The sequence below is a fragment of the Microbacterium nanhaiense genome (assembly GCF_014646015.1).
Classification (GTDB): domain Bacteria; phylum Actinomycetota; class Actinomycetes; order Actinomycetales; family Microbacteriaceae; genus Microbacterium; species Microbacterium nanhaiense.
Window position 1 is genome coordinate 1 of record NZ_BMMQ01000008.1, and the last position, 57671, is coordinate 57671.

Here is a 57671-nt window from a genome sequence, read left to right on the forward strand (position 1 = left end):
CGCTCGCCAGCCTTACTACCGCTGGCTACGTGATCCTGTGACAAGCCGGGAGCTCGAGGAGGCGTATCGGGCGAACGCGCTGTTCGACGCGCACCGCGACGACCCGGAGTTCGGGTATCGGCTCCTCACCGACGAGGCCCGCGAGGAGGGCCAGGCGATATCGGATCGGACCGCGTGGCGGATCGCATCATCGAATGGCTGGTGGAGTGTGTTCGGGAAGAAGCGGAGCAAGAACGGCAAGAAGCCTGGCCCCGCCGTTCACGACGATCTCTGTGTCGTCATCGACGAGCACGGGCGTGAGCATCACCGGTTCGTGGCGTCCCGGCCGAACCAGCTCTGGCTGACCGACATCACGGAACACAAAACGAGCGAAGGCCGTCTTTACCTTTGCGCGGTCAAGGACGCTTTCAGCGGCCGGATCGTGGGCTACTCGATCGACCCGAGAATGAAGGCATCTCTCGCGGTCCGAGCCGTCCGTAACGCTGTCAGGATGCGCGGGAACGTGAATGGTTGCGTCGTCCATTCGGACAGAGGATCGCAATTTCGAAGCAGGAAACTACGCCGAGAACTCAGTCTCCATAATCTCGTCGGATCGATGGGGCGGGTTGCGTCTTGCGGGGACAACGCCGCGATGGAATCGTTCTTCAGCCTGCTGCAGAAGAACGTCCTGAACCGGCACTCCTGGGCCACCCGCGAGGAGCTGCGCATCGCGATCGTGACCTGGATCGAACGGACCTATCACCGTCGGCGCAGGCAGGTCCGCCTGGGCCGTTTGACGCCGATCGAGTTCGAGACCATCATGAACGAAGACCTGACCCTCGCGGCCTAACTAGAACTGTCACCAGTTCCTGCACCAGACCCCATCCCAGAAACCCTCGCGTAGCTTCTACATCGCGGGGGTTTTGCTTGGCCCTGGTGCGAGCGGTGGCATTTTCCCGGCTCCTTCGCTACTCCGACGCGTCGCTCGCGGGCACGACGATGCCGGTCACCTGGTACGAACTCGTCATCAGGTCCTCGAGGAGCTCGTGGTCGAGAGGCGGAGGCACGATCGTCTCGAAGGTGAATCGCAGCGGGATGGACGGGTTCATCCACACGGTCGAGTGCTTCTCCGCACCGCCCTCCCGATCCACCCAGGACAGAGTGAAGCTCTCGGATCGACGCATTCGCGTGACCATGACCGCCTTGAGGTGCGCCAGCAGGTGATCCGAGATGCGGATCTCGGTGAGCGACGAGCCGTACTGAAGCGTCCCCATGGCTTGACCATAGGGCAGACCGGTCCCCGCGGCTAGTACTCCCCCAATACTGCAACGATTTATGTCGTCATGACCGCCGATACGACCCCTTCTCCGCGCGGCGGTGCGGCCGATCTAGTAGTCGAAGTGGCCGCGGTAGGGAAAGTCCACATCGCCCGTGTCGCGCGGATCGAGTTGGACGGTCTCGACCGTGAGCGCGATCTGCGTGCTGGGCGTAATGAGCACGCTCACCGCGCGGTTGCCGACGACGGTGAATTCGACGAACCGCCCACCCGCGTCCACCGCCGCCTCGATGCGCCGCTTCAGATCATCCAGATCCTGGTTCTGCGCGAGCACAAAGGTCCCCGTATTCACCGCCAACTGGGTCTGCACCATCGTTCGGAGTTCATTCATGCCCGCCACCCTACGAGGCGGCGTGAACGTGCGCACGAGCCCTTGCGCAGTCCCCGCCGCTGTGGCATGCGGACGGGCCGAACCGTGCGGCGTCGCCGTCGCGCGGACTGCCCGTGCAGCTCGATCCTTCCTCGATTATCGAGCCAAGTACACGCCGGGCAACGGTCTCCGAGTGGCCTCAAACACGAGATGCGCGACGCCGTTACGCGCGCCCGACGAGCGTGGCGAACGCGCTGAGCCGGGCGACCGAATCGGCGTGGAAAGGCAAGTCGTCGAGAAGAGCCGGGCTGAAGAGCACGTATGCCGCGACCTTCGCGCGACTGATGGCCACGTTCAGGCGGTTCTGGAGCAGGAGGAACTCCGGCCCGCGCGGGGCGCTCCTGCCGGACGATGCGGCAAGCGTGAGGATCGCGATGGCCGCCTCCTGCCCCTGAAATTTGTCCACAGTTCCCACCCGCACCTCGCCGAAACCGGCGCGCGCGAGGGTCTGCTCGACCAGCTGTTGCTGGGCGTTGTACGGCGCGACGACGATGATGTCCGCCTGGGTGAGCGGCCGCGGCTCTCGCGGCGTGGCCACCTGCTCGTCGTCGATGTCGATCTCCGTGAACGACCGCCCGAGCACGTCGGCGACGATGCGCACGACCTCCGCGGCCTCCTCCGGTGACTCCGTCGCGTTTCCGCGATGCGCCACGGCGATCGGGTGCACGCCCGCGTCGATGCCCTCGACCGTGCGGAGCTCGGCGCCCGCCCGCGAACGCAGTTGTCCGCCGTAGGAGAGCCGCGACACGGGGGCGGCGACCGCGGGGTGGAGCCGCCAGGTTCGCGCGAGGAAGTACCCGTAGCCCTCGGGCAGCACGGCGGATCCCCGCATCAGCCAGCCGAGAGCCGAGGTGTCGACGGGTGCGGGGTGGGTGCCCTGGCTCACCTGCGGGAGCTGTTGCGGGTCGCCGAGGAGCAGCAGCCGCCGCGCCGACATCGACACCGCGATCGTCGACGCGAGCGCGAACTGGCCGGCTTCGTCGACGACGAGCAGGTCGAGGGCGCGGCGGTCGACGCGCGTGACGTTTGCGAAGTCCCACGCCGTACCGCCGATGACGTAGCCCTTGGATTTGGCCTGTTGGAAGGCCGAGAGCCCGTTGCGCGGAAGCACGGTGAAGCTCTCGCCGGCGGCGCGGGCGCCGCCCTTGAGCACCTTGCCGACGCCAGAGGCGGGCACACCCGCGGCGACGACGCGGTCGAGCATGTTCTCGACGACCGCGTGAGACTGCGCGACGACGCCCACCTTCCAGCCATGGTCGTTCACGAGCCGGGCGATGACGTGCGAGCCGACGTAGGTCTTCCCCGTTCCCGGAGGGCCCTGCACGGCGAGATAGCTCGGCACGCTGAGCAGCGAGAAGACGATCGCGTCGATGTCGCTGCCGATGGCGGACGACACGACCCGGCCCGCGTGATGATCGGCGCGCAGACCGCGCAGGATGTCGGTCGCCGGGTCGATCGGGAACGCGCCATCGGACGCCTGAACGTTCCGCTCGCCGCGGAGAAGACTGTCGGCCCACTCGTTGATCGCGCCCTGCTGGGCCCCGGCGGGAGGCGGCGAGCCGGGCGTCATCGCGACGGGAAGCTCGCGCCAGGTCTGGCCTGCGGCCGCGTACTCCTCGACGACCGCCCCATCATCAAGAACCTCGACGACGCGCACCTCCCTCGGCACGTGGATCCAGCGATTCGATGCCTCGGCGGGGAAGGGCGCCGGCGCCGGGTACAACACGAAGGGGTTCGCGCCCTCGCGAAGCCGCGTGCCGGGCGCAACGTCGCCGCGCAACTCGACGACGCGGCGCATCGCGCGTTTACCGTCGGGCGTGTGCCAGTCTTCGACGACATCGGATCGGCGGACGTCGACCACGACGACGTCTCGCGTCTCGCCCCAGAGCGACATCGGCTCGCGCAGGCGCTCGAAATGGGCCTGCCAGAAGGCGCGCGCCTCCCGCGGGTAGTAGTCGATCGCCGCGGCTGCCAGGCGGAGAGCCTGTTCGTCGGCGAGGCTGCGAACGTCGCCCGTCGCAACGTTCTCGTCGCCGGTCGCCGCATCGCACGCCTCGCGCATCTCGTCGGCCTTCGCGAGCAGCGCGAGGGCGCGGGGCGAGGGCTCGTAGGCGTCGGCGGGGCGATCGTCCGGTGCGGCGGGCAGCGCGCGCGTCTCACGGGCGCGCTCGATGAGCCAATCGCGCAAGCGCCGCGTCGACACGCAGTCGTAGCGGTTGTAGTCGGCGAGGGCGTCGAGCACGCGCTTCGCGTCGTCGGCACGACCCGCTTGCTCGAGCGCCCGCGCCTCGACGTAACGGATGATCGAGTCGTCGCCCTTCTGCACGTCCTGTGTACGGACCTCGTCACCCATGTAGAGCGGCTCGAGCTTCTTGATCGAGTACGACGGGCTCCCGATCCGGACGGCGTTCTTCACGACCGGATACAGGTCGACGAACAGCTCGTCGCGCAGCATGCGGTCGACCTCCGCCTCGCGCACCCCGTGGCGCGCTGCTATCTCGGCGAGATGCGTCGGCTCGTACGGGGCGTAATGGAAGATGTGCATGTCGGGGTGGGCCCGGCGCCGAGCCGCGATGAAGTCGCAGAAGCGCTCGAGCGCGCGCCGCTCGGCCGCGAAGTCGTGCGCCCACAGCGCCGTGTACTGCTCGCGCGTATCGACCCACCCGAAGAGGTAATCGAGCCCCCACGCCTCCCGGCCGCTCGGCAGCGTCTCGCTGTACAGCGGGTCGCCTTCGAAATCGAAGAAGATGTCGCCGTGATCCGGGCGCGGCATCACCCCGAGCGCCGCCGCGTTGACGACCTCGTAGAGCGGGGCACCGGATCCCGCTTTCTCGGTCTCCACCTGCAGACGCGCCTGCGTGCGCAACCGATCGAAGGCCTCGTCGCTCATGCGCGCGGGTTTCGTGGCCGCGCCCGCCAGCGCGTCGATCGTCGCGTAGCCGGCCTCGCGCAGCCGCTCCCGCGCCGCGGGCCGCATGCCGGCGACGAGGAGCACGTCGCGGTGCGCGGCGACCTGCTCCGCGCACGCCGCGCAGCGCCCGCATGCCTGCACCTCCAGCGCGCCGCGATCGTCGCCCCACTCGATCGCGGGCGTCGCGGATCCGGTCTCCACCCGCCGGTCTGCCACCAGCCGCTCGAGTCGCGCGCGGCGGACCCGGAACAGGGGCAACAGATCCGCGACGTCGTGCGTCGATACCGATCCGTCGCCCAGAAGCAGGTCGACCTCGTTCGCCCGCGGCACGCCCATCGCGTCGAGCTGGTCGACGTACGCGGCAAGCTGCATGAGCGCCGTCACGCGCGCCGTACGGGCGAGCTTGGTGTCCTGTACGCGCCACGCCCCGTCGTCGTCACGCACCAGGAAGTCGGCGAATCCGACGAAGTCACCCGCCGCGAAGGCGCCCTGGAATACCACCCGCGCATCGGGTGCGGCCAGGGCCTCCCGGGTGAGCCGCACGGCCTCGGCGAGCTCGTCCGCGCGCGCGGACGAGACGCGTTCGATCTCGACGACGGCGGATCCGTGCCGCGCGCGGTAGGCCGCGAGCGTGCGGGCCTCGTGGGCGTCGCCGAGGCGCGCCGCGCGCTCGAGCATCGCGTCGGCGGGGTCGTCGACGGCCGCGCATCGGCCCAGCTTGGCGTCGATCTGCCGAAGCCAGGCGAACTCACACTCGGCGGCGGCCTTGAGGTCGCTCGCGCTCCAGATGAGCCGCTGATCGTCGGGGGTGATGCGCATGATTCCACGGTAGTTGCCGCCACTGACAATCGAAGATGGGAGACTTGTCAGCGTGACCGACTTCGATTTCCTGAGCGCGTATCGTCACGGCTTCGCACGCGTCGCCGCATGCCACATCCCCGTCGCGATCGCGGATCCCGCGCGCAACGCGCAGGCCGTCGTCGATGCCGCGAAGAAGCTCGACGACGACGCCGTCGCCGTCGCCGTGTTCCCCGAGTTGTGCCTCACCGGCTACGCGATCGACGACCTCGTGATGCAGGACGTCGTCCTCGACGCGACGCGCGCCGCCATCGAACACATTCGAAACGAGTCGGAGTGGGTCATGCCGGTGCTCGTCGTCGGCGCGCCGCTCGCGTTCGAGGGGCGCATCTACAACTGCGCGGTCGTGATCCACCGCGGCAGGGTCATCGGCGTCGCGCCGAAGTCCTACCTGCCGAACTATCGCGAGTTCTACGAGCGCCGCTGGTACGCGGCCGGCGAGGGCGTGACGGGCACGATCCGCATCGGTCACGAGGACGTGCCCTTCGGAAACGACCTCCTCTTCGAGGCGAGCGACGTGCCGGGCCTTGTCGTGCACGCCGAGGTGTGCGAGGACATGTGGGTGCCGATCCCGCCGTCGTCGCGGGCCGCGCTCGCGGGCGCGACCGTGCTGCTGAACCTCTCCGGAAGCCCCATCACGATCGCCCGTGCCGACGTGAGGCGCGGGCTTGTCCAGTCGGCCTCGATGCGCGGGCTCGCCGCCTACGCCTATGCCGCCGCGGGCGTCGGCGAATCGTCGAACGACCTGTCGTGGGACGGGCAGACGATGATCTACGAGGCGGGCGCGCTCCTCGCCGACACCGAGCGCTTCCCCACCGGACCCACCTTCTCGGTCGCCGACGTCGACCTCGACACGCTCCGCCAGGAGCGGATCCGCCAGGGCACCTTCGACGACAACGCGCGCGCCTATGCGCGCGAGTTCCGGCGGATCCCCTTCACGCTGCGGCCGCCCAAGCACGACGTCGGCCTGCGTCGCCAGGTCGACAGGTTCCCCTTCGTTCCCGACGACCCCGCGCGCCTCGCGCAGGACTGCTACGAGGCGTTCCACATCCAGGTCGCGGGGCTCGAGCAGCGCCTCCGCGCGATCGGCGACCCGAAACCCGTCATCGGCGTCTCGGGCGGCCTCGACTCCACGCACGCCCTCCTCGTGATCGCGCGCGCTATGGATCGGATGGGTCGCCCGCGCAGCGAGATCCTCGCATACACGATGCCCGGATTCGCCACGAGCGAGCGCACGAAGAACAATGCGATCGCGCTGGCCAAGTCGATCGGCGCGACGATCGAAACGATCGACATTCGCCCCGCGGCGACCGAAATGCTCAAGCAGATGGGTCACCCGTTCGGATCCGGCGAGCCGGTCTACGACGTCACCTTCGAGAACGTCCAGGCCGGCATGCGGACCGACTACCTGTTCCGCCTTGCGAACCACCACGGCGGCATCGTCGTCGGGACCGGCGACCTGTCGGAGGCGGCGCTCGGCTGGTCGACCTACGGCGTGGGCGACCAGATGAGTCACTACGTCGTCAACAGCGGCGTGCCGAAGACGCTGATCCAGCACATCATCCGCTGGGTGATCGCGGACGGCACCGGCGTCTCGGAGGAGGAGGCGGAGGTGCTGCAATCGGTGCTCGACACCGAGATCTCACCGGAGCTCGTCCCGGCGGGGCAGGACGGCAAGGTGCAGTCGACCGAGAGCACCATCGGCCCCTACAACCTGCACGACTTCACGCTCGCGTACGTGCTGCGGCACGGATCGCGTCCGTCGAAGATCGCATTCCTCGCCTGGCATGCGTGGCACGATGCCTCGCAGGGCGCCTGGCCCGCGGGCTTCCCCGAGGGCGAGCGGCCCTCGTATCAACTCGATGAGATCGCGAAGTGGCTGCGGCTGTTCATCTCGCGCTACTTCGGTTTTGCCCAGTTCAAGCGCTCCGCTGTGCCGAACGGGCCGAAGGTCTCCCCCGTGGGGGCGCTGTCGCCGCGCGGCGACTGGCGCGCACCCTCCGACGGGAACGCGCGTGCGTGGCTCGCCGAACTGGATGCGGCGCTGCCGGAGACACCCGCCGCGCGCTGAGATTCTGACGATGCAGTGAGATTCTGACGACTTCGGCGGATCCGCCGGCGGATCTCGCGGAATCGTCAGAATCTCACGACGGGCTCAGTTCTTCCTCGAGAACACGCTCCGCAGGATTGCGAACACGATGGCCGCCACCGCGAGCACGATCAGCAGCTTGAAGGCCCAGAAGATCACCGAGAAGAGGATGTTGACGAGGAAGATCGCGATGATGATCGCGACGATCACGCCGAGAACGGTCCAGATTGTGCCCATGTTCATGGGCCCAGCCTACTGTTCGACGATGCTCCACCCGCCGGGAGCCCGGCGAACTCTGAGCTGAGCGGGGATCTGCTCCTTCATCGCGTCGACGTGACTGATCAGTCCGACGGTGCGACCACCCTGACGTAGGTCGTCGAGCGTGCGCATTGCCGTCTCGAGCGTCTCGGCGTCGAGAGACCCGAATCCCTCGTCGATGAAGAGCGTGTCGAGGCGGATGCCGCCCGCGCGGTTGGTGACGACCTCGGCGAGCCCCAGCGCGAGGGCGAGAGAGGCGAGGAAGGTCTCGCCGCCGGACAGCGTGTGCGGAGCGCGGGACCGCCCGCTGTAGGCATCGAAGACCTCGATTCCGAGGCCCGACGCACCCCTGCGCCGCGCGAGGGCGTCGGAATGCTGCAGCGCGTATCGGTTGTCGCTCATCTCGGCGAGCCTCACGTTCGCCGCGCCGACGATCTCTTCGAGTTCGGCGGCGAGCACGAAGGTTTCGAGGTTCATCTGCCGCGTATTGGGTGCTCGGCCGGCGACCGTGTCGGCGAGTCGCGTCACCACCGCGACGGCATCGGCGCGCTCGCGGATGCTCGCGTGGGCCGCGTGCGCCCGCTCGATGGATCCGCCGAGCGCCTTCGCGAGCCGGTCGGCGTCGCCGCGCGCCTCGATCGCCTCGACGTGCGCGGCGCGGGCGGCCGCGAGCGCGGCCTCGACGCCATCGAGGGCCACGGGCTCTTCGGGGATCGGCTCGCCGGAGAGTTCGTCGAGCGTCGCCTGGGCCATGGCGCGCCGGGTGTCGGCGCCCGTCACCGCGCGTTCGAGCTCCGCGAGAACGGCGGCCTCCCGCTGGGCGGCCATGGCGTGTTCGACATCGTCGAATTGCGCGTGCGCGAGGGCGTCGTTGAGCGCACCGCGCGCGGCGCGCACGGCCTCGAGGCTGCGCTCGGCGTCGCGGTGGGCGTCGGCGCAGCGCGTCGCATGCGACGCGAGCCGCTGGGCGGCACCGATGCGCTCGGCAACCGATGCATGGCCCCCGCGTGCGGCGTCGACGTCGAGACGCGCCTGCGCGAGCGCCTTCTCCGCCGAGGCAATCTCGGCCTCGATTCGACCTCGGCTACCGGTCAGCTCGCGGTGCGTGGCCGCGGCCTGCTCGCGCTCCGCTTCGAGCTTGCGGATCTGTGTCTGTAGCGACTCCTGCTGGGCGAGCGCCGCCTCGGCATCGGCCTTGCTGCGGCGTGCCGTCAGGAGATCGCCGTCGATCTCGGTCTCGCTTCGCCCGCCCGCCCGGGCCTCCGCGCCCCGAAGCGCGGCCTCCGCCTCGCGACGCGCGTCGGTGGCGCGGTCGTGCGCGACGACGGCCTCCTCCCGCGCGGCCTCGGCGGCGTCGATCGCCTCGGCCGTGACGGGGTCGTCGCCGAGTTTCGCAGGATTCGGGTGATGTGTGGATCCGCAGACCGCGCACGGTTCACCGGGCACCAGCCGTTGGGCGAGTTCGCCCGAGTATCCCGCGAGCCGCCGCCGGTGGAGGTCGTCGAGTGCGCGTTCGGCGGCATCTCGAGCCGCCTTCGCGGAGTCGAGCGCGGCCTCGGCCCGTGCGTACGTGGCGGCCCGCACCCCCACCTCCTGCACGGCGGCGAACTGTGCCTCGAGCGCGCGGATGTGCTCGTCGACCTGCTCGGCCCGTGCCGCCCTCGTGGCTGCGTCGTCGCGCTGCTTGCGCGCCGCGTCGAGGAGGCCGGGCAGAGCGCCTTCCCTCACCGCGAGCGCCGCCAGCTGCTCATCGAGTTCCGCGAGGCGTTCGCGCTTCTCGGCGATGCGTTGCTCGTCGCGGTCGAGCTCGCTCTCCCGGGTGCGGAGGGGCTCCCACGCACCGATGCGTCGCTTGAGGTCATCGGCGAAGGCCTGGAGGGTATCGGGATCCGCGTCGGCGGCCGGGGGCGCGGGGCTCGCATCGGGATCCGCGCCGGGCTCGGGAGCGGCCTCCGCATCTCTCGCGCGCGCCCAGGCCTCGCGCGCCCGATCGGCCTCGGCCCGCGTCCGGTCGTTGTCGTTCTCGGCGCGAGTCGCGGCCGCGATCGCCGTGCGTACCGTCTCCGCTCGCCGAGCGGCGGCGAGCTCCGCACGCCGTCGTTCGGTCTCGTCCCGCCCCGCGTCGAGCTCGGCCAGAGCCGAGAGCGCCGCATCGCGACGCCGCTGCTTCTCGGCGAGCGCCACCGCCTCGTCGCGCGCTCGCTCGGCCACCGCGCGCTCGGCGTCGGTCGCCGCCGCCCGGATCTCGGCCTCCTCTCGGCGCCCGAGCGCGACCCGGTGCGCCGCCTCTGCCTGCTCGAGTCGGGCCGCGATGTCGTTCGGATCGATCTCGGCGGCGATGAGTATCGAGAGCGCGTCGCCCACGCCCCGCGGAGCGGGATCCTCCGCCGTCGACGCATCATGCGGATCCGAGCGATCGGCCGTTCCGTCGCCGGCGCCCGTCGCCGACGCGTCGTCCGGCTCCGACGGAGCCTCGAGGAGGCGCACCTCCTCCACGCCGCGCAACGCCTCGTCGAGGATCGCGTTCAGTCCGATCCGCTGGTCTCGGATCGTCGCCTCGGCGGCCTTACGGCGCTCGTCGAGCGCCTGCTCGTACTGTTCGAATCGGCGGGTGCCGAAGAGCGAACGCAGCAGCTTCTGGCGGTCGTCGTTCTTGGCGAGGAGGAACTTCGCGAAGCGCCCCTGGGCGAGCAGGATGACCTGCTGAAATTGCTCGCCGTTCATGCCGACGATGTCTGCGACTCGCGAGTCGACCTCTTTTTCCTTCGTCGCCACACCGACCCAGCCGTCGCCATCACCCCGGAAGAGTTCGACGCTCGATCGCTCGAGGGTGGTGCCCGTGCCGCGCTGCTTCGGACGCTCGTAGGCCGGGGTGCGCACGATGCGCCAGGTGTCGTCTCCGACGGAGAAATCGAGGCTCACCCTGCTCGGTTCGCCCGGCTCCGCGTAGTCGCTGCGGAAACGCTTCTCACCGTCTGCCGCGCGCGGAGTCGTGCCGTAGAGCGCGAAGCAGATGGCGTCGAGGATGCTCGATTTCCCCGCCCCGGTGCGCCCGGAGATGAGGAAGATGCCGTCAGCCGCGTAGCGATCGAGGTCGACCGTCTGCGTGTCGCGGAAGGGCCCGAAGCCCTCGATCACGAGCCTTTCGATCTTCATGCCTGCTCCCCCGCCCGGATCTCGGACACGACCTCGGCGATGAGCTCGCGCTCGCGCTCGGATGCTCCCTCGCCCTCCCGCACGTGGCCGAGAAAGTCGTCGACGATCTGCGGGTCCGGTGTGCCCCGACCGACCCGGTCGCGATAGCTGCGCGCCGGGGATTCGGCGCGCTCGGGCCGGTACTCGATGGTCGCGCAATACGGGAATCGGGCGCGCAGCTTCTGCATCGGATCCTTCGGGGGGACCCTGTCCGTCAGGATCGCGCAGATCCATTCGTCATCGTGGCCTGGCGTGGCGAGGATCTCCTCGAGCGTGCCGGTGAGCGTCGTGTGCCCGCGCGGGATCGGCAGGTCGAGCCACTCGGCCCCCTCGAAGCCGCTCTCCGAGAGTTCGACGAGCCAGGATCCGCGGGGCTTGTTCGCCTCGCCGAAGCTGTAGTGCAGGGGGGCGCCGGAGTATCGAATGTGGGGACGCAGCTCGCTGCGGCCGTGGATGTGGCCGAGCGCGACGTAGTCGGGGCCGTCGAGATCGGACAGCGGTACCACGTCGAGGGAACCCTGGCGAAGGTCTTGTCTCACCTCGCGTTCGAGCTGGGGCGTCGCCTCGACACCCGCCGCGAAGCAGTGCGCGATTGACACCGACACGCCCCCGCGCTCGGCGCGGTCGGCGTTGATCAGACGCATTGCGTGCGCCATGACTTGCTGCTGGGTGCGCAGCGGCTCGTCCGGCCAGATGTGCCGCACGAGCGCCGGTTCGAGATATGGGATGCCGTAGAAGTGCACGCCATCGATCGTGATCGGTGTGCCGATCCGGCGCGGATCCGTCAGAATGTGCACGCCGTCGGCGAGCAGCGGCGCCTGGAAACCGAGCCGGGCCGCCGAATCGTGGTTGCCGCTCGTGACGACCACGCGCGCGCCCGCGTCGCGGATGCCTCGCAGCACGTCGGTGAGGATGCCGTAGCAATCGGCCGCCGGCATCGACGAGTCGAACACATCGCCCGCGACGACCACCGCGTCGACGCGATGCTCGCGCACCTGACTCACGAGTTCCTCGAGCACGCCGCGGAGCGCGTCGAGCATCGAGTTGCCGTGGAATGTGCGGCCGATGTGCCAATCGGACGTGTGCAGGATCCGCATGTGTCCACGCTATCTGCGACCCCCGACAAACGAGGTGCGCCGCTATGCTGACCGCATGGTCGACCACGACACCGAACTCGAGAAGCTGCGCGCCGCGGCCGAGGCCGCGCAGGCGGCGCTCGCGGCCGCGGAGAAGGCCGCCGCCGAGAAGGCCGCGGCGAAGCAAGCCGCCGAGAAGGCAGGAGCGGAGAAGGGCGCCGCCCCGGTGGACGGCCCGCTCCCGCCCACCGACGTCGATGCGATCGCGGCCGCGTATGCGTTCGAGGGCGAGGTCCTCGAGATCGGTGCGCTCGTGAACGGATCCGTCGTGCAGGACGCGCAGGTGCGGATCCCCCTTGCTATGCTCAACCGCCATGGGCTGATTGCCGGCGCGACCGGTACGGGCAAGACCCGCACGCTGCAGGGTCTCGCGGAACAGCTGGCCGAGAAGGGCGTGCCCGTCTTCGCCGCGGACATCAAGGGCGACCTGTCGGGGGTCGCCGTACCGGGCGAGGCGAGCGAGAAACTGCGCGCGCGGACCGCTCAGATCGGCCAGGACTGGCAGCCGAAGGCGTCGGCGACGGAGTTCTTCGTCCTGGGCGAGGGCGAGGGAATTCCGCTGCGGGCCACCGTCAGCGGCTTTGGCCCGCTCCTCCTGTCGAAGGTGCTCGGGCTCAACCAGACGCAGGAGTCGAGCCTGCGACTCGTGTTCCACTACGCCGACGAGAACGGTCTCGCACTCGTCGACCTCGAGGATCTGCGCGCCGTGCTCACGTTCCTCACGAGCGACGCCGGCAAGCCGGAGCTGAAGGGTATCGGCGGCATCTCGACCGCGACCGCGGGCGTGATCCTGCGCGAGCTGAGCGCCTTCGCGGCGGACGGCGCCGACGCGTTCTTCGGCGAGCCCGAGTTCGACGTGACCGACCTGATCCGGCTCGCGGACGACGGCCGCGGGATCCTCAACCTGCTCGAGCTGCCCGGTGTACAGAACAAGCCGGCGCTGTTCTCGACCTTCCTCATGTATCTGCTCGCCGAGCTGTTCGAGGTACTGCCCGAGGTCGGCGACCTCGACAAACCCAAGCTCGTGTTCTTCTTCGACGAGGCGCACCTCCTCTTCGCCGACGCGTCGGACGATTTCCTCGACTCCATCACCCAGACTGTGCGACTGATCCGGTCGAAGGGCATCGGCGTCTTCTTCATCACGCAGACCCCGAAAGACATCGCGGGCGACGTGCTCGCCCAGCTCGGATCCCGCGTGCAACACGCGCTGCGTGCCTTCACCCCGAACGATGCGAAGGCGCTGAAGGCGACCGTGAGCACGTACCCGACGTCGGGCTATGACCTCGAGCGGGTGCTGCAGGATCTCGGCACCGGCGAGGCGATCGTGACCGTGATGAGCGAACGCGGGGCGCCGACGCCCGTCGCGTGGACGCGCGTGCGGGCCCCGCAGGGTCTCATGTCGCCCGCGCCCGCGACGACCATCACCGCAGCCGTCAACGGATCCGCGCTGCGAGACAAGTACGCTGCTCGCGTGGATCCGGAATCGGCTCGCGAGATCCTCGCGGCGAAGATGGACGCCGCCCACGCCGCCGAGGCGCGCGCCGCCGACGAGAAGGCGGCCGCCGCGGCCCGGAAGGACGAGGCGGCGGCGCTCAAGGCGAAGCAGAAGGCCGACCGCGAGTACGAGAAGATGCTCCGCGAGATCACCCGCCCGCCGCGCACCCGCACGACGACGCGGCGCGCGCCCGCGTCGCCGCTCGACGATCTTCTCGGATCCTCGGCACAGAAGCTCGTCTCGGGCGTCGTGCGCGGCTTATTCGGGATCGGGCGACGCTAGCGTCCCTCTACGCGGATAGGCTGACCATGGCGGTCGCCGAAGACATGGTGGGCGGCCGACCGCTCCGGAAGGCGATACGCGCATGACCGACAGCACCTATCCGAACCGCCCGCTCGCGGGTCGTAGCATTCGTCCGCTCGCGCTGGGCACGGCCGGATGGTCGTTCACGGAGGGCGTGACCGATGAGCGGATCCTCGACACGGCCGCGGCAGCTCTCGAATATGGACCGATCCTGTTCGACACCGCGCTCGCGTACACGACGCCCGACCTCTCCGCGAACAGCGACCGTCTCGTCGGCGAGGTCGTGCGCCGGCGCGGATCCGATGTGGTGGTAAGCGCGAAGGGCGGCCATTACCGCGACGCGACGGGCTTCCCGAAGGACGGTCGACCGGAGGAGATCCGCAAGAACCTCGACGTGACGCTGCGCGAGATGGGTGTGGAGGCCGTAGACGTGTATTCACTGCACCACGTCGATCCGAACGTGCCGATCGAGGACAGCGTGGGCGCGATCGACGAGCTGCGCTGGGAGGGCAAGGTGCACCACGTGGGAGTGTCGAACGTGTCGGTCGAGCAACTGCGGGCAGCGGCATCGGTGACGCGCATCGCGACGGTGCAGAACCGGCTCTCACCGTACGTCCACACGAGCCTAGACGTACTCGCGGAGGTCGAGAAGCAGGGTGCGCTGTTGCTCGCCTACTCCCCCACGCAGCCCGCGAAGGACACGCCCGCTGAGCTGACTGCCGTTGTCGAGGCGATCGCCGCAGAACGCGGCATCAGCCGCCAACAGGTCGCGCTCGCGTGGCTGCTCGGGCTCTCCGACGCGGTCGTGCCGATCGTTGGATCCACGCGGCGCGCGACGCTACAGGATTCGTTCGCGGCGCTCGAAGTGGTGCTGACGGGCGAGGAGCGTCGGCGGATCGACGGCTCGGCGTGAGCGTTATTGGTCCTCTAAGCCGACTGGCACGTTCGATGCCGGTCAACCAACATATCTGAAGGTGGTCTCGTGCACGGGTCCCGGTGCTTCCTGAAACCACCGGTATCGATCCGGGACCGAGAAATGTAGTCAGATTGCGGAACCCGAGAGCGGGGACGGGGACGTGCTCAGGGCTGCCGTGGATCGCCTCGGGCGAGCAAGGGCTCCACGGTCGCCTCGGCGACGTCGGTCTGAACAAGTTCAAGCAGACCTGCCACGCCTCTACGGAGGAACCGTGCCGCGTATAACACCGACAGAGAATCTCCGCCGGTTCATGCGCCCTTCACCACCGCGGCAACCGCGCAACAAATCCCGGATCGTGCCGTCGCATGTAGCCCGCGTCATCACGCTCCCGTAGCGCGCTCTCGAGATACACCCGATGCTGTCGTTCCAGTGCGTCGTGATCGAGTTCGACGCCGAGCCCGGGCGAGGTGGGCACCGCGACGGCACCGTCCACGATCTCGATCGCACCCGGCGCGATGACGTCGTCGTCGCGGTTCCACGGGTAGTGGGTATCGCAGGCGAAGGTGAGCGAAGGCGTCGCGGCGGCGACGTGCGTCATGGCCGCGAGCGAGACGCCCAGGTGCGAGTTCGAGTGCATCGAGAGCCCGATGCCGAACGTCGAACAGATTGCGCCGAGCTCGCGCGTGTGACGCAGCCCACCCCAGTAGTGGTGGTCGCCCAGGATGATCTGCACGGCATCTTTCCGCACCGCTTCGGCAATGTCTTCGAAGGCGACGACGCACATGTTGGTCGCGAGCGGCAAACCCGTGCGCGCGCGAACCTCAGCCATTCCGTCGATCGTGAGTACCGGATCCTCGAAGTATTCGAGCACATCGCACAGCTCGTGTGCGACACGCCTGGCGGTATCGACGGTCCACGCTCCGTTCGGGTCGATGCGCAGCGGATATCCGGGAAACGCCTCGGCGAGCGCGCGGACCGCGGCGACCTCTTGCTCCGGTGGGAACACCCCGGCTTTCAGCTTGATCGATTCGAAACCGTACCGATCGATGAGCGCCCGCGCCTGGCGCACGATTCCGGCGGGATCGAGCGCCTCGCCCCACGCATCCGGCTCGACCCCGAGATGCCCGGCGAGCTTATAGAAGAGATACGCACTGTACGGCACCGCGTCCCGCGCCCTCCCACCGAGCAACTCGACAACGGGGATCCCCAGAACCTTCCCCTGTGCGTCGTGACACGCGACATCGATCGCGGAGAAGACGATGCTCGTGTCTTGCCCGCCGCCGAGCCGTTCGACGACAGCACGTTCGATCCCGGCCAGGTCGAAAATGTTCTTTCCCACGACCGCGTCGCGCACCGCTTCGAGTCGAGCGGCCACCGCGGTGCCGCCACGGCCCTCCCCGATCCCGACGACGCCGCCGTCGACGACGAGCTGCACGATCGTGCGCAGTGCGAGCGGCTCGTGCAGGCCGGCCGCGTTGAGCAGCGGAGCGTCCCGAAACGCGATGGGGGTGACGGCAAGGTCCCGAATGATCATCATGTCCTCCTACGACAAGGTGCCGCAGAACGATGCGCATCGTTCTGCGGCACCTTGATTGTGCTTATTCGTTCGGTAGCCGCAGCGACGGCACCGCGAGCATTCCCGACGACAGCGCGTGCGTTGCTGCGTCGAGATCCTGCATGCGGAAACGCTGACCGTACTTCTTCCGACTCAGCGCGACACTCGCCGTCACCGATTCGTCGTCGACCAGCGAGTTCGCCGCCGTGTTGTAGATCGTCACCTCGATCTCGTTCGACCCCTGCCGCAGCAGATTCCCGATCTGCACCTCATATGGTGCGCGCCACGCGATGCCGGCCTCGATACCGTTGACGCTGACCACCGCGATCACCCCGATGGGCGAGGTGATTCCCACGCGATACGCGCGGCCGCGGTTGCCCACTCGCTCACCGGATCCGGCATCGATCGGCTCCACGTCACCGAAGTCGATGACCGCGCCCTCGACGGGCCCGGTCACCTCGACGGTCGTCGTATAGCTCGCGGACCCGGAATACGCGGCGAGCGCGTCGTCGTCTTCCCAGCGGTGCGGGACGGTGACGGGCTTCGCCTCATCGCCGAACGACACCGACCATCCCGTATCGAGGTCGACGCGACGGTCGAGACTCGGCGTGGCGGGCACGGCGTGCGCGACGCCGTCGAAGGCGACGAGCACGGCCGCCTCATAGGGCTGCAACACGAACTCGATGGTGCCGCAGCCGTCGAAGGCCGCGACCACCCGACCGGTGACGGCATCCCAGCGTTCGACCGACTGGCGGGCCGTCCGCAGCGTGCCCGAGAAGCTGACGGTCTCGTCGCCCGTGTTCGCGACGAAGAACACGTCGTTTCCCGCCACGCGACGGTGGAGTAGCCCGATGGATCCCCCGGGGGAGTTCTCGTACGAGATCGGTGACGGCGCTACGGCGGAGAGCGCCTCGGCGAAACCCTCACCGCTGGTCGGGGCATTCAGCACCGTGCCGCCCGCAGCCTCCACACGATCGAGCCACGCCTGCACGGCGGCAGGTGCTTTCTGAACACCGGGCACAACAACCAAGCCGTAGCGGGCGGGGTCGACGACGTCCATCGCCTCCGCATCGATCACGTCGAAGTCGTACCCACCCTCGCGAATCGCCCCGGGGATTGCCGTGCCGACATATGCACGAGTGCCGGCCCAGAGGTTCATCGAGTCGGATTCACGCGAGTCGATCAGCGCGCGCACCTCGGGGTACGGGGCATAGATCGCGATATCGCTTGCGCGCTTTCCCTGCCGAAACAGCCACGACAGCCGGTGGATGTACCGCGATACCTCGGGCATCGCGGGCCACCACGGGTTGCGCTCGTCGAGAGCGCCCGCCGCGTAGAAGATCCAACCGAAACCGTCATCGGACGGCTCATGATAGGGCCAGCCGTGTCCGATGAAGTGGTTGATGCCGAGAAGCAGATGCTCGTGCACCTCACCGACGAGGTCGATCGGCACCGCGCGGAACGAGGGCGAATGCACCCAGGTCCACACCTCGGCCGAGACAAGCTCCTCCCCGTAAAGGGAAGCTGCCGACGACGCCCAGCGGGTCTGTGTGATTTCCTTCCAGCCCCATCCTTCGCCCTCGATGCGATCGGCGGAACGGTAGCTGCTCACGGTCGCCGGCGGCTCGCCATAGCTCTGGATCCGGAACGGCACACCGCGCCCGGCCGCCCAGTCGCGCAGCCTGGCGACAAAGTTCTCTTCGTAAAGCTCGCTGAGCGTGCCGTAATAGTCGTTACGGAACTGCGCGGATCCGTCGGAAGTGATGAACAGCGTCCAGAGCTGCTCGCGCGGGTCGTACCCGCGACGTTCTATGAAGTCATCGATGAGCGTCGGCGTCCAGTCGGCCCGGTACACCTCGAGGCTGTCGCAGAAAGCGGAGCCGATGAGTTCGGCGGGGATCGCGTCGAGCATCGGATCGCAGACGTAAGCGATGTGTGCATCGGTCGCGAGTTGTGAATAGTGGTCGAGCACGGGCCCCTCGGCACCGGCCGCGGCGCGCTTGACGAACTGGCCCGTCAACCGCGACCACGCGACGAGCACCACGCGAGGCCCGTTACCCTGCGGGATGATGAAGGCCTCGCCGTCGGCATCGAGACGCTCGAACGACACGGGCGTCTCCTGCGAGGATCCGGCGCCGACGTATGCCGCGATGAACTCGTCACCCGGCCAGGACCCGCGGATCGGTACCCGTGTCTCGCCTTCCGTGACCTCGTGCTGTTCCCAGAAGATGCGCCGCGCGGCCGTCGTCTCGTCGATGTGCGGTCCGCCGAACGACCACCCGCTTCCCAGAGTGATGTCGAATCGCATGCCGCGGTCCCGAGCTTCCTCTGCCGCGTACCGCATGTTGGCGAGGAACGTCTCGGACATGAACCGATCGGTCTCCTCCGACAGGGGATAGACGACCGATACCTCGACCCCGCCATAGCCCGCGTCGCGCATCGTGTCGAGCTGTGCCGAGAGCTGATCGCGCTTCACGGACGGGCCGAACCACCACCAACGAGTCATCGGTGCAGCGGACGGATCGGGGGTCTGGAAGCCTGCCCGGAGGCTATCGATGTCTGTGATGCCGCTCATGTGCGATCTCCTGTGTCGTTGTTGTCACAAAGTCGGATGAGGGGTGCGGGGCGAACAACCGCCCCGCACCCCGTGGCGTCAGCCGTCGTATGCGGCCTGCAACTGGGCGAGCGCGTCGTCGACCGAGAGACCTGAGGCGAACATGTCTTGAATCACCTGGAAGTGGGTCTGCTGAACCTCGGCGTTGGGCCAGGTCTGGTCGGGATAGGTCGATACCTTGCCCGCGTCGATGTACTCGGCGATGGTTGCTAGTGGTTTGTTATCCGAGGGCAGCTGGGACGTGTCGGTCGGCACACCGTAGGCGACAGCGCTGAACTCGGTCTGGTGCGTCGCCATGAAGTCGAGGAACTTCTTGGCGTTCTCCATGTTCTTGCTGTCTTTGCTGATCCCGTATGCGCCACCCATCGCGACGGGAAGGTAAACATCGTCTTCCGCGTCGGCGCCGGGAAGCCCGTAGAAACCGATCTCGGTGTCTCCGGCCGCTTCTTGAATCTGCGACATCGTCGCGTTCGTCGCGACGATCGCGCCCGCTTCGCCGGCCGAAACCATGCGGATTGCTTCTTCCGAGGGCGTACCGGTCGGGCTGTCTTGGAAGCAGTCGTTATCGGCCATCTCCATGTACATATCGAATGCGTCGCGCCAGCCGGAGTCGGCGAAGTTCGCGGTGCCGTCATCCATTTGCTGGTTGAAGTCCGGATCCTGCGCGTACACCGTCGAAGCGACGAGTGCGTACGAGGTCAGCTGAGTGTGAGCAGGCGTCTGGAGCCCCACCGCGAAGGGAACGTATCCAGCATCGGACAGGGCATGACAGGCGTTCAACAGTTCGGGGTAGGTTGTGGGCACCTCCACGCCCGCGTCCTCGTACACCGCGGTGTTGTACATGGCGCCGATGGCGCCGTACACCATCGGGAGCATGTAGGTCTTGCCGTCGTATTGGGCCAGGTCCTTCTGCTCCTCGGGAACGATGTCGACCCACGATTCGTTCGAGAGATCCTCCAGCACGCCTTCCTTCGCGACGTTCCACACCGACATCGAGTTCGCGCCGCCGGACCAGACGTACAGGATGTCAGGCGCTGTGCCGGAGGCGAGCTGCGTGCGGGCCGTCTGCTGGTACTGGTCCGTGCTCGCCGTCGTGGTTTCGACCTTGATGTCGGGGTTCTCGGCCATGAACTGCTCGGCGACAGCCTTGATCGCCAGGTCGTACGAACTCGGTCCGGCGATCGTGAGGGTGTCTCCTCCACCCCCACCGCCGCCGGTTCCTTCGCTGCACGCGGTAAGCACGAGCGCAGCCGTAGCAACCGCGGCTCCCACCGTCAGCGAGCGCCTCATTGCGTTCTTCATGATGTGATTCCTTTCTCGGGACAAGTTCCTGTGCACGGCGGTCTCAGCCCTTGAGACCGCCGGCGAAGCCTTGAATCATGCGTTGCTGCATCGCGAGGAACGCGATGAGGATCGGCGCAAGACCGATGAGCAGTCCTGCGAAGACGATGTGCCACTGAGAAGCGAACTCGCCGACGAACGAGAAGATCGCGACCGGAATGGTCTCTTGGCCTGTACCGCTCAGGAAGAGGTTCGGGACGAGGAAGGCATTCCACACGTCGATGGCACTGAGGATCAGGACCGTGCCCGTGATGGGCTTCATGAGCGGGAAGACGACGAGCCAGAAGGCTCGCAGTGGGGTTGCGCCGTCGATCATTGCTGCCTCCTCGTACTCGGATCCGAGCGACCGCAGGAATCCCGTGTACAGGAAGATCGATAGCGACAGATTGGATCCGATGCCGTAAACGATCACGGCCCAGTGCGTTCCGAGAAGATGCATGTCACGCATGAGCTGATAGAGCGGAATCAGCGCAAGCTGGAACGGGACGATCAGCCCGAGTAGGAAGAGCGCGAGAAGGCGGCCGCTCCACCGGTTCGTCCAGCGTGCGATGAAGTAGCCGGCCATCGACGATACGAGGACGACGACGGCGACGCTGACCACCGTGATGATGACGCTGTTGAGGATCGCCGACCCCAGATCGGCCTCGTTCCAGGCCTGCACGAAGTTCGACAACGACAGCGTGCTCGGCAGCGCAAGAGGCGAGTTCGCGGCTTCCTGCGGGGTCTTGAAGGCCGTGACCACGAGCGTGTAGAGCGGGAAGGCGTAGACCGCTGCGATGACGATGATGGCGATCTCGAGCCCGAAAGTACGAATGGAATAGCGTGCCGTGTTCACGATGCGGCCTCCTCATTGCGGCGAAGGAACTTGTACTGCAGGGCGGAGACAAGCGAGACGATGAGTGCGAGCACGAGAGCGACCGCCGTGCCGTAGCCAAACTCCCCGTAGTTGAAGGCCCTGAGGTACTGGTACACCGTGAGGGTCTGCGTCGCGTCTCCCGGTCCGCCGCCCGTCATCGCATACACCTGATCGAAGACCTTCAGACCGATGACCGACGACAGAATGATGTTGATCGTGACCGAGGGCGCGAGCAGTGGGAAGGTGACCTTGAAAAACGACTGGAATTTGCTTGCGCCGTCCACCTCCGCGGCCTCAAGGATCTCCTTCGGCACTCCCTGCAGACCGGCAAGGTAGATCACCATCGAATAGCCGGTGTACTGCCAGGTGATCACGATGATGATCGCCCACAACGCGAGCTTCGGATCCCCAAGCCAGCTCTGCTTCAGTGCGTCGAGGCCGACGAGTTCCAGCACGCTGTTGAGGGTGCCGTTGTTCGAGTAGATGTACTGCCACAGAAACGCGAGGATGACGGGTGTCAGCACCGCGGGCGTGAAGAAGATCGTGCGCAGCACGAATCGCGACTTGATGCGCGAGTTCAGCGCGACCGCCAGCCCGAGACCCGCCACGTTCTGCAGGATCGGGAACGTGATCGCGATCAGCAGTTGGTTCAGCAAAGCTCGAAGGGCCGACGGATCCGTCGCCACACGGACGAAGTTATCGAACCACGTGAAGTTCCAGCCCGCGCTCAGACCATTCCAGTCGGTAAAGGCGAGAACCGCGCCCGATGCGAGTGGGTACAGCATGGCGAGGATGTACAGCGCGAGAGCCGGCAACACGAACCACACGGGTACGCGAAAACGTGACGATCGCACGAATCGGGTCTTCTTCCTTCCCGACGAGTTACGGGGCTGGACCAGCGTCGCGGTTTCCGCGACCCGTGCTGACGACAGCTGATTGGCACTCATGGTTCTCCATCGAACGAGGTGTGTGATGCCCGAAGCACGCGCGGCGTGACGGCCTCTTAGAACGTTTCACTTCGGGGACACTGCCAACGTATGGTCCGCTGGAGAACAGCGTCAAGAACCCAAATCGCTATCGACGCAATAGGAAAATGCTTTCAGTAGTGCCTCATTCGCGACCGTCCGAGAGATGTCCTGGGAGTGCCTGCATGAGAAACGCCTGGGCCGCAGGAGCGAGGGCGGCACGCCGGTGCACCAGGAACACCTCGAGCTCCTCGTTGGTCATGAGCTCGTAAACATGCAGCCCTGCCTCCTTGCACAGGTCACGCCATGCCTCGCTGAGGATGGCCACGCCCGCTCCTGCGAGGACGAGCGGCAAGATCGCCTCCCGATGCTCGGTCTCGACTGAGATTGAGGTCGACTCGTTCGCCGCGATGACGTTATCCGCGACGCGACGCATCCCCGTGCCCTTCTGCCCCGCGATCAGGCGTTGGCCTTCCAGCTGCTCGATCGACACGGCTGGCCCCTCGGCGAGCACCTCCGTAGGCGGGGAGGCGACGATAAAACGTTGCCGCCCCAGCGGGTGCGCGACGAGGTCCTCCAGCTCGAGGCTCACGAGCGAACCGACGATCGCGAGTTCGGCGCCGCCTGCGCGTACCACGGACAACGCCTCGGTAACCGTCGACGCGGCCTTCAGGGATATCTGGATCAGCGGATAGCGAGAGACGAACTTCGTGATGATGGGGGCCAAAGGGGCGACCGCCTGCGACGGCATGGTCGCGAGCACGAGCACACCCTGCCGCAGGCCGTTGACGGCGTCGACGTGAGCTCTCGACAGGTCCAGCCAGTGCAGCACCTGTCGTGCCGGCGTGATGAGCGCTTCACCTGCCGGGGTGAGGACCAGCCGACGGCCGGAACGGTGGAACAACTCCGCCTCAAGGTCGCGCTCGAGCGTCTTGATCGACTGCGAGACGGACGGCTGCGCCACGAACAAGCGGGTGGCGGCCGCGCGCACGCTCCCCTCATCGACAACCGCCAGGAAGTACTCGAGCTGTCGTGCATCCACGGTGTCTCCTTCGACGCAGATTGAATAGGTGCTTCCTATCATTCATATCGAAACCCGAACTTAGACGCGAGGCGTGTTCGTCGATTGACTGAGGTGCGTTCCACACCCCGACGATCTGGGAGCAGACACGCACATGACTCGCGATTATCGCATTGCCACGATTCCCGGCGATGGCATCGGCAGGGAAGTCGTCCCCGCGGCGGCATCGGTCCTGGACCGGGCGGGGGCACTCTTCGGATTCGAGATTGAGTGGACCGAGTTCGACTGGTCGTGTGCGTACTACGCAGAACACGGGTGCATGATGCCGGCGGACGGCCTCGATCTGCTCCGCGACTTCGACCAGATCTTCCTCGGTGCCGTCGGTTCTCCGGAGGTTCCGGACGACGTGTCGCTCTGGGGTCTGCTCATCCCCATCCGTCGCGCGTTCCAGCAGTACATCAATCTGCGCCCCGTCACGCTTCTTCCGGGCATGACCAGCCCCCTTCGTAAGGACATTGCGGAGTCGATCGACTTCCTGGTTGTCCGGGAGAACAACGAGGGCGAGTACTCCGAGATTGGAGGCCGGCTCTATCGAGGCACTCCGCAGGAGATCGCCGTTCAGGAAGCGGTCTTCACGCGCATCGGCGTCGAACGCGTGATGCGCTACGCGTTCGCTCTCGCGAAGAGTCGCCGCAAGAACGTCGCCTCAGCGACCAAGTCGAACGGCATCATCCACACGATGCCCTTCTGGGACGAGGTGTTCCGAGACATCTCCATCGAGCATCCCGATGTCGAAACGAGTCAGCACCATATCGACGCCCTCGCGGCGAAGTTCGTGCTCGCTCCGGCTCAGTTCGACGTCGTCGTCGCTTCGAATCTCTTCGGCGACATTCTCACGGACATCGGGGCGGCCATCATCGGCAGCATCGGCATCGGGGCCTCAGGCAACATTAATCCGGAGGGAGACTTCCCTTCGATGTTCGAGTCCGTGCACGGATCTGCGCCCGACATTGCTGGGCTTGGTATCGCCAACCCGCTCGGACAGGTCTGGGCGGGAAGCATGATGCTCGACCACATGGGCGAAGCCACAGCTGCTGCGGCCGTCAAAGAGGCGATGTCGCGCACGCTGTTGTCCGACATACGCACGCCGGACCTCGGCGGAGACGCGACCACCGCGGACGTCACTCAGTCGCTAATCACCACTCTCGAGGAGGTTGCACGATGAAGATCGTCGAGATCCGGGATAGGACCTTCCCGATCAGCTCTCCCATCCGCAATGCTTACATCGACTTCAGCCAGATGACACTGAGCCTCGTCGCAGTCGTCACCGACGTCATCCGTGACGGCAGGCCCGTCGTGGGTTACGGCTTCAACTCGAACGGACGCTATGGCCAGGGCGCGATGATGCGCGACCGATTCATCCCCCGGGTGATGGCAGCGGATCCGGCGACCCTGCTCGACGAGACCGGCGAGAACCTCGATCCCTCGAAGGTCTGGGCGACGATGATGACCAACGAAAAGCCTGGCGGTCACGGCGAACGCTCCGTGGCGGTCGGAACGATCGATATGGCGGTGTGGGACGCTGTTGCGAAAATCGCTGACCTCCCTCTTTTCCGGCTGCTCGCCAAACGGCACGGCCGCGAGGCAGATCCGCGAGTGTTCGTCTACGCAGCCGGCGGCTACTACTATCCCGGCAAGGGACTCGAGGCACTTCGCGACGAGATGCGTCGCTACATCGACCTGGGATTCTCGGTCATGAAGCTCAAGATCGGCGGCGCCGACCTAGCGGAGGACCGCGAGCGCATCGAGTCGGTCCTCGATATGCTCGGGCCGGGCCAACGGTTAGCGATCGATGCGAACGGTCGCTTCGATCAGGCCGAGGCGCTCGCCTACGCCGAGGCGATGTCCGACTACGACCTGTTCTGGTACGAGGAGGCAGGCGACCCGCTCGATTTCGAGTTGCAGGCGCAGCTCGCCGAGGCATATTCCGGGCCGATCGCGACGGGTGAGAACCTCTTCTCGACGGTCGATGCGCGCAACCTCATCCGCTACGGCGGCATGCGCCGTGATCGCGACTGGTTGCAGTTCGACTGCGCCCTGAGCTACGGTCTCGTCGAGTACCAGCGAACCCTCGAGATGCTCTCAACATACGATTGGTCGCCGACCCGTTGCATTCCGCACGGCGGACACCAGATGTCTCTCAACATCGCCGCCGGCCTTGGGCTTGGAGGCAACGAGTCCTACCCCGACCTCTTTCAGCCGTTCGGAGGATTCCCTGACGGCGTCATGGTCGAAGACTCCTACATCACCATGCCCGAGCTGCCCGGCATCGGATTCGAAGGCAAATCAGACCTCGCGTCCGTCATGGCCTCCCTGAGCTCGGACTGAGGTCCCTCCGACCGTGTTAGGAATCTCCACCGGATTCGCGGTCGTCGGCGTCGCAATCATCACCGGTTATGTGATTGGTCGCATCGATCTCCTCGGCGAGGCAGGCGGCCACGTTCTGGGCCGCTTGTCATTCTTCGTTCTGAGCCCGTTCCTCATGTTCACGGTACTCAGCGATGCAGACATCGGCATGCTGTTTTCATCGTTGCTTCCGGTCTCCGCCGCAGCCGCTGTGTCGATTGCGGTCGTCTACCTTCTGATCTCGAAGCTCGCCTGGCGTCGCCTGTGGGGCGATGTCGTAGTGGGCTCGCTGTCGTCGATGTACGCGAACGCGAACAACATCGGCATCCCGATCGCTACCTACCTCCTCGGCAACGCCGTATTCTCGGCACCGATCATCCTCATGCAGCAACTCGTGTTCACACCGCTCGCGCTCACCGCACTCGATGCAATCACGAGCGGCGAGAAGCACTGGTGGAAGGCTGTCGGCAGAGTCTTCCACAATCCCCTCGTGATCGGTTCGACAAGCGGGCTCGTCATGGCGCTGCTCGACGTCGATCTCCCCCGCATTATTCACGATCCGGTGCAGCTCATCGCAAACGCGGCGGTGCCGGTGATTCTCATTTCCTTCGGTATGTCGCTGCGCGGCCAGCGCGTATTGACGACGCCCGGAACGCGCCGCGACGCTCTCCTCGCAACGGTCCTGAAGGTTGTCGCGATGCCGGTCGTCGCGTACCTGCTCGGACGATTCGCATTCCACCTCAACGATGCTTCGCTTCACGCTGTTGTCGTTCTCGCGGCGTTGCCCTCGGGTCAGAACGTCTTCAATTATGCGCAGCGTTATGACGTTGGCCTGGTCTTGGCGCGTGACGCCGTTTTTCTCACGACAGTTGCTTGTATGCCAGTGATCGTTTTGATCACGGTCATCCTTGGCTCGTAGAGCACGTCACTTACGTCATGGCGCGGCGCAATGGGGGCGCGCCCCGGCCGCTACCCCGCCAGAACCCCGCTCCGCTCCGGGTGCTCCGCGAACCAGTCGGCGACGTACCAGCACACCGGGAGGGCTTTCTTCCCCTCGGCCTCGATCGCGTCGATCGCGCGTTCCGTCACGACGGCGGCGTATCCGTGGCCGCGCTTGGCCGGGTTCGTGAACGCTCGAGTGAGGGCGACGACGTCGCCGTTGAGGCGATACTCGAGCACGCTCACCAGCTCGCCGTCCAACCGCAGCTCGTAGCGCGAGTGGTCGGGTGCGTCGGTGAAGGCGAAGTTGTTACTCACTGTTCCATTGTGCGTCACACTCTTTGACACATTGCGAGACGCTAGGCAACAATTGCTCACATGACGACATATTCGCTGATTCTGTCCGCCCGGGAGGCGAACGGAGCGACCGGTGCGATGATGCCCGGTCTCGTCAGCATGTGTCGAATGTGCCGCTGACGACCGCGAACCTCCCTCAACCTTTATTTGCGCGATACTCTCGCTACGTGAGTAGCAGGCAGAGCGCGCCCGTCGAAACGGCCACATTGTGAACGACCAGTCCACCCCTGTACTCCCCGCCGGCACCTCACCCCGCGGATTCGCCCTCTACGTCGGCCTCGACGAGGCCTCCGCGGCGGCCGATGGCGTCAGCCTCAACATCATCGTCGAAGCCCTGCGCCGCACGATCGCGGAGCTGTCGCCACGCGCCGAAACGTACGCCACCGTCGCCCTGGCCCCGCAGTCGGCCGGCGGTCGCGACATCGATGTCGTGCGTCTCGCGCTGAAGGAACCGGGCGCCGTCGCGCGCGCGAAGCAGTCGTCGCCGAACCGCGACACGAACATCGGCGTCACCGTCGACATCTCGCGCAAGCGCGTCGAGATCGATGGCGAGAACGCAGCGCTGACCTATAAGGAGTTCGAGCTCCTGCAGTACCTCGTCCTGCGAGAGGGCCGCACCATCGAGCGCACCGAGCTCGTCGACGCGCTCTGGCAGGCCGGCGACGACGGCGCGCCCGGCGAGCGCACCATCGACGTACACGTGCGCCGGCTGCGCTCGAAGCTCGCCCGCTACGAAGACATCGTCCGCACGGTGCGCGGTATCGGCTACCGCTTCGACCGCCACGCTGATGTCACCATCCGATACGGCGCCGGTGCCCCCTCGCCCGACCGCTTCTAGCGTCCGCCGCCGGGCACTCACCTCGTTTGTCGGTGCTTCGCCGTACCGTTTTCGGTATGGATCCGTTGCAGACCACGTACCGCCCGCGAAGGCCGCTCGACCTCCGCGCGACGGTCGGCGCCCTGCAGCGCGGCCCCGGAGATCCGACGCAGCGCCACTCGGGCGGTGTCATCTGGCGCGCGGTGCGCACTCCCTCGGGCGTCGCGACGCTCGCCCTCGCCCCGCAGGGCGACGGATCCGTCCGGGCGGCCGCGTGGGGCCCCGGACGCGGGTGGGTCATCGCACAGGTGCCCGCCCTCTGCGGCGGACTCGACTCCGATGAGGGTTTCGACACCTCATTGCACCCCCTCGTCCGCGATGCGTTCGCGCGGCACCGCGGCCTCCGACTGGCGCGCACCGACCTGCCCTTCGACTCCTTCGCGCAGGCGGTGATCGAACAGAAGGTCACGGTCCGCCAGGCATTCCGCGTCTGGCGGCGCGTCGTGACCTGGCACGGCGAACGGGCCCCCGGCCCCGTGGCGATGTTCGCCCCGCCACCTCCGTCGATCTGGCGCACCATCCCCTCCTGGTCGTGGCACCGGGCGGGGCTCGAACCCCCGCAGGCGAAGACGCTCGTGATGGCCGCGGCGCGCGCGGACGCGGTCGAGAGGGCGGTGCGCCGCGGAACCAGCGCTGGAGAGCAGGGTGCGACGTCACCGGATCCGCTCCTCTCCTTCCCCGGGGTGGGCCCGTGGACCGCAGCGGAGGCGAGGATCCGCTCCCTCGGCGATCCGGATGCGGTGAGCGTCGGCGACTTCCACCTGGCGCATCACGTGGGCTACGCCCTCGTGGGCTCACGCGTCGACGACGACGGCATGCTCGAGCTGCTCGAGCCATGGCGCGGGCACCGGCAGAGGGTGATCCGGCTGATCATGGCGGCCGGCGTTCGCGAACCCCGTCGCGCCCCGCGCCTGCACGAGGAGGACCACACGGCGCGCTGACGGCGCGACGATCGCGACGACGCCCGAAACGCCCGCACGGGGCAGAATGGTTCGCATGTCCGCACTGAAGAAGTGGCTCATCGCCGCCGGCATCTTCGCCCTGAGCGTGCTGGTCGGGTCGATCCTCGGCAGCCCGTGGCTCGGAGTCACCCTCGGCGTGCTCGTCGGAATCGGCGCCGTCATCGCGATGTCGTCGAAGGCCGGCGGCAACCAAGGCATCTACGACCGAGACGACGACGGCGCCGAGCTGTAGCTCCCAGGTTCCGCCCAGTGAGGGCGCCGATATGCTTAACAGGCCTTACACACAGGCGCGATTGGCGCAGCGGTAGCGCACTTCCCTGACACGGAAGGGGTCACTGGTTCGATCCCAGTATCGCGCACACTCAAGACCCCCGGTTCTCCGGGGGTCTTCTTCGTTGCGGCGGGCCGCGATCATAGGAGTCGCGCGGTCCGCGCGGAAGCCCCTCGCCGGATCCGGCCGCCTCCCCGACGCTTGATGCTCATAAGTACGTGTACGCATGAGCATCATCTGGCGACGCTGGAGAGATGGAAAAGCGCGGCCGGTTGAATCGCCAACTGGGCGAGAACCTCCGCGCGATCCGTCTCGCTCGCGGCTACACCCAGGAGGCATGGGCCATACACCTGGGCTACGACAGAACGTACGTCGCGTCGGTCGAGCGCGGCGAACGGAACCTCACACTCGACACCCTGACGGCGCTCGCCGAACAGATCGAGGTGGATCCACTCGAGCTCCTGGAGAGCCGCGGCACGACGGAGGCCGCCGAGCCGCCGGCCGTGCGACGACCATCGAGGCGTCGCGCCGACACGCCGGAGCCGTCCCCGCGACCGCAGCGCGCCTGATGCGCCGTGCGGCGCACCCCTCCGGCGCATAGTATGATGAGACTATCGACGCGCGATCACACCGATTCGCGCTTCGGTACGCGCCTCACGCGAGGTGCACGCGGATGTAGCGCAGTTGGTAGCGCATAACCTTGCCAAGGTTAGGGTCGCGAGTTCGAGTCTCGTCATCCGCTCCATGAAACCCCCGGTTCGCCGGGGGTTTTTCCGTTTCCCGACACCGCACGCCCCCTGCCGCGGATCTCGCGCTCGCCCGAATGATGACTTATGAGTATCGTGATTGGCATACCGATAGATGAGTCGACGACGGGCTCGCTCGACATGCAGAGCGGATCTCACGTGCCCGACGACAGACAAGCACTCGAGAGTCGACTCAACACGCTCTACGCGATCCTTCGACAGCTGGAAGAGCTGAACGAGCAGCGCGACGCGGTGTACGCGCGCTACCGCCACCTGTACCGGCCTCTCGCGGAGCCGTGGGGCAAGTGCATGTGGTGGCTCTGGTTCTTCCTGCTCGGCACGGGCACCTTCGTTGTGCTGTCGATGTCCCTCCGCGTCCTCCCCGAGCTGGAAAGCACCTCGGCGCTGGTGACGTTCACCGTGACCGCCATGCTCCTTCCTCCCATCGTCGCCATCGTGGGCGCGACCATCGTCAAGCGGCACTACAACACGCGGCGGCTCCCGGTGAAGAACGACGAGATCACGCGCGAGAACCGCGCGACCCGGGAGCGGATCGAGGAAATGGCCGCCCCTGACGTCACGGCGATCGACCGGAAGATCGGCGAGGTCAGCGACGCCTACAACACCTTCGGCTACGTCGGGTTCTTCCCCCGAGCGCTACCTCAACAGCGCCGACGTCGGCCGCTGCTGGAACTTCGTGCGCGACCATCGCGCCTTCAGCGTGCAGCAGGCGATCGATCTCCTCGAGGAGGAGCTGCACCGCGCGCGCATGGAGAACTTCCAGGCCGCTCAGCTCGCCGAGAACGAGCGCACGAGGCGGATGGTACAGGTCGGAAACCTCATCAACGCCATCGGACATTTCCAGACCCATCAAGATCTGCGGGACATCCACGACCGGATGTGATCCGCGCCGCTCCTCCCGGTGGCCCCCGCGCCACCGGGGACGCGACGTTTGTCGCGCCATCCCTCGCTCGCCTGCACGTGAAGGACCCCATGCGAACTCCGCTCATCCGTTCCGCTACCGCCGCCGCGCTGATCCTCGCGACGACCATCGGGCTCGCCGCGTGCAGCGCCGATGAGGATCCGGCGCCCAACGATGCCGCCGAGACCGCGGCGCCCGAAGGGGCGGCGCTCGAGAGCGAGGAGGCGGAGGCCTCCGTGCCCGCCAGCGCGTACGACTTCGGAAACCTGCTCGTCATGGATCCGGAGTGCGCCCCCATCTGGAACGGCGGCCCCGGCAACGATGTCCGCGTGGCGTTGTCCGACGAGGTCGAGCAGCTCGTCCCCGAGGGACACGACATCGTCGTCGATTCCTACGATTTGCATGCCCGCGTCTTCGCGACCGGCGTGTGCGCGCTCGATGTCACGGTGAACTACGACCCGGAGGGCCCCGGACCTCAGGGCTTCACCGCCGGCACAAAGGAACTCCACCCCGAGGCCGAGTTCGCGATCATCGACGACCGCACGGACGAGGAGCGCATTTGGGACGCTCTCGGGCTCGTGTCAGGTGGCGGCCCGTCGAGCGACGTCACCCCGCCGCAGTTCGTCGATGATTTCCCCTCGGACGACGACCTGACGCTCGACACGAAGTACACGACCGCCGACTACACCAAGCTGACCTTCGTGAAGGACTGCATGTCGCAGGACCGTGGCATCGCGTCCTTCGACTTCGGCGACGACTGGCAGTGCATCAACGACGGTAACTCCGAGGGCGGCCCGGGCAGGCGCGACGCCCCTCCGCTACCCGACAACTGCATGAACTCGTACTGGTCGATCGCGAGCTTCCAGGCGCTCGTCGCCGGCGACGGATCGATCTCCATCCCCTCGGCCAGCGTGCGCGCCGCGGTGAGCGTCGCGGGCAAGTGGGTGCTGGATCCGGAATACGACGAGCACGGAAACTAGGCCCGCGATGCGCGACGTCCTGCGGCTCTCCCCCGCGCGCCTGCCGATCTTCGTCATCGCCGCGGCGGTCCTGGCGACGATCCTCGACGCGATCGGCTTCATCGTCGTGATGGCGGTCTCCGAGGAGAGCGCATCCGAACAGCTGGCCACCCCCGGCCCTGCGCTCGGCTTCATGAGCCGGGCACTCGGCCGCGTCGGTCCCAGTTTCACGATCGGCGTCGTCGCCTTCGTGGTCGCGTTCCTCATCGCTCGCCGGATCGACGATTCGCCCGGCCCGCGATGGGGCCGCGAGCAGCGGCGGACCTCCTCGCCCGCCGCGTTCATCGCCGGCGTGCTCGCCATCATCGGCGGCGGCTACGCCGTTCTCTCGGTGAGCGTCAACGTACTGCCGTGGACGCAGGCGATCGCCGAATCCGATGCGCCGGGCCGGCCCGCCGAATGGGTCGTCTCGCTCATCATCGTCGGCCTGACCGTGCCCAGCTACATCCTCGCCGCCATCCCCCTCGTGCTGGGGTTGCTCGTCGTGCGCCGCGTGATGTGGGCGCGCTACGCGTTGCTGATCTTCTTCGTGCTGCTCGCGGCGGGCCTCATCGCCTGGACCATCGGCCCCGAGGCGAGCATCGCGAACACCGAGTGGCCCGACCGCCGCCAAGCCTCCGAGCCGAGCGCGAGCGACGTCGTGAACGGCTTCATCGCCGTGCCCGTCGCCATCCTGAAGAACGACCTTCCGTTCTTCGCGACCGGCATGATCCTCGCCGGCGGCGCGCTCGTCTGGGCGACGCTCCGCGAACGCGGATCCGTGGGCTCGTTTCGCGAGTGCTGGCGTGCCCTCATCGCCATCGCGGTGCACGTGCCGTATCTCGCCGCGGTCGTGTTCCTCCAGATGTACGACATGATCCAGCCACAGGAGGAGATCGGAGAGATCTTGGGGCTCGCCGCATTCGGGCAGTCGATCGGCATCGTCGTCATGATGTTCGTCGCCCTCTGGGCGCTCGCGAAGGATGAGAATCGCTTCTGGGCGCGGCTGAACGCGTGGCTCGTCGACTGCGCACCACTCGTGATCTCCGGGCTCGGCCTCATCGCGAGCATCTTCCAGGCGGCCTCGCTCGCGCTCGCGGGCTGATCCTCACACGCCCAGATGCCGGAAGAGCGTCTCGCGCTCGACACCGGCGGGCTCCTCCGCGACGATCCGCCCCTCGCTCATCACCAGGATCCGATCCGCGAGCTCGCGCGCCTCGTCGACGTCGTGCGTTACGAGGAGGATCGAGGGGCGGTAGCTCGCGTGCAGCTCGCGGAGCAGCGCATGCATCGACCGCCGCGTGAGGGCGTCGAGCGCACCGAAGGGCTCGTCGAGCAGCAGCAGCGGGGGCTCGCGCACGAGGGCGCGGGCGAGCGACACCCTCTGCGCCTCACCGCCCGAGAGCGTCAGCGGCCACGCGTCCGCGCGGGCCGAGAGGTGGACGGAGTCGAGGATCCGCTCCGCCCGCTCCCGCGGTTGCTGCTCCATGCCGAGGAGCACGTTGCGCCACACCGGCATCCACGGCAGCAGGCTCGCGTCCTGGAAACCGAAGCCGACCTCGCGCGGGGCGTCGATTCGACCCTCGACGCTCTCCAGCCCGCCGATGGCGCGCAGCAACGTCGACTTGCCGCACCCGCTACGCCCCACGAGCGCGACGATCCCACCGGCAGCGATGTCGAGGTCGATCCCACGCAACACCTCGCGCCCGCCGTACCTCTTTCGCACACCGCGCGCCCTGACCGTCATGCCGCCCCGATCCCCACGCGCGGACATGATCCCGAACTGCGGAACCACACGCGCGAATCCTCTGCACTTCGGGACCAACCCCGCGGATCCGACACGTGCATGTCAGCCCTCGACCCAGGTGCGCACGTCGGCGGTCGCGGCGGAGGTGTCGACGAGCTCGTCCGTCAGGCCCTGATCGGCGTAGAACTCGGCCAGTTCGGCGAACTCCGCCGCGAAATCCTCGTCGGCGGGCGCGATGGAGGGCGCCCGGTGCGCGATGATCTCCTCGGCGACGGCGTCGCTGACACCCGCCTCGCGGTAGGCGTCGGCGAGGATCGACGGATCCGCCGCGACCTCGTCCGCGCACCCTTCGAGGGCCCGATAGAGCGCGCCCACGCCGAGCGGGTGCTCGTCGGCGAACTCGCGCGACACAACGTGCACGCTCGGGTTCTGCGCCCCGATGTCCGCGGCCGAGGCCACGAGGGTCGCGCCGAGATCGACCTGCGCCGAGACGAGGTACTGGTCCCACGTCGCCCAGGCGTCGACCTGCCCCGAGGAGAACGCCGTCGCGGCATCGGCGGGCGCGAGGGAGACGGGCTCGACGTCGTCGATCGTCATGCCATGTTCGACGAGGGCCTTGCGCAGCAGGTAGTCGCCCGTGCCGCCCTCGTTGATCGCGACGGTGCGGCCCGCGAGGTCCTCGATCGAGGCGATGCCCGTGCCGGAGCCGGCGACGATGCCCTGCGTATCGTTGTCGTTGCGCTCGACGGCGACGACCACGAGGTCGCGGCCTCCCGCGAGAGCCGACAGCACGCCCGTGGCCCCGCTGGATCCCACGTCGATGTGCCCCGCGGCGAGCGCCTCCGACGCCGGCGCGAACGCGGGGAACGGATCCGACGCCGTCACGGATCCGCCGACCTCCTCGATCGGCCCGTCCAGACCGCCGGACGCCTGGCACAGCGTCAGCACGTTCTGCGTCGTCAGGGCGCCGACGCGCAGCTCGAAGTCGTCGGTCGCGGTGTTCGCGGGTGCGCACCCGGCGAGCAGCAGGACGGCGGGAATGGCGGCGATCGCGCGCTTCATGAGGCTCCTTGATAGGGACGCAGCACGCGCGCCTCGAGCGCGCGCACCGCAAGGTCGGTGAGAAGACCCAGCACCGCGTACACGACGATGCACACCATCACGACATCGGTGCGCCCGAAGGTGCGGGCGTGGGTCAGGAGGTAGCCGACGCCGCTGGCGGCGTTGACGGTCTCCGCGACGATCACGGCCACCCACGCCACCCCGGTCGCGAAGCGCAGGCCGACGAGGATGGAGGGCGCGGACCCGGGGAGCAGCACGTCGCGCACGGTGCGCCAGCGGCTGAGCCGATAGGCGCGGGCGACGAGCAGCGCCCGGCGGTCGACGCCGCGCACTCCCCCGACGGTGTTGAGGTACATCGGCACGGTGACGGCGAGGGCGACGAGGACGATCTTCGGCGTCTCGCCGAGGCCGAACCACAGGATCAGCAGCGGCGTGAGCGCCGTGAACGGCACCGTGCGAATCGCCTGCATCGGCCGATCCACGATGTCGCGCGCGACGGTCGAGAGCCCCGCCGCCAACCCGAGGGCGAGCCCCGCGACGACACCGATGGCGGTGCCGGCGAGCACCCTGCCGAGGCTCACGAGGAGCGCGAGCGGCAGGGATCCGTCCGCGACCATCCCGGCGGCGGTCGCGAGGAGCGATGCGGGCCCGGGCAGCGAGCGCGGGTCGAGGATCCCCGCCCAGGCGCACGCCTGCCAGGTCGCGACGAGGGCGAGGATCGACAACCAGGGACGGATCCGCGCGAGGGCTCGGGAGGGGAACCCTCGCTCCGAGGCCCCGGTCCCCCGCGTTCCGCCTTCCGAGGCCGACGTCTCCTGCGGAAGGACGCCGGTCATGCGATGGCCGCGCGCGAGCGCACGTCCGCGGGTTGGATCCGCGCCAGGGCGTCGAGGAAGTGCGCCGCGAAGGTGCCGGGGCCGTCCGCTCGGGCGGCGGCGTCCTCCGCGGCGAGGCAGTAGCTCGCCGTCGCCGCGACCGCCGCCTCGAAGGGATCCGCGACGGCCGCGAAGGCCGCCATCACGGCGCCGAGGGCGCAGCCGCCGCCCGTCACGCGCGTCAGCAGGGCATCGCCGTTGTCGACGCGGGCGATGCGCGTGCCGTCGGTGATGAGGTCGACGGGCCCGGACACGGCGACGACGGATCCGTGCTCCCGCGCGATCGCGGTCGCGGCATCCGCGGCGGCGTCGACGGCGTCGGTCGCGTCGACGCCGCGGCCCCCGCTTCCGGCGCGGGCGAGCGCGAGGATCTCCGAGGCGTTGCCGCGGACGATCGCGGGCCCGCGGGCGACGAGGACGTGCGCGAGCGGGGTGCGCACGGGTGCGGATCCGATCCCCACCGGATCCAGAACCCACGGCGTTCCGGCGTCGCCGGCAGCCTCGGTCGCCTCGAGCATCGCCTCGCGCTGCTCGGCGCCCGGGGTGCCGAGGTTCACGAGCAGGCCGTGTGCGGCGCGCGCGAACGGGCCCGCCTCGACGGGGATGTCGACCATCGCGCCTGCCGCACCGAGCGCGAGCAACACGTTGGCGGTGAACCCCGGCACCACACGATTGGTGATGACCTGCACGAGCGGCGTGTTGCGACGCAGGCTCGTCAGGGCGTCGGCCGAGGCCGTGGAGAGCGCAGAACTGGTCATGCGCGACATCCCTCCGCTAGTACGAACTAGTTCAGGTTCAACGGGTGTGATCTCAGCCGCTGGGCGGCACCCCGTGTCACGTGGTCTTCGTTCAGATGTCTACCAGACTTCGCCGCGAGGCCCAAAACCGTGGCGTTCTCACCGCCCTCGGAGGAAACTCAGAGAACTCCGGCGTTATCACTTCGTTATCAATCCGGATGGCGCCGAGGGATCCGCGCGCTGGTGCCGATCGACGCCGATTCGGCCCCGTTCCCAGCTTTCGGGCTTGAAATCCGCGCCTCGAGGCGCGATTCGGGCTCCGCCTGGGGATTTCTTCGGCTCCGTCCAGACTCGCGGGCGAGGGTCGTAGCCGGCGTTCACAGGTCGAGCCGACGGGGCCTCGGACCACTCGTGTCGAGCGATGTCCGTGCGCCGCACCCGACCGAATTGGATCACTCCCCCATGAACCAGTACGAAACCGCCACCCAGTCCTTGCTCCCGCAGCCCCACCGAGAGCGCGCCGAGCGCCGCAGCAAGCGCGCCGCGCTCATCACCGGATCCGTCATCGCCGCGCTCGTCGTCGGCGGTCTCGTCGCGACGGGCACGGCCGCGATGGCGGAGGAATCGACGAGCGCCCGCCAGGCCGCCACGGTTCAGCTGGCCACCGGGCACGTCGCCGAGGAGGCAAAAGCCTCTATCGAGGCCGCCGAGAGCGTCATGAAGCGCGCCGAGCTCGACGGCATCGATACCCCGCACCTCGCGGCGCGCGTCGACGAGCTGGCCCGCTACGCCGAAACCCCCGCCACCGTCGTCGCCGCCCGCACCGCGCACGTCGACGAGCTCACGCAGATCGTGACCGAGAAGGTCACCGCCTACGAGAAGCAGGTCGAGGCCGAGAAGAAGAAGGCCGAGGAGGAGGCGGAGGCAGCGGCCGTCGCCGCCGCCGAGGCGCAGGCCGCCGCGAACACCCCCGAGGGCGCGAAGAACACGGCCCGCCAGCTCATGGCCTCCACCTACGGCTGGGGCGACGACCAGTTCGGCTGCCTCGACTCGCTGTGGACGAAGGAATCGGGCTGGAACTACCAGGCCTCCAACGCGTCGAGCGGCGCCTACGGGATCCCGCAGTCGCTGCCCGGCAGCAAGATGGCCACCGTCGCGGCCGACTGGCAGACAAACGCCACCACCCAGGTCACCTGGGGCCTCGACTACATCTCGCGCGCCTACGGAACCCCGTGCGCCGCCTGGGGCCACAGCCAGGCCATGAACTGGTACTGACCCGCCGGGCCCGGCCCCGCGGGCCCTTAGTAGTACACCGCCAGCGGTCCGTTCGGGCCCTCGATCACGTGCACGGGCGTCTCGAACACGTCGGACAGCACCTCGTCGGTCATGATCTCCTCGGGCGTCCCGAAGTAGGCGAGCTTGCCGTTCGTGAGCGCACAGATCCGGTCGGCGTAGTGCCCGGCGAAGTTGATGTCGTGCAGGACGATGACGATCGTGCGGCCGAGTTCCACGGCGGCGCGCTTCAACTGCTGCATCATCTGCACGCTGTGCCGCATGTCGAGGTTGTTGAGCGGTTCGTCGAGGAGCACGTAGTCGGTCTCCTGGCACAGCACCATGGCGACGTAGGCGCGCTGACGCTGACCGCCGGAGAGCTCGTCGAGGTAGCGCCCCTCGAGCTCGCCGAGGTCGAGGAAGTCGATCGCGCGGCTGATGATCTCCTCGTCGTGCGCCGTGAGGCGGCCCTTCGAATAGGGGAAGCGCCCGAAGCCGACGAGCTGACGCACCGTCAGGCGCGTGACGAAGTGGTTCTCCTGCCGGAGGATCGAGACGACCTTCGCGAGATCCTTCGACGCCGTGCTGGCGACATCGAATCCGCCGATCTCGATCGTCCCCTCGTCGATGCCGAGGAGTCGACCGATCATCGTCAGCAGCGTCGACTTGCCGGCGCCGTTCGGGCCGACGAGTGCCGTGATACCCCCTCCCGGGATCCGGATGTCGACGGGGCCGATCTCGACCTCGCTGCTGTACTGCTTGCGAACTCCGGTGAGCGAGATCACAGTCGGCCCTTTCTGAGGATGACGATGAGGAAGAGCGTGCCGCCGACGAGCTCGATGATGACCGAGACGGCGCCCTGCGCGGAGAACACGTTCTTGATGATGAAGTACGCACCCGCGAGAACACAGAAGCCGGTGAGCACCGCGACGGGGAAAATCCTGCGGTGGTCGTAGGTGTCGGCGAACTGGTAGGCGAGGGTGGCGACGAGGAAGCCGAGGAAGGTCATCGGCCCGACGAGGGACGTCGACACGGCCATGAGGATCGACACGAGGAAGAGCGTGTACATGAGCTGCCGGCGATACGGCACGCCGAGGCTCGTCGCCGCTTCCTTCCCGAGAGCCATCACGTTCAGGCGCCGGCTGCTCGCCCAGACGAGCACGACCGCGACGAGCATCAGCGGGATCGCGATCGGCAGGTAGTCGGCGTCGGCGTTGGAGATGCTGCCGAGCAGGCGGGCCGTGAGCACGTCGAACTCGCTCGGCGTGAGCAGCCTCTGCATGAACGTGGACACCGAGCCGAGGCCGCCGCCGATCACGATGCCGACGAGCAGCATGATCTGCAGGTTTCCGTACTTGCCCGAGAGCAGCCACCCGTAGAGCAGCAGCGAGAAGCCGACCATCAGCGCGATCTGCAGGAGGAACTGTGGCACGCCCTGCAGCGCGACGACGCCCGAGATTCCGAGCAGGAACACGGCGCCGGTCTGCACGACGCGGTAGAGCGACTCGAAGCCCATGATCGACGGCGTGATGATGCGGTTGTTCGTCACGGTCTGAAAGGCGACGGTCGCCACCGCCTGGCAGACCGCGACAACCGCGATGACGATCAGGTTCGTCGCGCGTAGCTTCGCGATGCGCCAGAATCCCTCGGTGCCGAACGGCATCGGGTTGTCCCACGCGAGCAGGCCCGCCGCGAATGCGACGGCGAGCACGGCGAGGATCCCGACGATGAGTGCGTACTTCCGCCGCGCGTGCGGGGTGGGCAGCGGGCGCGAGCTGCGGATGACCTCAGCCACGGCGACGCTGCCTCAACAGCAGGAAGATGAACACCGCGGCCCCGACGACGCCCAGGATGAGCGAGACGGGCACCTCGAACGGCATGATGATCGTGCGACCGACGAGGTCGCAGACGGTGACGATTGCGATGCCCGTGAGGCACACCCACGGCAGGTTGCTGCGCAGGTCGTCGCCGCGGATCATCGACACGATGTTCGGCACGATCAGCCCGAGGAACGGCAGGTTGCCGATCACGACGGTCACGACGCCCGTGGCGATCGCGATCATGGCGGTGCCGAGGAGGATCACGCGCTCATAGTGCATGCCCACGTTCGTGGCGACTTCCTTGCCGAGCCCCGCGACGGTGAATCGGTCGGCCGCGATGAAGATGGCGATCGCCACCGCCAGCACGATCCACAGCGGCTCGTACTGGCCGCGGAAGACCGAGGTGAAGCTGCCGGCGAACCAGATCCCGACGCTCTGCAGCATGTCGGTCTGCAGGGCGACGAAGGTGGAGATGGATCCCACGACGGCGCCGAGCATGATGCCGATGACGGGGACGATGAGCGACGAGCGCAGCGAGACGCGACGCAGGATCAGGAAGAACACCATCGTCCCGATGAAGGCGGCGATGCTCGCGCCGGCCATGCGCGTGAGGATCGACGCCTGCGGGATGAAGATGAGCACACCCAGCAGGCCGAGGCCCGCCCATTCGGTCGTGCCCGTCGTAGTGGGTTCGACGAAACGGTTCTGGGTGAGGAGCTGCATCACGAGCCCCGCCATCGCCATGGCGCCGCCGGCGAGGACGAGCGCGATCGTGCGGGGAATGCGCGTCATGGCGAACATCTCGGCGCCGTCATCGGTGCCGAAGATGTCGTAGACGCCGGTGAACAGCGAAAGCGCGAGCAGCCCTGCGACGACGAGGATCCCGATAAGGAGCTTCGCGTCGAAGAGTCTCGCGCGGGTGCGTGTGGACGGCATGAGAGAGCTTCCGGACGTGCGTCGTGGTGGGGCGCATATTCGCGCCCCACCACGGGTCAGTTACTTACGCCGCTGCTTCGAGGGCGTCGGCGAGCTCGTTCAGGAACTCGGTGTAGGTCTGGATGCTCTCGTTCGTGTAGGTGTCGGCGGGCATGTAGACGACGTTGCCCTCCTTCACAGCGGTGACGTTCGCGAGCGGCTCGGATCCTTCGATCACGTCGGCACCGGCGACGTACTCGGGGTCCTCGGCGAGGATCGCCGCGTCGCGGTCGAGGACGAGGAGCCAATCGGGGTTGGAGTCGGCGATCGCCTCCACCGAGATGTCGTCGCCCTGGTGGTCGGTCGACGAGTCCTCGACCTCGAGCGCCGGGGTGAGGCCCAGCAGTTCGTAGAGCGGGCCGAAGGTGCGGCCGGCGCCCGGTGCCGAGTATCCGATCTCGCCGCCCGAGGTGATGACCGACATCACGGTCTGGTCGGCGTCGTAGGCGGCCTTGACGCGCTCGACGGCGGCATCGAAGTCGGCCTCGATCTTCTCGGCCTCCTCTTCCTTGCCGAAGATCTGGCCGAGCACCTCGACCTGACGCTTCAGCTCACCGTCGAACGACTCGCCCTCGCGCGGGTCGAGCGCGACGATCGTGGCGTCGGGCACGAGCTCGGCGATCTTGTCCTCGAACTGGGTGAAGCGCTGACCGTTGATGACCAGGTCGGGGTCGGCCGCGACGATCGCCTCGAGGTCGGGCTCGTTGTGCACGCCGAGGTCGACGATCGACTCGTCGTCGCGGTACGAGATGGTCGAGGGCATGAGGGCGCGGGCCGCCGCCGTCAGCTCGATGTCCCAATCGTCGAGCGTCTGGAAGGTGCGGTTGTCGGTCGCGACGACCGACTCGATGGGCAGGTCGACGGTGTGCTCGCCGTTGTTGTCGGTGAACGTGACCGACGCGGGAGCCTCCTCCGCGGCGGGAGCCGACTCCTCCGGCGATTCTGCCGCGGCGTCGTTCGACGCACAACCGGCGAGAACGAGCGCCGACGCGGCGACGAGAGAGAGCGCGGAGAGGGGTCGGATCATGCTCATGCGGGGTCACTCCAGGTATCTTCGGGCACGCCGAAACGGGCCGCTATCAGTCGAGGGATCCGGGCGACGCGTACGCTCGTGGGACGCGGCCTGCGGAGAAGTTAGGCAAGCCTCACCCGGCTCAACGTAGGCTAACCTAACTTCCATGACTTCGTCGAACCCCGTTACCAATTCGTTTTCTCTCGAGCGGGAGTGGCTCGAGCTGCGCTTCCGCGCGGCGCGCCTCACCGACCGGTACTTCGCGACCGAGAGCTACGTCCGCGTGCGCGTCGAGGGCGACGATCTGGAGGGCTTCGGCGAGGTCGCCGGTGCCGACGACCACATCCGCATCTTCCTCCCGGCATACGACGCGTCGGCCAGCCCCGTGGCCGAGCTGCCGTCGGTCGAGGAGCTGCGCGAGGCCCCGAGTCGCGAGTTCACCCCGGTGCAGTGGGGCAAGACCGAAGACGGCGTTCCCTACCTCGACCTCGAATTCGCCCTGCACGGCGACCTCGAAGCGCCCGAGCTTCCCGAGAACGGCGATGGCGCGGCGAGCCGCTGGGCCGTGCACGCCCCGATCGGATCCCCCATCGGCATCGGCGGCCCCCGCGCCACCACCCGCATCGTCGGTTCGCCGGACGGCTGGCTGCTCGCGGGCGACGAGACGGCCATCGCCCAGATCCGCCGCTACGCCGCGATCATCCCCGAGGACGCGCCCGCGCTGATCCTCATCGAGGTGCGGGGCGGTGCCCACCAGGTCGACATCGACACGGCCGCCCCCGTCGCCTACGTGCACCGCGGATCCGATGGAGTGCCGGGATCCGCCCTCGCCTCGGCGCTGCTCGCCCTGGACGACGACGACAAGCCGGGCGACGACCCGTTCGCGTTCGTCGCCGCGGAGCAGTCGATCGTCAAGCCGGCCCGCGACCTCGCCGCCCGCTGGAACATCGACACCGAGCGCGCGGTCATCAAGGGCTACTGGAAGAGCGGCGACACCGAATACCACGCCGCCCACTGACGGCGTCGACGCAAGTGCGGGCGCTTTCGCCCGCGCTCAAGGAAATCGAGGATGGTGCGGAAGGATCCGCTGCCCTGCCCCATCCACCGCCCAGTCGCCTGTCCACCCCGCAGAGGAGCCCGAGAATGTTCGGTAAGCAGAGAGTTGTTTCTACGCGAAGCCTCGGCAAGATGAAACGACTTGTCCGTAAGGGCTGGGTGCTCGCAGGCACGAGCGGTGGAGCGCTCGGCAGCGCCCCCACCTTTTTTCTCACGAGCCCGCCGAAGCCCACCACCACTGAGCCTCGATCATGAACGACGGTCGGTCTACGTATCCGCGCTCGTCGACACGGCACTCGCTTCGGTATCCTCCGCGGACCCGCTTGTAGCGTGATCCATTTGGGCGATGAGCACCACCAGAACCACGACGAAGACCACCATTGGAATGAGGCTAAGCGCCACCTTGACGGACGGCTTCATGATTTCCTTCCCCGCGGGGACGTGCGTCACGCCTGATTCTCCGCGCACACCGATAAACAGGTAATCCCCGCCCCCGTACCGGCGTTCGCGACAAACGCGACCGGACCACGCAGCGCAGCGCCCGTGCCCCCGTGCCCGCTGGCTCCGGGCCTGGCGGGCGGATCCGCGCAGCGGATCCGCGGGACGCGGGCCCGGGGGCACGGGCGCGGAGCGACCGAGCGGATCCCCCGAATGCGGAGCGCCCGCCGGAGCGACTACGACCGGTTCGAGAACGCCGAGTCGAACAGGGCCGAGGGCGGCGTGATCGCGTTGAGCTTGCGTACGAAGCTGACGGCCTCGGCGGCGCCGTCGAGGCGATCCATTCCGGCGTCCTCCCATTCGACGCTCGTCGGCCCGTCGTATCCGATGTAGTTCAGTGCGCGGAAGATCTTCTCCCAGGGAACCTGGCCGTGCCCCGTCGAGACGAAGGTCCAGCCGCGGCGAGGGTTATCCCAGGTGAGGTGGGATCCGAGGACGCCGTTGCGCCCGTCGAGCGCGGTGACCGATTCCTTGACGTGCACGTGGAAGATCTTGTCGGCGAAATCGAGCACGAACGGCACGGGGTCGAGCTGCTGCCACATGAAGTGCGAGGGGTCGAAGTTGAGGCCGAATCCGGGTCGGTCCATGACCTCGAGGGTCTTCTTCGCCGTCCAGTAGTCGTACGCGATCTCGGAGGGGTGAACCTCGAGGGCGAAGCGCACGCCCTCTTCCTCGAACACGTCGATGATCGGGTTCCAGCGGTCGGCGAAGTCCTGGTAGCCGGCCTGGATCACCTCGTCGGAGACGGGCGGGAACATCGCGACGTACTTCCAGATCGCGGATCCGGTGAAGCCCGTCACGGTCTTCACGCCGAGGCGCGCGGCGAGGCGCGCGGTGTTCTTGAGTTCTTCGGCGGCGCGCTGGCGCACGCCCTCGGGATCCCCGTCGCCCCACACCTCGGCGGTGAGGATGTCGCGGTGGCGGAAGTCGATGGGGTCGTCGCAGACGGCCTGGCCGGTGAGGTGGTTCGAGATCGCCCACACCTGCAGGCCGTTCTTCTCGAGGATCGCCTTCCGGTCTGCGATGTAGGCGTCGTCGTCCCACCGCGAGGGGTCGAGGTGGTCTCCGCCGCACGCGATCTCGAGGCCGTCGTAGCCCCACTCGCCGGCGAGGCGACAGACTTCTTCGAAGGGCAGGTCGCCCCACTGTCCGGTGAAGAGCGTGATGGGTCGGGTCATTGCTTTCTCCTTAGATCTGTACCCAGCGCGAGTCGTCGTTGCTGCTCGCTTCGACGGCGTCGAGCACGCGCTGCACCTGCACGCCGTCGTCGAAGGTCGGGGTCGGGGTGGTATCGTTCGCGATAGCGTCGATGAAGTCCTTCACCTGGTGGCTGAACGCGTGCTCGTAGCCGAGCATGTGTCCGGTCGGCCACCAGCCCTCGAGGTAGGGGTGTCCGGGTTCGGTGACGAGCACGCGGGTGAAGCCCTGGCTGAGCTCGTCGGCGGTGCGGTCGTAGACCTGCAGTTCGTTGAGGCTCTCGAGGTTGAAGGCAATCGCCCCCTTGTCGCCGGAGATCTCGACGCTGAGCTCGTTCTTGCGGCCGGTGGCGAAGCGCGTGGCCTCGAACGCGGCGAGCGCGCCGTTCTCGAGGCGGCCCGTGAAGATGGCGACGTCGTCGACGGTGACGGGCGCCTTCTCGTCTCCGCCCTTGCCGGCGATGCCTACGCGTTCCGTCTCGACGGGGCGTTCCTTGACGATCGTGTCGATGACGCCGGAGACCTTCTCCACCGACAGGCCGGTGAGGAACTGCACGAGGTCGATGGCGTGCGCGCCGATGTCGCCGAGCGCCCCGTGGCCCGCAAGGTCCTTCTGCAGTCGCCACGAGAGCGGGGCTTCCGGATCCACGAGCCAGTCCTGCCGGTATGCGGCGCGCACCTGCTGCACGGTACCGACCGCGCCCTGGGCGATGAGGTCGCGCGCGCGGGTCAGTGCGGGCACGCGGCGGTAGGTGAAGCCGAGCATCGCCTTGGCGCTGCTCGAGCGGGCCGCCTCGGCCATCGCTTCCGCGTCGCCCCCGGAGTTCGCGAGGGGCTTCTCGCAGAGCACGTGCTTGCCCGCCTCGAGCGCCGCGATGGCGATCTCGTGGTGGGAGTGCCCGGGCGTGACGATGTCGATGATGTCGATGTCGTCGCGCGTCACGACGTCACGCCAGTCGGTCGCGGATTCCTGCCAGCCCCACTTCGCGGCCGCGTCGGCGACCGCCTCCGGGTTCCGGCCGACGATCACGGCCATCTCGATGTCGTTCGGCAGGTCGAAGACGCGGGGCGCGGTGCGCCAGGCCTGGGAATGGGCGGCGCCCATAAATCCGTATCCGATCATCGCTACCCGGAGTGTGCCGGTCATGGAGGGATCCTTTCTGCTGCGGTCCTCGTTCGAGGTACCCGCATTCTCTCGTGTCATCGCGCTCATCGCAGCGAATCGACGCATTCCGTATCCGAATCGGCCGGTTGCGTCGATGCCGTCCGCCCCGTCGCGAGGCCGGGGACGGAGGCGACATCCGCGATCCCGCTGACTGCCGGGACCGCGGATGTCGCGGGGTCAGGATTCGAAGGCCTGGTCGATGTACTGGTCCACGTTCTCGGCGGTCACAACGGGCGCATCGAGAACGATGCGGCGCGGGATGCCCTGGGTGACGAGTTCGGACATCGACTCGCCCTTCGCGAGCGAGCGGGCGAGCGCGATGCCGTCCGCCGCCTGCGTGTAGGGGTAGAGGATCGTCGCTTCGACAACGCTGTCGGGGTTCTGGATCTCCTCCATCATGTTCTTGCTGCCGGCGCCGCCGACGAGGATGAACTCGTCGCGGCCAGCGTTGTTGATGGCGGCGAGGACGCCGATGCCCTGGTCGTCGTCGTGGTTCCAGATCGCGTCGAAGTGATCGTTCGCGGTCAGCAGCGCGGTGGTCTGCTCCTCTCCGCCGGCGACGGTGAAGTCGGTGGCCACGCGCGCGTCGACGTCGAGGCCGCACTCGGCGAGCGCGTCTTCGAATCCCTGCGAACGGTCCTGGGTCAGCGGGAGCGAGTCGATGCCGGCGATCTCGCCGATGACCGCGTCGTCGACGCCCTCCATCTGCTCGCAGATGTGCTGTCCCGCCGAGACGCCCATGCCGTAGTTGTCACCCAGGATGGTCACGCGGGCGGCATCGGGGTCGGAGAACTCGCGGTCGACGTTCACGACGGGGATCCCGGCCGCCATGGCCTCGAGCGCGACCGGGGTGAGGGCTGCCCCGTCCGTGGGCAGCATCACGATGACGTCGACGCCGTCGTTGATGAACTGTTCGACGGCGGCGATCTGCTGGTTCGCGTCGTCGGTTCCCTCGGCGACGCGCAGTTCGACGTCGTCGAAGCTCGCCGCCGTGTCCTCCGCGGCCTGACCGATCGAACCCAACCAGCCGTGCGAAATCGCGGGGCCGGACCAGCCGATCGTCACGGTTCCGTCGGACGAGCCCTCGCCGTCGGTCGAGCCCGTGTCGCCGCCCTGCTCTGCCGGGGCCTCGGGAGCGCTCTCCCCTTCGGTGCCATCGCTCGTACAACCCGCGAGGAGACCGATCGCTGCCAGCGCGGCCACGCCGGTGAGCAGCGGACGGCGCCATGTCGTGGATACCTGCATGATTCCTCCTTGAAGTGGTGCAGTCGGTCGACGCCGCCGCCCCATCACCCAGGCTTGTCTACGTCGACACCCGCGACGTTAGCAGAACACGTGCACAGCTGTACATCTTTTGCGTGCCAATCGTTATAAGTCGGGCGAGGCCGTTTTCTTGCCGCTGACCGGTGACATCTTTGCCGAGCATCCCGTGGAGGAATTCGGATCCTGGCCCTGTTGCTCGAGTTGCCCGCGGTGTTATGTTCATCGCGTGATCAAAGTCGACCACCAACCGTCATTACTCTCGGTGCGGGGAATCAAGAAGCGCTTCGGCCCCGTGAAGGCGCTGCGCGGCGTCGACCTGGACGTCGCCCCGGGCGAGGTGCATTGCCTCCTCGGCCAGAACGGCGCGGGCAAGTCGACGCTCATCAAGGTGCTCGCGGGCGTGCACTCCCCCGACACCGGCGAGCTGCTCTGGCACGGCGAGCGCGCGAACGTCGACGGGCCACAATCGGCTATCGATCTCGGCATCGCCACGATGTACCAGGAGCTGGACGTCGTCGACGGCCTGACGATCGCCGAGAACATTTTCCTCGGCCACGAGCTCACCCGCGGCGGTTTCACCCAGCGTTCGGCGCAGGTCGCCCGCACTCGCGAACTCCTCAACCGGCTCGGCCACGGTTCGCTCTCGCCACACGCCGAAGTCGGGTCGCTCAGCGCCGCCGAGAAGCAGATCGTCAGCATGGCGCGCGCTCTCTCGCACGACATCGAGCTGATCATCATGGACGAGCCCTCGGCGGTTCTCGACGGGGAGGAGGTCGAGAACCTCTTCCGCGTGGTGAAGGAGCTCACCTCGCAGGGCATCGCCGTCATCTACATCACGCACCGCCTCGCCGAGATCCGAGCGATCGGCGACCGCATCACCGTGCTGAAGGACGGCGCCTCGACCGCGAGCAACCTGCTCGTGGCTGACACCCCGACCGACGTTCTCATCCGGCACATGACCGGTCGCGCGCTGAAGAACGCCTTCCCCCCGCGGCCCGGCGTCGCGCACGACGCTCCCGTCGTGCTCGACGTCGAGGGCCTCGGCCGAAGCGGCGAGTTCGACGACGTCTCCTTCCAGGTGCGCGCGGGCGAGATCGTGGGGCTCGCGGGCCTCGTCGGCTCGGGCCGCTCGGAGATCGTCGAGACGATCTACGGCGCCCGCCGGGCGAGCGAGGGATCCGTCTTCGTGCGCGGCGCGAAGCTGCCGCGCGGATCCGTCGACGCGGCGGTGTCCGCGGGTCTGGGGCTCAGCCCCGAGGAGCGCAAGTCGCAGGGGCTCATTCTCGGCGAACCGATCTTCCGCAACATCACCCTGTCCAGCTTCGCGCGGTTCGCGAAGGCCGGCTTCCTCGACGAGGGCGCCGAGAAGACCGCCGCCGACGAGCAGATCGCGGCGCTCGAGCTGCGGCCCGCGGATCCTGCGCTCCCGGCGAGCGCGCTCTCGGGCGGCAACCAGCAGAAGATCCTCCTCGCGCGGTGGCTGGTGCACGGCAGCAGCATCCTGCTGCTCGATGAGCCGACCCGCGGCGTCGACGTCGGTGCCCGCGCGGAGATCTACGCGCTCATCCGGGCGCTCGCCGATGCCGGCAACGCCATCGTCGTCATCTCGAGCGAGATCGAGGAGGTGCTCGGCCTCGCCGACACCGTGCTCGTCATCGGCGACGGGCGCCTCCTTTCCACAGTCGACTCCTCCGAGATCGACGAGCACGGCGTGCTCGATCTCGTCATGAAGGGAACAGCAGCGTGAGCACGCAATCCACGGACACCACCGGCACGACGGCGACGCCGCCGTCGGCCCTCCGGCGCGCCCTCTCGGGATCCGCCGGCCGCAACCTCGGTCTCGTCGTCGCACTCGCGGTCATCTTCGCCGTCGGAACCATCACCGACGGCGCGGGATTCGCGGGCCTCGACAACATCCTCGTCATCCTCCGCCAGGCCTCGGTCATCGGCGTGATCAGCATCGGCATGACGTTCGTCATCCTCGCGGGCGGCATCGACCTCTCCGTCGGTGCGGTGCTCGCCCTGGCATCCGTGGTCGCCACGGCCGACGCGCTGCAGGACGTCATCGTCGAGAACACTCACTGGATCATGCTCGTGGTGATCGCGCTCGCCACCGGGTTCCTCGCCGGTCTCATCAACGGCGTCGTCATCGCCTATGGCAAGGTCGCCGCGTTCATGGCGACCCTCGCGATGATGGTGGGCGCGCGCGGCCTCGCCGAGCTCGTGTCGGGCAACCGCAACACGCTCGTCGATTCGAGCGAGTTCAAGCGCGCCTTCAACGTCGACATCCTCGGCGTCGACATCCTCATCTGGATCTTCGTGCTCGTCGCCGCCGCCGGCTGGATCCTGCTGAACCGCACGACCTTCGGCCGGCGCACCGTCGCGATCGGCGGCAACCGGGAGGCGGCGCGCCTCTCGGGCATCAAGGTGAAGCGCCACACGATGTGGCTGTACGCCCTCGCCGGCACCTGCGCGGGCATCGCCGCCGTCATGATGCTGGCCCGCACGACCACCGGAACCGCCACGCACGGCAACCTGTACGAGCTCGACGCGATCGCCGCGGTGGTCGTCGGCGGCACGCTGCTGATCGGCGGACGCGGCACCATCACCGGCACGGTGTTCGGCGTGCTGATCTTCTCGACGCTGTCGAACGTGTTCGTGCAACTGAACCTCTCGTCGTCGGTGCAGGCCGTCGCGAAGGGCATCATCATCGTCGTCGCGGTGCTCCTGCAGCAGCGCTTCGCCTCGAGGCCCGGCCAGTAGCTCGGTTCCGCCGCGCACGCGGCCCGGCGCCCTCACCGTTTCGCCGGACCGCTCACATAGCATGGGGCACATTCGGCGATCGGCGGTCTGGTTCGAACGATCGTCTCGAACGAGGGGATCGACATGGCTGAGACGACGTCCGGGGTGCGCGGGAGCGTGGGCGAGCTGATCCAGATCCTGCGCGACGGCGCGCCGCGCACCCGTGCCGAACTCGCGCGACTCACGGGACTCGCCCGCTCGACGATCGCCGCCCGCATCGACTCGCTCCTGTCGACGGGACTCATCACCCCGGTGGCCGACGGTGTCTCTACCGGCGGCCGCCCGCCGTCGCAGTTCGCGCTGAACCCCGCGGCGCGCGTGATCATCGCCGCCGACCTCGGAGCCTCGCACGGCACGGTCGCGGTTACCGACCTCACCGGATCCGTGCTCGCCGAGACCGAGGGGAGCATCCGGATCGCCGACGGCCCCGAAACCGTCCTGTCGTGGCTCGTCGAGAGATCCCGCGAGCTGCTTGACGAGGCCGGTCACGCCGGCGACGACGTCGCCGCGATCGGCATCGGCCTGCCCGGTCCCGTCGAGTTCTCGACGGGCCAGCCCGTCAATCCGCCGATCATGCCCGGCTGGGATCGCTTCGATGTACCCGGCTGGATGCGCAACCACTTCGACGTGCCGGTGCTCGTCGACAACGACGTGAATATCGCCGCTCTCGGCGAGCGCTCCGTCGCCTGGCCCGAGTGCGACGACCTGCTCTTCGTCAAGGTCGCCACGGGCATCGGCGCGGGGATCATCTCGGGCGGGGGCCTGCAGCGCGGCGCGCAGGGCATCGCCGGCGACGTCGGACACGTGCCGCTCGCCCGCGGCGCCGACGTGCCGTGCACCTGCGGCAACACGGGCTGTCTCGAGGCGCTCGCCTCCGGCCCCGCGATCGCACGCGCGCTGAGCGAGCAGGGCGAACCGGCCGAAACGGGCAACGACATCGTCGAGCTCGTCAAGAACGGCAACCTCGCCGCGATCCAGGCCGTGCGCCAGGCGGGCCGCGACGTGGGCGAGATGCTCACCGTCGCGGTAAGCATGATCAACCCGTCGATCATCGTGATCGGCGGATCCATGGCCCGCGTGGGCGACCAGCTCATCGCGGGCGTGCGGGAGGTCGTCTACACCCGCTCGATGCCGCTGGCGACCGAGCACCTCTCGATCGCCCAGTCGGCGGCCGGATCCCGCGCCGCCGTGATCGGGGCGAGCCTGCTCGCCATCGAGCACGCGCTCTCGCCCGAGGGGATCCGGGCGATCGCGGAGGCGCGCATCGCGACCGCCGCGGCGTGATCGCGCGCGGGTGAGCGGGCACCGCGCGGTCGGGCTACGCACGGTCGGACACCGCGCGGTCTGAAGTTGGATGCGGTGGGGTAGTGGGTGCTCGTTGATCGCCATTTGCCGCGTGATTCCGCGGATGCCGTCGTGGTTGGTCGCGGCTGATTGAGGGTGGTATCAGTGGAGCTACCGGCACAGAACCGGCACAGCGGGGCTAGGCAGATCTACTTCCAGGTCGATAAGGGGTCAGTTCGAAGCCGACGTTAGTCGAGGCAAAGGTGTGGCCATGGTTCCAATCCCACCAACGACCGTCCTGAACGCGGAGTACCAACTTGTCGTACTTCGAGATCGCAACTCCGGCGGTTGACTCCAGGTGGAGCGCGAGAGCATCGGTGGTCGAAATTACCAGTCCGATGTACATGAGTAGCGCGTTCACCGCGTGAGTCTCATGAATGGTCCATCTAACGACTGGATCGGTCATGCCGGATGAGTGAGCATCAAGAGTGACCGCACAGGTTGCGGAGATCGCCTCGACGAACAGGCGCTCGTCGGCGGAGGCAGCCTTTCGGGTTCGAAGGTTCCGAAGCATGGCTTGTTGTGACTTGAGGAATATCAGCGTCGAGACGTCTTGGTGGGCAAACGAGTTACGAATCTTGACGAATCGCCCCAACACGTCTGAAGCTTCATCCTCCGCGAACTCTCGAAATCCGGCGTAGGCCGTGTAGATCAACCGGTAGTCCAAGGTCTTGTCTGCGAGATCTGACCGTCGATACGCAGGCGATGAGAACGCAAGGTGTGCGCGCCAATGCTCGCTCGGGGTGAAGTCGACGTAATCGTTTAGCAGGTTGTCCAGGTTCTGGGGGCCAGGTGACTGCATCGCCTTTCCGATTGCTGTCGTAAGCCGATTGAGTGCCAGCGCGGGCGTGCCGAGACTTGCCAGAGCGGCAACTGTCAGGGCCTCAAAAGTCTCCTCGACCGCCGCGATCGTCGAGGCGATCACGGCTCTGTAGAGTGACTCTTGGCGGGCGTCGGGGCGCCCTTCACGCCCGCTCCCAGAGGGCTTGCGACTTCTGGCGATGTCGATCAGGTCTACGACCGTGTAGGTCGCAGTCGTCGCCCGATCAAGGGCCGACTGTAGCGGATGAGCGAGCATGGATTTGACAGCCTTTGAGTCGATGGATGAAACGCCGGGTTCGGACAGACCCTAGCGCACAGTTCAAGGACTCAGGACGCGTCGTAAACTCGCACTTGTCGGACGCTATGGCTGGCCAACCCGCTTTGGGGAAGTCGCGGCTGGTTTGGCATGGTTTCAGCACGGAACTACCGGCACAGAGCCTAAGAGAGCAAGACGTTCTAGCCAGAGACCGACGCGCGCCTGCTCAACTCCCAAAGACTTGGTCAACAGAGCTCGAAGGCGCGTCACGGGGAAACGGCATGTCGTTGTCACGTCGATCACGGTGAGAACATCGCCAACTTTGTTTGCGTCGGTTCGAGGACGTGAGCCGCAAAGGACCCATGCTTGAGATCGACTACTTCTTGCCGATGGAGTCCATCGAACTTATGTAATCCTGCAAGAGTCCTGTTGCTTCAAGCAATCGCCAGGGGTTACTCGCTGCCGCAGTGCGCCGATCCTCTTCCTGGATTCTGCACCATGAACAGTGATCGCCCTGTCCGAGAGGTTCACCGCAGGATCGGCAGGAGTTCGCAGCCTCTGAGATCGCGCCGTCCACAAAGACACAAGCCGAGCCACCCGAATCCGTGAAGTAGGGAGTGATGCTGGTGCGCCCGATCCTGCATTTGTACACTTCGCAACCAATCTCGGCTGCGAGCAAGCGCAGTTTCGACTCCGTGTCAGCATCTACATTCGGACCGAGGATCACCGCGGTCACGCACTGGCGCGAGATCGGAAGGATCGATGCCCCACCCTTTTGGAGAAGCCTGGTCGCATCGTTCAGAACGAGGCGCCTTTCCTTCTCGTAAGACCAACACGTAGCCTTTGTAAAGTAGGCGGCGCTGTACACGCTATTGCGGAGAAAGTAGATGTCTCTGGGCTTCTGGCGATACTGCGCCCGCGCGAGCGACCCTGAGATTTCATCGCGGATCGTGTCGCGGTATGTTACGTCCTGAATGACGCCGTCGTTGCGGAGCTCAGCATGCAGAATGTCTTCGTCCACCTCGATGACAAACCCCTGACCGTTCTGGCCGTAGTGGGCCCACATCGGAACCACATCGGGGTTGCTCGAGAAGCATGTTGTGGGCATATCTAGTATCTCCCCCATCACTTCCTCGTAGAAAGCGAGGGTTGCCGACGAAGAGTTGTGATCTACGGTGAGAAACAGCTCGAAAGGGTCATTAAACTCTCTCGGCAGGGAGAACTTTATGGTAGCTCCATCGTGTGAGAGAGCTACACCTGCAAGTTCGGGGCCTAAGTACTTGTACAGCTTTCGGGTCATGGGTTTGCCTTTCGAAGGCTTGGTGGCCGTTTGCCGCCATGGTCGGGGAAGTGAGCGTTGGGCGCGGACGGTTCAGGGCATCAGCGGATCTGCCGGTACAGATCGGCCCCAGTTCGCCGAAGCTTCGTTCATCGCAGTGGGCGATCTCGCGACTTGTAATGCTTGCGCGCTTCATCGAAATGAGCGTCGTCTCTGCTTGCTAGGTAGGCAACTGCTTCGTTCGAGTAGACGTGGCTCGCCGCAGTGTCATGCTTCCATGCATATCGCTTGTCTTCTTTCAATTTGCCGAACCACACGGCTGCATCTCTGTCGTACGCGTTCAGCGTTCGTCCGGTCTTACGCTTCGCGTTGACCTTCTCCAGCAGTGCCGTGGCGTTCCACGGGTGTCCGGTGTTCGGATCATAGGTATGCGTCACCGCCTTACCTTCCGCGCTTTGGTTCACCGCGACCGACAGATCGGCTGCGCTCGCCTGTTTCTTGTTATGCAGGTTGACGTCGTAGTAAGTGTAAATCCGACCGGTGTCGCCGCCTGCCCGCTCGACGCTCTCGATCCCTTTGCGGAGTTCTTCGAGAAAACTATCGATGGCTGGTGCCGCTCGCGCGTCGGAATCGACCCGCATGAACTGCACGGCCTCGGCTGGAGTGGTTGCCCCGAGCGGAAGAAGGTCCCAAGTGATCGATTCAGCGATGTCCTTGCCGCCGACCGCAAACAGAAAGTCGCGGAAGTTGAGCACCGTTTGTTGGAGATACGAGTAGACGACGGCGCCAAGGCCGTCGGCGTTATAGAGGTGGATGGCACGATTTTCAGTCGCGCGGTCGGGCGCCGCGTCGCGGCTGGCGGGCCGGATTCCCGTCAGCGCGCCAGGATCGCGTCGACGAGCACCTCGGCGGTCTCGCGCTTCGACCCTGCGACGTCGGCGACCACGCCGTGCTCATCGACGACGATCAGGTGGTTGTCGGAGCGCTCGAAGCCCGTGTTCCACCCGACCTCGTTGGCCGCGAGGAGGTCGCAGCCCTTGCGCCGCCGCTTCGCCATCGCGCGCTCGGTCAGCGTCGTGTCGCCCGGGGTCTCGGCGGCGAAGCCGACGACGATCTGCCCGTCCTGCTTGTTCGCGGCGAGCCCCGCGAGGATGTCGTTCGTCTCGACGAGCGTGAGCGTGAGGGTGCCGTCGGCGTTCTCCTTGCGGAGCTTCTCATTCGAGACCTCGGCGAGGCGGTAGTCGCTCACCGCCGCCGCCATCACGACGACGTCGCGCGAGGGTGCCTCCGTCGCGACCGTTTCCTCGAGCTCGGCGGTCGTGCTGACGCCGATCACCTCGATCTCGGGCGTCACGGCCGCCAGGACGGAGGCGTCGACGTTGACGGCGATCAGGGTCACCTCGGCGCCTCGCGCCGCCGCGGCGAGCGCAACCTCGACGCCCTGCCTGCCGCTCGAGCGGTTGCCGATGAACCGCACGGGGTCGAGCGGCTCGCGCGTGCCGCCCGCCGTAACGAGCCACCGCTGCCCCTCCGCGAACGCGTCGAGCGCTCCCGCGCCGTCCTGCTCCTGGGCCCGCCACGCGCCGAACTCGTGCGCGTGACCGTGCGCGGATGCGTCTGGGTCCCCGTGCGCGTGGATGCCGGATCCCGCGACGGCGCGCGGCGCCTCCCCCGGGACGGCGGGGTCGGGGGTGCCCGGATCCGCGAGACGCGCGAGCTCGCGCGCAGCGGCCGCGTAGATGGCCTCCGGCTCCGCCATCCTGCCGGGCCCGGAGTCACCGCCCGTGAGCTCGCCGGCGACCGGGCCGATCATGTGCACGCCGCGCTCGACGAGCGTCGAGACGTTGGCCTGCGTTGCCGGGTGCTGCCACATCTCTGTGTGCATCGCGGGCGCGATGACCACGGGAGCCCGCGTCGCGAGGAGCGTCGTGCCGAGCAGATCGTCGGCGAGGCCCGCCGTCATCTTGGCCATGGTGTTCGCGGTCGCCGGCGCGATCACGACGAGGTCGGCGCGCTGGCCGAGGGCGACGTGGCGCACGCGCGCGACGTCGTCGTGCACGCTCGTCGTCACGGGGTTGCGGCTGATCGCCTCCCACGTCGGCTGCCCGACGAATCGCAGCGCGTTCTCGGTCGGCACGACGTGCACGTCGTGGCCGTCCTTCACGAGCAAGCGCACGAGTTGCACGGTCTTGTATGCGGCGATGCCGCCGGTCACGCCCACGACGATGAACATGTGCCCATCATGCCACCCGCCCCCGACGAACGAAATTTGTACGAATGAACGCGACATGGCGCCGGAATTCATCGAACTGTTGTTCGCGTGCGCGTAGAGTGGAAGAGATGTGCACCGTCGTGATCCGCGTTCCCGAGAGCCCCGAGGGCCCCATTCAGCTGCTCGCGGTGCGCGATGAGGATCCGAGCCGCGAGTGGGATCCGCTCGGCGCGTGGTGGGGCGACCGCCCCGGCGTCATCGGCGTGCGCGATCGCCGCGCCGGCGGCGCATGGCTGGCGGCGGATCCCGGCGCGGGCCGCCTCGCCGTGGTTCTGAACCGCGAGGGATCCCCCGAGCTGCCCGAGGCCGAGATCGCCTCGCGCGGCGAGCTGCCGCTCGACGCCCTCCGGGGCGAGATCCCCGAGGTCGGGCGCATGCGCGGCTTCAACCTCGTGAAGATCGTCGGCGGGCTGGGCGCCGCGGTCACCTCGTGGGAGGGATCCGGTCTGCTGCGCACACAGACGCTCGCGCCCGGCACGCACATGCTGGCGCACCACGACGTCGACGACCCGCGCACGGCGCGCATCACGCAGTGGCGGGGTGAGTTCGAGGCCGCACCGTTCGAGATCTGGCCGGAGCTGCTGATCCGTACCGAAAAGGTCGGGCCGGACGACGACCGGGCGATCATTCGCGACAATCGTGCGCACGGCTGGCCGACGCTCACGACGCTCGCCTGCCTCGCCGAGGTCCACCCGGATCGCGCCGAGGTCCGCTACGCGGAACTGCCGACCCCCGGAGACCCCTCCCCGCTCGCCTTCTCGTAAGCCCCCTCGGTCCGCGAGATCTCCCCCTTTTCGCGAGAGCGCACCCATTTCGGTGCGATCTCGCGAAATCGCTGCGATCTCGCGGGCTTGTCACCGCGCCAGCGTCGCCGCGATACCCCACCCCAAGGAGAGTCATCATGATGGGTACCTCGCACGCGATATCGGGCGCCGCCGCCTGGGGCGCCGTCACGCTGATCGCGCCGACCATGGGCTGGGCGCCCGTGGATCCGATCGGCGTCATCACCGGCGCCGCCGTCTGCGCGGGCGCCGCGCTGCTGCCCGATATGGATCACCCGTCGTCCACCGTCGCGGCCGGGCTCCCCGGCGGCCGCGTCATCGCCGGCGCCGTCGGCGGCCTCACGGGCGGACACCGCAAGGGCATGCACTCGCTCGTCGCCGTGCTCGGCGTGATGATCGCCGCGATCGCCCTGAGCTTCGTCACCTGGACGCCCGCGGGGTGGCAGACCCCGCTCGCCCTCGGCCCGGCGATCGCCGCCGCCGTGTGCATCGCGGTCGGCACCAAGTGCGTGCGACTGGTCAGGGGCTGGGTGGCCTCGTGGATGGTCGGCGTCGCGGCCGCGGCCGCCATGATGTGGTTCTTCCCCGACGAGTTCGGCTGGCTGCCGGCGTGCATCGGCGTGGGGTATCTGGCCCACCTCGTCGGCGACACGCTCACGACCGGCGGGGTTCCCTGGCTGTGGCCGGTGATGATGCGCCGGCCGGCCGCGTTGCGCCGGATGCCGCTCGTGCGGCAGCTCTGGCCGCGCAAGGGATCCTTCGCCCTGCCCCTGCTCGGAAACGCCGGATCCCGGAGGGAGTGGGTGCTGTCGCTCGCTCTCGGCGTGTTCGCGCTGTGGATCCTCGGCCGCGCCGGCGCGGAGCTCCTCGGCTCCCTGAGCGCGTAGATTTGCAGGCGGGCCCGCGGATCCCGCGATCCTTCACCCACCACCCTGACGACAGGAGACCCCATGCTCACCGTTAAGGCCTACGGCGCCACCAGCGCCACCGCACCGCTCAGCCCGCTCGAGATCGAGCGCCGCGACGTCGGGCCGCACGACGTGCTCATCGCCATCCGATACGCCGGCATCTGCCACAGCGACATTCACACGGTGCGCGAGGAGTGGGGCCCGATCACCTTCCCGCAGGTCGTCGGTCACGAGATCGTCGGCGAGGTCGTCGAAATCGGATCCGCCGTCACGAAGCACGCCGTCGGCGACCGCGTCGGCGTCGGCTGCATGGTGAACTCGTGCGGCGAGTGCGACGAGTGCCGCGACGGCGACGAGCACCTGTGCTCCAACGGCAACGTCGGCACCTACAACTCGGTCGACGTCGACGGCACGATCACGCAGGGCGGATACTCGACCCACGTCGTCGTCAACGAGGACTTCGTGCTGCGCGTGCCCGAGTCGATCCCCTACGAGAAGGCAGCGCCGCTGCTGTGCGCCGGCATCACCACCTACTCGCCGCTCGCCACCTGGGGTGCGGGCCCCGGCAAGAAGGTCGCGGTCGTCGGTCTCGGCGGTCTCGGCCACATGGCCGTCAAGCTCGCCGTCGCGATGGGAGCCGAGGTCACGGTGCTGTCCCGCACCGATGCCAAGAAGGACGACTCGCTCGCCTTCGGCGCCGTGCGTCACGTCGCCACGGGTGAGGACGGCGCGCTCGAGTCGCTGAAGCGCAGCTTCGACATCATCATCAACACGATCAGCGCGCCGTTCTCGATCGACGCCTACCTGCGCACGCTGCGCCCGCACGGCGCGCTCGTCAACGTCGGGCTTCCC

The 57671-nt window shown here is 67.6% G+C and carries 50 protein-coding genes, 2 tRNA genes and 1 riboswitch (1 of these 53 running past the window's edge); of the genes, 23 read left to right on the forward strand and 29 right to left on the reverse strand.

Going from position 1 to position 57671, the window contains the following annotated elements:
- Positions 1-829, forward strand: an 829-nt coding sequence (locus tag IEX05_RS12010; protein ID WP_188702204.1) for an IS3 family transposase, incomplete at its 5' end; no start/stop codon positions are given.
- 118 nt (positions 830-947) lie between these two features.
- On the opposite strand, the gene IEX05_RS12015 is transcribed toward IEX05_RS12010, so the two are convergent.
- The 3 genes from IEX05_RS12015 to IEX05_RS12025 form a co-directional block, all read right to left on the reverse strand.
- Positions 948-1253 carry a DUF7882 family protein gene (locus IEX05_RS12015; RefSeq protein ID WP_188702207.1) on the reverse strand — a complete coding sequence of 102 codons (306 nt, stop codon included), beginning with the start codon at positions 1251-1253 and terminating at the stop codon, positions 948-950.
- A 114-nt stretch (positions 1254-1367) separates the two neighbouring features.
- Complete coding sequence (locus IEX05_RS12020; protein ID WP_188702209.1) at positions 1368-1646, reverse strand: hypothetical protein; 279 nt, start codon at positions 1644-1646, stop codon at positions 1368-1370.
- A 202-nt stretch (positions 1647-1848) separates the two neighbouring features.
- On the reverse strand, positions 1849-5415 hold the full coding sequence (locus IEX05_RS12025; protein ID WP_188702211.1) for a TM0106 family RecB-like putative nuclease: 3567 nt from the start codon (positions 5413-5415) through the stop codon (positions 1849-1851).
- 52 nt (positions 5416-5467) lie between these two features.
- Here IEX05_RS12025 and IEX05_RS12030 point away from each other — a divergent pair, with 52 nt between their 5' ends.
- Positions 5468-7525, forward strand: coding sequence for an NAD(+) synthase (locus IEX05_RS12030; RefSeq protein ID WP_188702213.1), 2058 nt, complete (start codon positions 5468-5470; stop codon positions 7523-7525).
- A gap of 84 nt (positions 7526-7609) precedes the next feature.
- Here the strand turns inward: IEX05_RS12030 and IEX05_RS12035 are convergent, their stop codons facing one another.
- From IEX05_RS12035 to IEX05_RS12045, 3 genes are read right to left on the reverse strand one after another with little or no spacing between them, the layout of a single operon-like run.
- Positions 7610-7786, reverse strand: a complete 177-nt coding sequence (locus IEX05_RS12035) for a hypothetical protein (RefSeq protein WP_188702215.1) — start codon at positions 7784-7786, stop codon at positions 7610-7612.
- Between the two features lie 9 nt (positions 7787-7795).
- A complete protein-coding gene (locus IEX05_RS12040) occupies positions 7796-10957 on the reverse strand; it encodes an AAA family ATPase (protein ID WP_188702217.1) in 3162 nt (1053 codons plus the stop codon).
- Positions 10954-12093, reverse strand: coding sequence for an exonuclease SbcCD subunit D (locus IEX05_RS12045; protein ID WP_188702219.1), 1140 nt, complete (start codon positions 12091-12093; stop codon positions 10954-10956). Before IEX05_RS12045 ends, IEX05_RS12040 begins: the two co-directional genes overlap by 4 nt.
- Positions 12094-12148: 55 nt before the next feature.
- On the opposite strand from IEX05_RS12045, the gene IEX05_RS12050 reads away from it, so the two are divergent.
- Together IEX05_RS12050 and IEX05_RS12055 are read left to right on the forward strand one after the other, a co-directional pair.
- A complete protein-coding gene (locus IEX05_RS12050) occupies positions 12149-13909 on the forward strand; it encodes a helicase HerA-like domain-containing protein (RefSeq protein ID WP_188702221.1) in 1761 nt (586 codons plus the stop codon).
- An 82-nt stretch (positions 13910-13991) separates the two neighbouring features.
- A complete protein-coding gene (locus IEX05_RS12055; protein WP_188702223.1) occupies positions 13992-14843 on the forward strand; it encodes an aldo/keto reductase in 852 nt (283 codons plus the stop codon).
- A gap of 322 nt (positions 14844-15165) precedes the next feature.
- Here IEX05_RS12055 and IEX05_RS12060 read toward each other — a convergent pair whose 3' ends face one another.
- The 6 genes from IEX05_RS12060 to IEX05_RS12085 form a co-directional block, all read right to left on the reverse strand.
- Positions 15166-16383 (reverse strand): enolase C-terminal domain-like protein, encoded by a 1218-nt coding sequence (locus tag IEX05_RS12060; protein ID WP_373286304.1) that lies wholly within the window; start codon positions 16381-16383, stop codon positions 15166-15168.
- A 61-nt stretch (positions 16384-16444) separates the two neighbouring features.
- A complete protein-coding gene (locus tag IEX05_RS12065; protein ID WP_188702225.1) occupies positions 16445-18976 on the reverse strand; it encodes a glycosyl hydrolase in 2532 nt (843 codons plus the stop codon).
- Positions 18977-19054: 78 nt separating this feature from the next.
- Positions 19055-20317, reverse strand: coding sequence for an ABC transporter substrate-binding protein (locus IEX05_RS12070; protein WP_188702227.1), 1263 nt, complete (start codon positions 20315-20317; stop codon positions 19055-19057).
- 43 nt (positions 20318-20360) lie between these two features.
- Complete coding sequence (locus tag IEX05_RS12075) at positions 20361-21191, reverse strand: carbohydrate ABC transporter permease (RefSeq protein WP_188702229.1); 831 nt, start codon at positions 21189-21191, stop codon at positions 20361-20363.
- A complete protein-coding gene (locus IEX05_RS12080; protein WP_188702231.1) occupies positions 21188-22159 on the reverse strand; it encodes a carbohydrate ABC transporter permease in 972 nt (323 codons plus the stop codon). The genes IEX05_RS12075 and IEX05_RS12080 overlap by 4 nt, the downstream gene beginning before the upstream one ends.
- A gap of 163 nt (positions 22160-22322) precedes the next feature.
- Entirely contained in the window at positions 22323-23219 is an 897-nt protein-coding gene (locus tag IEX05_RS12085) for a LysR family transcriptional regulator (RefSeq protein ID WP_188702232.1), read from the reverse strand.
- Between the two features lie 133 nt (positions 23220-23352).
- Between IEX05_RS12085 and IEX05_RS12090 the strand changes: the two genes are divergently transcribed.
- From IEX05_RS12090 to IEX05_RS12100, 3 genes are read left to right on the forward strand one after another with little or no spacing between them, the layout of a single operon-like run.
- Positions 23353-24423 (forward strand): tartrate dehydrogenase, encoded by a 1071-nt coding sequence (locus IEX05_RS12090; protein WP_188702234.1) that lies wholly within the window; start codon positions 23353-23355, stop codon positions 24421-24423.
- Positions 24420-25586, forward strand: coding sequence for a mandelate racemase/muconate lactonizing enzyme family protein (locus tag IEX05_RS12095; protein WP_188702236.1), 1167 nt, complete (start codon positions 24420-24422; stop codon positions 25584-25586). Before IEX05_RS12090 ends, IEX05_RS12095 begins: the two co-directional genes overlap by 4 nt.
- 13 nt (positions 25587-25599) lie before the next feature.
- The gene (locus IEX05_RS12100; RefSeq protein WP_188702238.1) at positions 25600-26523 is read left to right on the forward strand and encodes an AEC family transporter; all 924 of its coding nucleotides are present in this window, start codon (positions 25600-25602) and stop codon (positions 26521-26523) included.
- A 50-nt stretch (positions 26524-26573) separates the two neighbouring features.
- Here IEX05_RS12100 and IEX05_RS15330 read toward each other — a convergent pair whose 3' ends face one another.
- The gene (locus IEX05_RS15330; protein WP_229661290.1) at positions 26574-26861 is read right to left on the reverse strand and encodes a GNAT family N-acetyltransferase; all 288 of its coding nucleotides are present in this window, start codon (positions 26859-26861) and stop codon (positions 26574-26576) included.
- 247 nt (positions 26862-27108) lie between these two features.
- On the opposite strand from IEX05_RS15330, the gene IEX05_RS12110 reads away from it, so the two are divergent.
- The 8 genes from IEX05_RS12110 (at position 27109) to IEX05_RS12145 (ending at position 32781) form a co-directional block, all read left to right on the forward strand.
- Positions 27109-27738, forward strand: a complete 630-nt coding sequence (locus IEX05_RS12110) for a winged helix-turn-helix domain-containing protein (protein ID WP_229661291.1) — start codon at positions 27109-27111, stop codon at positions 27736-27738.
- Between the two features lie 56 nt (positions 27739-27794).
- On the forward strand, positions 27795-28718 hold the full coding sequence (locus IEX05_RS12115; protein WP_188702240.1) for a DNA-3-methyladenine glycosylase family protein: 924 nt from the start codon (positions 27795-27797) through the stop codon (positions 28716-28718).
- 55 nt (positions 28719-28773) lie between these two features.
- Positions 28774-28971 (forward strand): hypothetical protein, encoded by a 198-nt coding sequence (locus IEX05_RS12120; RefSeq protein ID WP_229661292.1) that lies wholly within the window; start codon positions 28774-28776, stop codon positions 28969-28971.
- A 55-nt stretch (positions 28972-29026) separates the two neighbouring features.
- A tRNA-Val gene (locus tag IEX05_RS12125) sits at positions 29027-29098 on the forward strand.
- 166 nt (positions 29099-29264) lie between these two features.
- On the forward strand, positions 29265-29579 hold the full coding sequence (locus tag IEX05_RS12130; protein WP_188702243.1) for a helix-turn-helix domain-containing protein: 315 nt from the start codon (positions 29265-29267) through the stop codon (positions 29577-29579).
- A gap of 100 nt (positions 29580-29679) precedes the next feature.
- A tRNA-Gly gene (locus IEX05_RS12135) sits at positions 29680-29755 on the forward strand.
- 88 nt (positions 29756-29843) lie between these two features.
- Complete coding sequence (locus tag IEX05_RS12140; RefSeq protein ID WP_188702245.1) at positions 29844-31658, forward strand: hypothetical protein; 1815 nt, start codon at positions 29844-29846, stop codon at positions 31656-31658.
- 7 nt (positions 31659-31665) lie between these two features.
- On the forward strand, positions 31666-32781 hold the full coding sequence (locus IEX05_RS12145; protein WP_188702248.1) for a hypothetical protein: 1116 nt from the start codon (positions 31666-31668) through the stop codon (positions 32779-32781).
- A gap of 3 nt (positions 32782-32784) precedes the next feature.
- On the opposite strand, the gene IEX05_RS12150 is transcribed toward IEX05_RS12145, so the two are convergent.
- From IEX05_RS12150 to thiM, 4 genes are all read right to left on the reverse strand, one after another.
- The gene (locus tag IEX05_RS12150) at positions 32785-33402 is read right to left on the reverse strand and encodes an ABC transporter ATP-binding protein (protein WP_229661293.1); all 618 of its coding nucleotides are present in this window, start codon (positions 33400-33402) and stop codon (positions 32785-32787) included.
- A 123-nt stretch (positions 33403-33525) separates the two neighbouring features.
- Positions 33526-34485, reverse strand: coding sequence for an ABC transporter substrate-binding protein (locus IEX05_RS12155; protein WP_188702251.1), 960 nt, complete (start codon positions 34483-34485; stop codon positions 33526-33528).
- Positions 34482-35321: an ABC transporter permease gene (locus IEX05_RS12160; protein WP_188702253.1), complete on the reverse strand. Its 840-nt coding sequence runs from the start codon at positions 35319-35321 to the stop codon at positions 34482-34484. The genes IEX05_RS12155 and IEX05_RS12160 overlap by 4 nt, the downstream gene beginning before the upstream one ends.
- Complete coding sequence (thiM, locus tag IEX05_RS12165) at positions 35318-36127, reverse strand: hydroxyethylthiazole kinase (RefSeq protein WP_229661294.1); 810 nt, start codon at positions 36125-36127, stop codon at positions 35318-35320. Before thiM ends, IEX05_RS12160 begins: the two co-directional genes overlap by 4 nt.
- Positions 36110-36202, reverse strand: a riboswitch (TPP riboswitch). It overlaps the preceding gene by 18 nt.
- A gap of 357 nt (positions 36203-36559) precedes the next feature.
- Here thiM and IEX05_RS12170 point away from each other — a divergent pair.
- On the forward strand, positions 36560-37372 hold the full coding sequence (locus IEX05_RS12170; protein ID WP_188702257.1) for an aggregation-promoting factor C-terminal-like domain-containing protein: 813 nt from the start codon (positions 36560-36562) through the stop codon (positions 37370-37372).
- A 26-nt stretch (positions 37373-37398) separates the two neighbouring features.
- On the opposite strand, the gene IEX05_RS12175 is transcribed toward IEX05_RS12170, so the two are convergent.
- The 4 genes from IEX05_RS12175 to IEX05_RS12190 all read right to left on the reverse strand — a co-directional run bounded on the left by IEX05_RS12175 (position 37399) and on the right by IEX05_RS12190 (position 41197).
- Positions 37399-38154 (reverse strand): iron ABC transporter ATP-binding protein, encoded by a 756-nt coding sequence (locus IEX05_RS12175; RefSeq protein ID WP_188702259.1) that lies wholly within the window; start codon positions 38152-38154, stop codon positions 37399-37401.
- A complete protein-coding gene (locus tag IEX05_RS12180) occupies positions 38151-39164 on the reverse strand; it encodes an iron chelate uptake ABC transporter family permease subunit (RefSeq protein WP_229661295.1) in 1014 nt (337 codons plus the stop codon). Before IEX05_RS12180 ends, IEX05_RS12175 begins: the two co-directional genes overlap by 4 nt.
- Positions 39157-40125 (reverse strand): ABC transporter permease, encoded by a 969-nt coding sequence (locus IEX05_RS12185; protein WP_188702261.1) that lies wholly within the window; start codon positions 40123-40125, stop codon positions 39157-39159. The genes IEX05_RS12180 and IEX05_RS12185 overlap by 8 nt, the downstream gene beginning before the upstream one ends.
- Before the next feature lie 64 nt (positions 40126-40189).
- Positions 40190-41197, reverse strand: a complete 1008-nt coding sequence (locus tag IEX05_RS12190) for a siderophore ABC transporter substrate-binding protein (protein WP_188702262.1) — start codon at positions 41195-41197, stop codon at positions 40190-40192.
- A 145-nt stretch (positions 41198-41342) separates the two neighbouring features.
- Here IEX05_RS12190 and IEX05_RS12195 point away from each other — a divergent pair, with 145 nt between their 5' ends.
- The gene (locus IEX05_RS12195) at positions 41343-42194 is read left to right on the forward strand and encodes a siderophore-interacting protein (protein WP_188702263.1); all 852 of its coding nucleotides are present in this window, start codon (positions 41343-41345) and stop codon (positions 42192-42194) included.
- Between the two features lie 305 nt (positions 42195-42499).
- On the opposite strand, the gene IEX05_RS12200 is transcribed toward IEX05_RS12195, so the two are convergent.
- The 4 genes from IEX05_RS12200 to IEX05_RS12215 all read right to left on the reverse strand — a co-directional run bounded on the left by IEX05_RS12200 (position 42500) and on the right by IEX05_RS12215 (position 46336).
- Positions 42500-42682: a hypothetical protein gene (locus IEX05_RS12200; protein ID WP_188702264.1), complete on the reverse strand. Its 183-nt coding sequence runs from the start codon at positions 42680-42682 to the stop codon at positions 42500-42502.
- Between the two features lie 224 nt (positions 42683-42906).
- Positions 42907-43908: a sugar phosphate isomerase/epimerase family protein gene (locus IEX05_RS12205; protein ID WP_188702265.1), complete on the reverse strand. Its 1002-nt coding sequence runs from the start codon at positions 43906-43908 to the stop codon at positions 42907-42909.
- A 10-nt stretch (positions 43909-43918) separates the two neighbouring features.
- A complete protein-coding gene (locus IEX05_RS12210; RefSeq protein WP_188702266.1) occupies positions 43919-45073 on the reverse strand; it encodes a Gfo/Idh/MocA family protein in 1155 nt (384 codons plus the stop codon).
- Between the two features lie 195 nt (positions 45074-45268).
- The gene (locus tag IEX05_RS12215) at positions 45269-46336 is read right to left on the reverse strand and encodes a substrate-binding domain-containing protein (RefSeq protein WP_188702267.1); all 1068 of its coding nucleotides are present in this window, start codon (positions 46334-46336) and stop codon (positions 45269-45271) included.
- Positions 46337-46580: 244 nt separating this feature from the next.
- Between IEX05_RS12215 and IEX05_RS12220 the strand changes: the two genes are divergently transcribed.
- The 3 genes from IEX05_RS12220 (at position 46581) to IEX05_RS12230 (ending at position 50440) form a co-directional block, all read left to right on the forward strand.
- A complete protein-coding gene (locus IEX05_RS12220) occupies positions 46581-48101 on the forward strand; it encodes a sugar ABC transporter ATP-binding protein (RefSeq protein ID WP_373286305.1) in 1521 nt (506 codons plus the stop codon).
- Positions 48098-49117 (forward strand): ABC transporter permease, encoded by a 1020-nt coding sequence (locus IEX05_RS12225; RefSeq protein ID WP_188702268.1) that lies wholly within the window; start codon positions 48098-48100, stop codon positions 49115-49117. Before IEX05_RS12220 ends, IEX05_RS12225 begins: the two co-directional genes overlap by 4 nt.
- Before the next feature lie 123 nt (positions 49118-49240).
- Complete coding sequence (locus IEX05_RS12230) at positions 49241-50440, forward strand: ROK family transcriptional regulator (RefSeq protein ID WP_188702269.1); 1200 nt, start codon at positions 49241-49243, stop codon at positions 50438-50440.
- Positions 50441-50639: 199 nt separating this feature from the next.
- Here the strand turns inward: IEX05_RS12230 and IEX05_RS12235 are convergent, their stop codons facing one another.
- From IEX05_RS12235 to IEX05_RS12250, 4 genes are all read right to left on the reverse strand, one after another.
- Complete coding sequence (locus tag IEX05_RS12235; RefSeq protein WP_188702270.1) at positions 50640-51578, reverse strand: hypothetical protein; 939 nt, start codon at positions 51576-51578, stop codon at positions 50640-50642.
- A gap of 376 nt (positions 51579-51954) precedes the next feature.
- The gene (locus IEX05_RS12240; RefSeq protein WP_188702272.1) at positions 51955-52878 is read right to left on the reverse strand and encodes a DUF2971 domain-containing protein; all 924 of its coding nucleotides are present in this window, start codon (positions 52876-52878) and stop codon (positions 51955-51957) included.
- Positions 52879-53006: 128 nt separating this feature from the next.
- Complete coding sequence (locus IEX05_RS12245; RefSeq protein ID WP_188702274.1) at positions 53007-53612, reverse strand: hypothetical protein; 606 nt, start codon at positions 53610-53612, stop codon at positions 53007-53009.
- A 119-nt stretch (positions 53613-53731) separates the two neighbouring features.
- A complete protein-coding gene (locus IEX05_RS12250; RefSeq protein ID WP_188702276.1) occupies positions 53732-55090 on the reverse strand; it encodes a bifunctional phosphopantothenoylcysteine decarboxylase/phosphopantothenate synthase in 1359 nt (452 codons plus the stop codon).
- Positions 55091-55197: 107 nt separating this feature from the next.
- Between IEX05_RS12250 and IEX05_RS12255 the strand changes: the two genes are divergently transcribed.
- The 3 genes from IEX05_RS12255 to IEX05_RS12265 form a co-directional block, all read left to right on the forward strand.
- The gene (locus IEX05_RS12255) at positions 55198-55893 is read left to right on the forward strand and encodes an NRDE family protein (protein ID WP_188702277.1); all 696 of its coding nucleotides are present in this window, start codon (positions 55198-55200) and stop codon (positions 55891-55893) included.
- Between the two features lie 137 nt (positions 55894-56030).
- The gene (locus IEX05_RS12260; RefSeq protein WP_188702278.1) at positions 56031-56798 is read left to right on the forward strand and encodes a metal-dependent hydrolase; all 768 of its coding nucleotides are present in this window, start codon (positions 56031-56033) and stop codon (positions 56796-56798) included.
- Between the two features lie 63 nt (positions 56799-56861).
- Positions 56862-57671 carry the 5' portion of an NAD(P)-dependent alcohol dehydrogenase gene (locus IEX05_RS12265; RefSeq protein ID WP_188702279.1) on the forward strand. Its footprint extends 231 nt past the window's final position, so 810 of the gene's 1041 nt are visible here — the first part of the coding sequence; it begins with the start codon at positions 56862-56864; the stop codon falls past the right edge of the window.

Excerpts from the sequence above, each read along its gene's own strand:
- IEX05_RS12070 (WP_188702227.1), bottom strand. The coding sequence starts at position 20,317 with ATGAAGAACGCAATGAGGCGCTCGCTGACGGTGGGAGCCGCGGTTGCT.
- IEX05_RS12130 (WP_188702243.1), top strand. The coding sequence starts at position 29,265 with ATGGAAAAGCGCGGCCGGTTGAATCGCCAACTGGGCGAGAACCTCCGC.
- IEX05_RS12190 (WP_188702262.1), bottom strand. The coding sequence starts at position 41,197 with ATGAGCATGATCCGACCCCTCTCCGCGCTCTCTCTCGTCGCCGCGTCG.
- IEX05_RS12090 (WP_188702234.1), top strand. The coding sequence starts at position 23,353 with ATGACTCGCGATTATCGCATTGCCACGATTCCCGGCGATGGCATCGGC.
- IEX05_RS12115 (WP_188702240.1), top strand. The coding sequence starts at position 27,795 with ATGGATCCGTTGCAGACCACGTACCGCCCGCGAAGGCCGCTCGACCTC.
- IEX05_RS12050 (WP_188702221.1), top strand. The coding sequence starts at position 12,149 with ATGGTCGACCACGACACCGAACTCGAGAAGCTGCGCGCCGCGGCCGAG.
- IEX05_RS12160 (WP_188702253.1), bottom strand. The coding sequence starts at position 35,321 with ATGACCGGCGTCCTTCCGCAGGAGACGTCGGCCTCGGAAGGCGGAACG.
- IEX05_RS12080 (WP_188702231.1), bottom strand. The coding sequence starts at position 22,159 with ATGAGTGCCAATCAGCTGTCGTCAGCACGGGTCGCGGAAACCGCGACG.
- IEX05_RS12240 (WP_188702272.1), bottom strand. The coding sequence starts at position 52,878 with ATGACCCGAAAGCTGTACAAGTACTTAGGCCCCGAACTTGCAGGTGTA.
- IEX05_RS12195 (WP_188702263.1), top strand. The coding sequence starts at position 41,343 with ATGACTTCGTCGAACCCCGTTACCAATTCGTTTTCTCTCGAGCGGGAG.
- IEX05_RS12205 (WP_188702265.1), bottom strand. The coding sequence starts at position 43,908 with ATGACCCGACCCATCACGCTCTTCACCGGACAGTGGGGCGACCTGCCC.
- IEX05_RS12060 (WP_373286304.1), bottom strand. The coding sequence starts at position 16,383 with ATGATGATCATTCGGGACCTTGCCGTCACCCCCATCGCGTTTCGGGAC.
- IEX05_RS12170 (WP_188702257.1), top strand. The coding sequence starts at position 36,560 with ATGAACCAGTACGAAACCGCCACCCAGTCCTTGCTCCCGCAGCCCCAC.
- IEX05_RS12095 (WP_188702236.1), top strand. The coding sequence starts at position 24,420 with ATGAAGATCGTCGAGATCCGGGATAGGACCTTCCCGATCAGCTCTCCC.
- IEX05_RS12015 (WP_188702207.1), bottom strand. The coding sequence starts at position 1,253 with ATGGGGACGCTTCAGTACGGCTCGTCGCTCACCGAGATCCGCATCTCG.
- IEX05_RS12020 (WP_188702209.1), bottom strand. The coding sequence starts at position 1,646 with ATGAATGAACTCCGAACGATGGTGCAGACCCAGTTGGCGGTGAATACG.
- IEX05_RS12215 (WP_188702267.1), bottom strand. The coding sequence starts at position 46,336 with ATGCAGGTATCCACGACATGGCGCCGTCCGCTGCTCACCGGCGTGGCC.
- IEX05_RS12235 (WP_188702270.1), bottom strand. The coding sequence starts at position 51,578 with ATGCTCGCTCATCCGCTACAGTCGGCCCTTGATCGGGCGACGACTGCG.
- IEX05_RS12145 (WP_188702248.1), top strand. The coding sequence starts at position 31,666 with ATGCGCGACGTCCTGCGGCTCTCCCCCGCGCGCCTGCCGATCTTCGTC.
- IEX05_RS12255 (WP_188702277.1), top strand. The coding sequence starts at position 55,198 with ATGTGCACCGTCGTGATCCGCGTTCCCGAGAGCCCCGAGGGCCCCATT.
- IEX05_RS12065 (WP_188702225.1), bottom strand. The coding sequence starts at position 18,976 with ATGAGCGGCATCACAGACATCGATAGCCTCCGGGCAGGCTTCCAGACC.
- IEX05_RS12035 (WP_188702215.1), bottom strand. The coding sequence starts at position 7,786 with ATGAACATGGGCACAATCTGGACCGTTCTCGGCGTGATCGTCGCGATC.
- IEX05_RS12055 (WP_188702223.1), top strand. The coding sequence starts at position 13,992 with ATGACCGACAGCACCTATCCGAACCGCCCGCTCGCGGGTCGTAGCATT.
- IEX05_RS12040 (WP_188702217.1), bottom strand. The coding sequence starts at position 10,957 with ATGAAGATCGAAAGGCTCGTGATCGAGGGCTTCGGGCCCTTCCGCGAC.
- IEX05_RS12250 (WP_188702276.1), bottom strand. The coding sequence starts at position 55,090 with ATGTTCATCGTCGTGGGCGTGACCGGCGGCATCGCCGCATACAAGACC.
- thiM (WP_229661294.1), bottom strand. The coding sequence starts at position 36,127 with ATGTCGCGCATGACCAGTTCTGCGCTCTCCACGGCCTCGGCCGACGCC.
- IEX05_RS12230 (WP_188702269.1), top strand. The coding sequence starts at position 49,241 with ATGGCTGAGACGACGTCCGGGGTGCGCGGGAGCGTGGGCGAGCTGATC.
- IEX05_RS12045 (WP_188702219.1), bottom strand. The coding sequence starts at position 12,093 with ATGCGGATCCTGCACACGTCCGATTGGCACATCGGCCGCACATTCCAC.
- IEX05_RS12155 (WP_188702251.1), bottom strand. The coding sequence starts at position 34,485 with ATGAAGCGCGCGATCGCCGCCATTCCCGCCGTCCTGCTGCTCGCCGGG.
- IEX05_RS12140 (WP_188702245.1), top strand. The coding sequence starts at position 29,844 with ATGAGTATCGTGATTGGCATACCGATAGATGAGTCGACGACGGGCTCG.
- IEX05_RS12025 (WP_188702211.1), bottom strand. The coding sequence starts at position 5,415 with ATGCGCATCACCCCCGACGATCAGCGGCTCATCTGGAGCGCGAGCGAC.
- IEX05_RS12260 (WP_188702278.1), top strand. The coding sequence starts at position 56,031 with ATGATGGGTACCTCGCACGCGATATCGGGCGCCGCCGCCTGGGGCGCC.
- IEX05_RS12120 (WP_229661292.1), top strand. The coding sequence starts at position 28,774 with ATGTCCGCACTGAAGAAGTGGCTCATCGCCGCCGGCATCTTCGCCCTG.
- IEX05_RS12210 (WP_188702266.1), bottom strand. The coding sequence starts at position 45,073 with ATGACCGGCACACTCCGGGTAGCGATGATCGGATACGGATTTATGGGC.
- IEX05_RS12185 (WP_188702261.1), bottom strand. The coding sequence starts at position 40,125 with ATGCCGTCCACACGCACCCGCGCGAGACTCTTCGACGCGAAGCTCCTT.